General features: G+C 73.2%; 46 protein-coding genes (1 of these 46 running past the window's edge). 28 read left to right on the forward strand and 18 right to left on the reverse strand.

Annotated features, from left to right (window positions below; all coding sequences use genetic code 11):
• Positions 1–422, forward strand: partial view of a 23S rRNA (adenine(2503)-C(2))-methyltransferase RlmN gene (gene rlmN, locus F6X51_RS03445; RefSeq protein WP_150961794.1) — the 3' portion only. It extends 868 nt beyond the left edge of the window; the window shows 422 of its 1290 coding nt (coding positions 869–1290); its start codon lies beyond the left edge, outside the window; its stop codon occupies positions 420–422.
• A gap of 90 nt (positions 423–512) precedes the next feature.
• On the opposite strand, the gene F6X51_RS03450 is transcribed toward rlmN, so the two are convergent.
• The 3 genes from F6X51_RS03450 to F6X51_RS03460 all read right to left on the reverse strand — a co-directional run bounded on the left by F6X51_RS03450 (position 513) and on the right by F6X51_RS03460 (position 3812).
• Positions 513–1211: a uracil-DNA glycosylase gene (locus F6X51_RS03450; protein ID WP_150961795.1), complete on the reverse strand. Its 699-nt coding sequence runs from the start codon at positions 1209–1211 to the stop codon at positions 513–515.
• Between the two features lie 17 nt (positions 1212–1228).
• Positions 1229–2755: a bifunctional metallophosphatase/5'-nucleotidase gene (locus F6X51_RS03455; protein WP_150961796.1), complete on the reverse strand. Its 1527-nt coding sequence runs from the start codon at positions 2753–2755 to the stop codon at positions 1229–1231.
• A gap of 103 nt (positions 2756–2858) precedes the next feature.
• Positions 2859–3812, reverse strand: a complete 954-nt coding sequence (locus F6X51_RS03460) for a class I SAM-dependent methyltransferase (RefSeq protein WP_150961797.1) — start codon at positions 3810–3812, stop codon at positions 2859–2861.
• Positions 3813–3996: 184 nt separating this feature from the next.
• On the opposite strand from F6X51_RS03460, the gene hemH reads away from it, so the two are divergent.
• The gene (hemH, locus tag F6X51_RS03465) at positions 3997–5082 is read left to right on the forward strand and encodes a ferrochelatase (RefSeq protein ID WP_150961798.1); all 1086 of its coding nucleotides are present in this window, start codon (positions 3997–3999) and stop codon (positions 5080–5082) included.
• Between the two features lie 80 nt (positions 5083–5162).
• Positions 5163–5306, forward strand: coding sequence for a hypothetical protein (locus F6X51_RS27690; RefSeq protein ID WP_191969999.1), 144 nt, complete (start codon positions 5163–5165; stop codon positions 5304–5306).
• Between the two features lie 122 nt (positions 5307–5428).
• On the opposite strand, the gene F6X51_RS03470 is transcribed toward F6X51_RS27690, so the two are convergent.
• Positions 5429–6328 (reverse strand): peptidylprolyl isomerase, encoded by a 900-nt coding sequence (locus tag F6X51_RS03470; RefSeq protein ID WP_150961799.1) that lies wholly within the window; start codon positions 6326–6328, stop codon positions 5429–5431.
• Positions 6329–6747: 419 nt separating this feature from the next.
• On the opposite strand from F6X51_RS03470, the gene secA reads away from it, so the two are divergent.
• Complete coding sequence (gene secA, locus F6X51_RS03475) at positions 6748–9654, forward strand: preprotein translocase subunit SecA (protein ID WP_150961800.1); 2907 nt, start codon at positions 6748–6750, stop codon at positions 9652–9654.
• Positions 9655–9691: 37 nt separating this feature from the next.
• On the opposite strand, the gene F6X51_RS03480 is transcribed toward secA, so the two are convergent.
• Together F6X51_RS03480 and zapE are read right to left on the reverse strand one after the other, a co-directional pair.
• Positions 9692–12646: a response regulator gene (locus F6X51_RS03480; RefSeq protein WP_191970000.1), complete on the reverse strand. Its 2955-nt coding sequence runs from the start codon at positions 12644–12646 to the stop codon at positions 9692–9694.
• Positions 12647–12768: 122 nt separating this feature from the next.
• A complete protein-coding gene (gene zapE / locus F6X51_RS03485) occupies positions 12769–14004 on the reverse strand; it encodes a cell division protein ZapE (protein ID WP_150961802.1) in 1236 nt (411 codons plus the stop codon).
• Positions 14005–14306: 302 nt separating this feature from the next.
• On the opposite strand from zapE, the gene F6X51_RS03490 reads away from it, so the two are divergent.
• From F6X51_RS03490 to F6X51_RS03500, 3 genes are all read left to right on the forward strand, one after another.
• Entirely contained in the window at positions 14307–14912 is a 606-nt protein-coding gene (locus F6X51_RS03490) for a GNAT family N-acetyltransferase (RefSeq protein WP_246696592.1), read from the forward strand.
• 115 nt (positions 14913–15027) lie between these two features.
• A complete protein-coding gene (locus F6X51_RS03495) occupies positions 15028–15324 on the forward strand; it encodes a hypothetical protein (protein ID WP_407658423.1) in 297 nt (98 codons plus the stop codon).
• A gap of 129 nt (positions 15325–15453) precedes the next feature.
• A complete protein-coding gene (locus tag F6X51_RS03500) occupies positions 15454–15708 on the forward strand; it encodes a hypothetical protein (RefSeq protein WP_407658424.1) in 255 nt (84 codons plus the stop codon).
• 19 nt (positions 15709–15727) lie between these two features.
• Here F6X51_RS03500 and F6X51_RS03505 read toward each other — a convergent pair whose 3' ends face one another.
• The gene (locus F6X51_RS03505; RefSeq protein WP_150961881.1) at positions 15728–17227 is read right to left on the reverse strand and encodes a glucan biosynthesis protein; all 1500 of its coding nucleotides are present in this window, start codon (positions 17225–17227) and stop codon (positions 15728–15730) included.
• Positions 17228–17556: 329 nt separating this feature from the next.
• On the opposite strand from F6X51_RS03505, the gene mdoH reads away from it, so the two are divergent.
• Entirely contained in the window at positions 17557–19503 is a 1947-nt protein-coding gene (mdoH, locus tag F6X51_RS03510; RefSeq protein ID WP_150961804.1) for a glucans biosynthesis glucosyltransferase MdoH, read from the forward strand.
• A gap of 81 nt (positions 19504–19584) precedes the next feature.
• Here mdoH and F6X51_RS03515 read toward each other — a convergent pair whose 3' ends face one another.
• Together F6X51_RS03515 and F6X51_RS03520 are read right to left on the reverse strand one after the other, a co-directional pair.
• Positions 19585–20055: a hypothetical protein gene (locus tag F6X51_RS03515; RefSeq protein WP_150961805.1), complete on the reverse strand. Its 471-nt coding sequence runs from the start codon at positions 20053–20055 to the stop codon at positions 19585–19587.
• A 135-nt stretch (positions 20056–20190) separates the two neighbouring features.
• Entirely contained in the window at positions 20191–21321 is a 1131-nt protein-coding gene (locus tag F6X51_RS03520; RefSeq protein ID WP_407658426.1) for a trans-sulfuration enzyme family protein, read from the reverse strand.
• Positions 21322–21522: 201 nt separating this feature from the next.
• On the opposite strand from F6X51_RS03520, the gene F6X51_RS03525 reads away from it, so the two are divergent.
• Entirely contained in the window at positions 21523–22041 is a 519-nt protein-coding gene (locus tag F6X51_RS03525; protein WP_150961807.1) for a TspO/MBR family protein, read from the forward strand.
• A 68-nt stretch (positions 22042–22109) separates the two neighbouring features.
• Here the strand turns inward: F6X51_RS03525 and F6X51_RS03530 are convergent, their stop codons facing one another.
• Complete coding sequence (locus tag F6X51_RS03530; protein ID WP_246696593.1) at positions 22110–22805, reverse strand: helix-turn-helix domain-containing protein; 696 nt, start codon at positions 22803–22805, stop codon at positions 22110–22112.
• 188 nt (positions 22806–22993) lie between these two features.
• Between F6X51_RS03530 and F6X51_RS03535 the strand changes: the two genes are divergently transcribed.
• The 3 genes from F6X51_RS03535 to F6X51_RS03545 all read left to right on the forward strand — a co-directional run bounded on the left by F6X51_RS03535 (position 22994) and on the right by F6X51_RS03545 (position 26718).
• The gene (locus tag F6X51_RS03535) at positions 22994–23428 is read left to right on the forward strand and encodes a YybH family protein (protein WP_150961809.1); all 435 of its coding nucleotides are present in this window, start codon (positions 22994–22996) and stop codon (positions 23426–23428) included.
• Positions 23429–23535: 107 nt separating this feature from the next.
• On the forward strand, positions 23536–25860 hold the full coding sequence (locus F6X51_RS03540) for a Tex family protein (RefSeq protein ID WP_150961810.1): 2325 nt from the start codon (positions 23536–23538) through the stop codon (positions 25858–25860).
• Positions 25861–26070: 210 nt separating this feature from the next.
• Positions 26071–26718, forward strand: a complete 648-nt coding sequence (locus tag F6X51_RS03545) for a nucleotide-binding protein (RefSeq protein ID WP_150961811.1) — start codon at positions 26071–26073, stop codon at positions 26716–26718.
• 23 nt (positions 26719–26741) lie between these two features.
• On the opposite strand, the gene F6X51_RS03550 is transcribed toward F6X51_RS03545, so the two are convergent.
• The 3 genes from F6X51_RS03550 to hemA form a co-directional block, all read right to left on the reverse strand.
• Positions 26742–27281, reverse strand: coding sequence for a phosphate-starvation-inducible PsiE family protein (locus F6X51_RS03550; RefSeq protein WP_150961812.1), 540 nt, complete (start codon positions 27279–27281; stop codon positions 26742–26744).
• A 108-nt stretch (positions 27282–27389) separates the two neighbouring features.
• A complete protein-coding gene (locus F6X51_RS03555; RefSeq protein ID WP_150961813.1) occupies positions 27390–27947 on the reverse strand; it encodes a DUF4337 domain-containing protein in 558 nt (185 codons plus the stop codon).
• 104 nt (positions 27948–28051) lie between these two features.
• The gene (gene hemA, locus F6X51_RS03560; protein WP_150961814.1) at positions 28052–29338 is read right to left on the reverse strand and encodes a 5-aminolevulinate synthase; all 1287 of its coding nucleotides are present in this window, start codon (positions 29336–29338) and stop codon (positions 28052–28054) included.
• 306 nt (positions 29339–29644) lie between these two features.
• On the opposite strand from hemA, the gene F6X51_RS03565 reads away from it, so the two are divergent.
• Positions 29645–29863: a hypothetical protein gene (locus F6X51_RS03565; protein ID WP_150961815.1), complete on the forward strand. Its 219-nt coding sequence runs from the start codon at positions 29645–29647 to the stop codon at positions 29861–29863.
• Positions 29864–29988: 125 nt separating this feature from the next.
• The gene (gene murA, locus F6X51_RS03570; RefSeq protein WP_150961816.1) at positions 29989–31278 is read left to right on the forward strand and encodes a UDP-N-acetylglucosamine 1-carboxyvinyltransferase; all 1290 of its coding nucleotides are present in this window, start codon (positions 29989–29991) and stop codon (positions 31276–31278) included.
• Positions 31279–31457: 179 nt separating this feature from the next.
• Here murA and F6X51_RS03575 read toward each other — a convergent pair whose 3' ends face one another.
• A complete protein-coding gene (locus tag F6X51_RS03575; protein ID WP_246696594.1) occupies positions 31458–31802 on the reverse strand; it encodes a hypothetical protein in 345 nt (114 codons plus the stop codon).
• A gap of 239 nt (positions 31803–32041) precedes the next feature.
• Between F6X51_RS03575 and F6X51_RS03580 the strand changes: the two genes are divergently transcribed.
• The 6 genes from F6X51_RS03580 (at position 32042) to F6X51_RS03605 (ending at position 37761) form a co-directional block, all read left to right on the forward strand.
• Positions 32042–32515 carry a DUF2948 family protein gene (locus F6X51_RS03580; protein WP_150961883.1) on the forward strand — a complete coding sequence of 158 codons (474 nt, stop codon included), beginning with the start codon at positions 32042–32044 and terminating at the stop codon, positions 32513–32515.
• Positions 32516–32574: 59 nt separating this feature from the next.
• Positions 32575–33870: a histidinol dehydrogenase gene (hisD, locus tag F6X51_RS03585; protein ID WP_150961817.1), complete on the forward strand. Its 1296-nt coding sequence runs from the start codon at positions 32575–32577 to the stop codon at positions 33868–33870.
• Positions 33871–33944: 74 nt separating this feature from the next.
• Positions 33945–34424, forward strand: a complete 480-nt coding sequence (locus F6X51_RS03590; RefSeq protein WP_150961818.1) for a UPF0262 family protein — start codon at positions 33945–33947, stop codon at positions 34422–34424.
• A gap of 55 nt (positions 34425–34479) precedes the next feature.
• Entirely contained in the window at positions 34480–34938 is a 459-nt protein-coding gene (locus tag F6X51_RS03595) for an arsenate-mycothiol transferase ArsC (protein ID WP_150961819.1), read from the forward strand.
• Positions 34939–35011: 73 nt separating this feature from the next.
• Positions 35012–36313, forward strand: coding sequence for an HlyC/CorC family transporter (locus tag F6X51_RS03600; RefSeq protein ID WP_150961820.1), 1302 nt, complete (start codon positions 35012–35014; stop codon positions 36311–36313).
• Between the two features lie 287 nt (positions 36314–36600).
• Entirely contained in the window at positions 36601–37761 is a 1161-nt protein-coding gene (locus tag F6X51_RS03605; RefSeq protein ID WP_150961821.1) for a GGDEF domain-containing protein, read from the forward strand.
• A gap of 3 nt (positions 37762–37764) precedes the next feature.
• Here F6X51_RS03605 and F6X51_RS03610 read toward each other — a convergent pair whose 3' ends face one another.
• From F6X51_RS03610 to metX, 3 genes are read right to left on the reverse strand one after another with little or no spacing between them, the layout of a single operon-like run.
• Positions 37765–38259 (reverse strand): P-loop NTPase family protein, encoded by a 495-nt coding sequence (locus tag F6X51_RS03610; protein WP_150961822.1) that lies wholly within the window; start codon positions 38257–38259, stop codon positions 37765–37767.
• Positions 38260–38272: 13 nt separating this feature from the next.
• Positions 38273–38989 carry a methionine biosynthesis protein MetW gene (gene metW, locus F6X51_RS03615; protein ID WP_150961823.1) on the reverse strand — a complete coding sequence of 239 codons (717 nt, stop codon included), beginning with the start codon at positions 38987–38989 and terminating at the stop codon, positions 38273–38275.
• A complete protein-coding gene (gene metX / locus F6X51_RS03620; protein ID WP_150961824.1) occupies positions 38986–40200 on the reverse strand; it encodes a homoserine O-acetyltransferase MetX in 1215 nt (404 codons plus the stop codon). The genes metW and metX overlap by 4 nt, the downstream gene beginning before the upstream one ends.
• A gap of 444 nt (positions 40201–40644) precedes the next feature.
• On the opposite strand from metX, the gene F6X51_RS28465 reads away from it, so the two are divergent.
• From F6X51_RS28465 to addA, 8 genes are all read left to right on the forward strand, one after another.
• Complete coding sequence (locus tag F6X51_RS28465; RefSeq protein WP_246696595.1) at positions 40645–41640, forward strand: chorismate mutase; 996 nt, start codon at positions 40645–40647, stop codon at positions 41638–41640.
• 108 nt (positions 41641–41748) lie between these two features.
• Complete coding sequence (locus tag F6X51_RS03635; RefSeq protein ID WP_407658429.1) at positions 41749–42885, forward strand: pyridoxal phosphate-dependent aminotransferase; 1137 nt, start codon at positions 41749–41751, stop codon at positions 42883–42885.
• 7 nt (positions 42886–42892) lie between these two features.
• Entirely contained in the window at positions 42893–43876 is a 984-nt protein-coding gene (locus F6X51_RS03640) for a prephenate/arogenate dehydrogenase family protein (RefSeq protein WP_246696596.1), read from the forward strand.
• Positions 43877–43998: 122 nt separating this feature from the next.
• Complete coding sequence (locus F6X51_RS03645; RefSeq protein ID WP_246696597.1) at positions 43999–44382, forward strand: DUF3307 domain-containing protein; 384 nt, start codon at positions 43999–44001, stop codon at positions 44380–44382.
• Positions 44383–44641: 259 nt separating this feature from the next.
• Positions 44642–46267: a tRNA (adenosine(37)-N6)-threonylcarbamoyltransferase complex ATPase subunit type 1 TsaE gene (gene tsaE / locus F6X51_RS03650; RefSeq protein WP_407658430.1), complete on the forward strand. Its 1626-nt coding sequence runs from the start codon at positions 44642–44644 to the stop codon at positions 46265–46267.
• Between the two features lie 64 nt (positions 46268–46331).
• Entirely contained in the window at positions 46332–47081 is a 750-nt protein-coding gene (locus F6X51_RS03655; RefSeq protein ID WP_150961826.1) for a nucleotidyltransferase family protein, read from the forward strand.
• Between the two features lie 454 nt (positions 47082–47535).
• Positions 47536–50664: a double-strand break repair protein AddB gene (addB, locus tag F6X51_RS03665; protein ID WP_150961828.1), complete on the forward strand. Its 3129-nt coding sequence runs from the start codon at positions 47536–47538 to the stop codon at positions 50662–50664.
• Complete coding sequence (addA, locus tag F6X51_RS03670) at positions 50664–54134, forward strand: double-strand break repair helicase AddA (RefSeq protein WP_150961829.1); 3471 nt, start codon at positions 50664–50666, stop codon at positions 54132–54134. The genes addB and addA overlap by 1 nt, the downstream gene beginning before the upstream one ends.
• Positions 54135–54681: 547 nt before the next feature.
• On the opposite strand, the gene F6X51_RS03675 is transcribed toward addA, so the two are convergent.
• Positions 54682–55971 carry a PQQ-dependent sugar dehydrogenase gene (locus F6X51_RS03675; RefSeq protein ID WP_150961830.1) on the reverse strand — a complete coding sequence of 430 codons (1290 nt, stop codon included), beginning with the start codon at positions 55969–55971 and terminating at the stop codon, positions 54682–54684.
• Between the last annotated feature and the right edge of the window lie 137 nt (positions 55972–56108).

Genomic DNA, 56108 nt, shown 5'->3' on the forward strand with positions numbered 1-56108 from the left:
CGCTCAACCGCAAGTACCCGATCGCCGATCTCCTGGACGCCTGCCGCCGCTATCCGGGCCTGAACAACGCCCGCCGCATCACCTTCGAGTACGTGATGCTGAAGGGCATCAACGATTCGGACGCGGATGCGCGCGAGCTGGTGCGCCTCCTCAAGGGCATTCCGGCCAAGATCAACCTGATCCCGTTCAATCCCTGGCCCGGCAGCCGCTACGAATGCTCGGACTGGGACCGGATCGAGGCCTTCTCCGAGATCGTCTTCAACGCCGGCTACGCCTCGCCGGTGCGCACGCCCCGCGGGCGCGACATCCTGGCCGCCTGCGGCCAGCTCAAGAGCGAGACCGAGAAGATGCGTGCCCGCGCCCGGCTGATGCTCGAGGAGGGCATCGGCGCCGAGCGGATGTACGCGAGCGACGAGGATTGAGGATCGCCTGGGCCTCGGATCCCGAGGCGGTCCGCGACGACCTGGGCGGGCGGCAAGACGCGCCCCCGCCGGACCCGGGGCGGCTCCGGGCTACAACTCCCACGCGATCGGCGCCACGCCCCTCGATTCCAGCCACGCATTGGCCCGCCCGAAGGGCGCCGAGCCCGGGAAATCCCGTGCCCGGTTGAGCGGAGAGGGGTGGCCGCTCTCGATGACGCGGTGGCGCTCCCGGTCGATCAGCGCCGCCCGCGCCCGGGCCTGCGCCCCCCAGAGCAGGAACACGGCCGGCTGCGGCCGGGCCGAGACCGCCGCCACGGCCTCGTCGGTGAGCTGCGACCAGCCGTAGCGCAGATGCGCCCCGGCCTGGCCGGCCTCCACCGTCAGGGCACTGTTGAGGAGGAGCACGCCCTGGCGCGCCCAGGGCGTGAGGTCGCCCCGCGTCGGCTTCGGCCCCGTTCCGCCCGCCGGGTCGATCTCGGCGAGGATCACCTTCAGGGAGGCGGGGAGCCGGCGGGCGCCCACATACGAGAAGGCGAGGCCGTTGGCGTCGCCCGGCGTCGGATAGGGGTCCTGGCCGAGGATCACGACCTTCACGTCGGGCAGCGGCGTCAGCGTCAGCGCGTTGAGGATGTTCTCGGGCGAGGGCAGCACCCGCGCGCCGGCCGCGATGCGGGCATCGACCCGGGCCGCCACCGCGTCGGCGGCGCCCCCGGTGAAGAAGGGCAGCGCGGCCCAGGGCGAGCCGGAGGCGCGGAAGCGGCGCAGGGCTGTGGCGACCGTGTCTGTCATCGGCGGATCGGGTTGGCTCAGCGGACCAGGATGCGGCGCCCGGCCTCGAGATCGAGGGGCGCGGTCCGGCGGATGTAGGCCATCACCTCGTTGGCGACGAGCTTGCCGTCCGTCGAGCCGATGAGCGTGCGCCCCTGGGCGAGCATGCCGTAGCCGTTCCCGCCGTCGTACAGGAAGCTGTTCGAGGCGACCCGGTAGGTCCGGTCGGGGTCGAGGGGCTCGCCCCCGACCGTGACGGCGAGGATGCGGCGCCCGGACGGGGCGGCGGGGTCGATCGTCATCACGAGCCCCGAGACCTGGGCCATGCGGCCGGAGGGGCGGCCGTAATCGGAGAGCCCGTTCTCCAGGGCCGCCCGCACCTGGGCCCCCGTGATCGCGACGAGCACCGTGGTGTTGCCGAAGGGCAGCTCGGTCAGGATGTCGCGCCGGGTCAGCTCCGTGCCGGCGGCGTAGAGCCGGTTCCCCCGGATGCCGCCGCCGTTCATGATCGCGATCTCGGCCCCGGTCACGGCCCGCAGGGCGTCGGCCACGAGGTCGCCGAAGCTCGACTCGAAGGCCCGCACCGTGGCGACGCGGCTGTCGAGGGGGGTGAGGGTCCGGCCGATCGCGACGTCGAGCTCCCGCGACAGGGCCGCCTCGTGGCGCCGCACGACCGCCAGCGTCTCCGGGTCCGGGACCACGAGGCTCGAATCGTGGATGCGGAAGCGCGGGCGCCACGCGATCCGGCGGCCCTTGCCCTCGCCCGTCACGGTCGCGGTGACGTCGACCGCCGTGACGTAGTGGGCATCGAAGCTCGATTCCACCAGCACGCGCTGGCCGTCGTAATGCACCAGGAGGTCGTGGTCGTGGCCGGACAGCAGGATGTCGACGAGGCCCGCCGCCACGATGGCGAGGTCGGTCGGGCGCGCCGTGTGGGCGACGCCGACGAGGAGGTCCGCCCCCTCCCGCCTCAGCTGCTCGGCCTGGTCGGCCAGGGTCTCCATCTCGGGACCGAAGCGCAGGTCGCCGCTCTGGGATTTCTGCGGCGTGCTCGCCAGGGCGATGCCGACGATCCCGACCCGGATGCCCCCGAGGGTGAGGATCATGCGGTCGCGCAGGCCCGGCAGGACCTGCCCCTGCGCGTCCCGCAGGTTCGCCGCGAGGACCGGGAAGGCGGCCTCCCGCATGCGCTCGAGGAAGATGGCGGGGCCGAAATCGAACTCGTGGTTGCCCGGCACGAACACGTCCGGCGGCGCGAGGTCGAGAAGCTCGACGATGTGGGCGCCCTTGTCGAAGCCCGACATCAGCGAGGGCGAGAGGGTGTCGCCCGCATGCGCGTAGAGCATCGGCAGGCCGCGGGCCCGCTCCGCCTTGACGATGGCGTTGAGCCGCGCGAACCCGCCCCGGCCGTCAACCTCCGCCATCTGGTAGACGTCGTTGACGAGGAGCAGGCTGAAGGTCGCGTCGGGTGCGCCCTCGGCCGCCCCGGCCGTGCCCGGAAGCCCCGCGGCCAGACCGGCACCGAGGCCGAGGCCGAGTGTCTGGCGGCGGTTGGGGCGCGGCATCGTGGGGCGTCTCCGGAAGGGCGGTCCTTGATAGGCCACGCTTCGTGACGGCGCGACGTCGGCCCCGGTCCGGCCCGGGCGGCGGGCCGTCCCGGCTCGCGCGCTACTTCGGTGCGAAGGTGTCGCGCACGGCCTTGGCGTTGCGCCGGACCATCGGCCAGATCCAGGCGCCGGAGGCGAGGTAGGCGGCGGCCGGCATCGGCTTCAGCTCGGTCGCGAGGCGCTGGGCGAGGCCGGGCGCGGCGATCGGGCCGGCCGGCGCGTCCGACTTGCGGTAGACCACCGTCGTGTCCTCGCGCCAGTACTCGGTGTGCGGCACGAGGCCAGCCCGGCGGGCGGTGAGGTCGCAGGTGTCGCGCACGAAGCCGTGGACATGGGCGAAGTGGAAGCGCTCGTGCGGCGGCTTGCCGGTAGCAGCCATGTTCGGGACGGCGGCGTAGAGCACGCCGTCGGGCTTCAACCAGCGCGCGAGGCGCTCCATCACGTCGGCGGGGTCGCGCAGGTGCTCCATCACGTGGTGGGTGGTGATGACGTCGAAGTAGCCCGGCTCGAAGCGCCCGTCATCGGCGTCGTCCAGCACCTCGACCCCATGATGCGTGCGGGCATAGGCCGCATAGTCGCGCCCGGGCTCGACGCCGATCGCCTCGCAGCCCCGCGCCCGGGCGGCGGCCAGGAACTCGCCCGAGCCCGAGCCGAAATCGAGGACGCGGGCGCCCGGGGTCAGCTTCGGCGCCAGGAGGTCGGCCCGGAAGGCCGCTTCGCGGGCGGAGCGGTTGAGGTGGTGGCGCGGCGGCCCGCCCGCGAAGGCGAGCTGGTAATCCGCCCGGTAGGCGGTGGCGTAATAGTTCGCGAGCTCGTCCGGCGTCGGCATCGGGTCGGTGCGGATCAGGCCGCACTGGAGGCAGGCGATGGATTTCAGGGTCTTCAGGCGCCGGTCGGTCTCCGCCACCGTCACGCTCTCGCGCGATCCGCACAGATTGCAGGCCGTGGGCGCCCCCGTGTAGGGGTAGCCTGTGAACGGCATGAAGTGGTTGAGGAAGTAGCGGGGAGACGGCATGTCGCGCCCTGTCCTGTCATATCTTCGCTGGCAGGCTCCGTGCTCTAGATAGATATCCACCCGGACACAACCGCGGCTCCGTCCCGTGCGGATCCGCCCCTCGCCCGATGCCGGGTCCAGAGATGCGCGTCGCCCGACGAGCCGGCGACGCTGACAGGAAGCGGCGCCAAGCCGAAGAAGCCCGATGAACGAACGCGTCGAACCCTCCGCGCTGCAGGTCCCCCGTGGCCTGGAGCCGCAGCGCCCGGTCAAGGGGGCCCCGCTCCCGGCCGAGCACCCGCCGGTGCGCTGGGGCCGCGTCGGCGTGCTCCTGATGAATCTCGGCACGCCGGAGGGCACGAGCTACTGGCCGATGCGCCGGTACCTCAAGGAGTTCCTCTCCGACCGGCGCGTCATCGAGGTGCCGCGCCTGATCTGGTGGCCTCTCCTCAACCTGATCATCCTGACGAAGCGGCCCGGCCCGAAGGGCAAGGACTACGCGAGCGTCTGGAACAACGAGCGCGACGAGGGCCCGCTCAAGACCATCACCCGCGGCCAGTGCGAGCGGCTGCAGGCGGCGATGGGGGATTCGGTCGTGGTGGACTGGGCCATGCGCTACGGCAAGCCGGAGGTGTCCCTGCGCATCCAGGCGCTGCTCGACCAGGGCTGCGACCGCATCCTGCTGGTGCCGCTCTATCCCCAATACGCCGCCGCCACCTCGGCCACCGCCTGCGACCAGGCCTTCAAGGCCCTGATGCAGATGCGCTGGCAGCCGACGGTCCGGGTCTCGCCGCCCTATCACGACGACCCCGTCTACATCGAGGCCATGGCCGACTCGATCCGCGAGGGGCTGGCCAAGCTCGATTTCGAGCCGGAGGTGATCCTCACCTCGTTCCACGGGGTGCCGAAGAGCTACCTGCTGAAGGGCGACCCCTACCATTGCCAGTGCGTGAAGACCGGCCGCCTCATCCGCGAGGCCCTGGGCTTCTCTCCCGAGCGGATGCGCGTCACCTTCCAGTCCCGCTTCGGCAACGAGGAATGGCTGAAGCCCTACACGGACGAGACCGTGCAGGGGCTCGCCAGGGGCGGCGTCAGGAACCTGGCGATCGTGGCGCCGGGCTTCACCGCCGATTGCCTCGAGACCCTGGAGGAGCTCGACGGCGAGAACCGCCACTACTTCGAGGAGAACGGCGGCGAGCGCTTCGCCTACATCCCCTGCCTCAACGATTCCGACCTCGGCATGCGGGTGATCGAGAACGTGGTGCGCCGCGAGTTGCAGGGCTGGATCTGAGCCGTGACTTGCCGCGCCGGAATGCCGGACTATCATCCTTTGCCTGAAGCCGGACCGCGCGGCCATTCACGAGGGATCAGATGGCGTTCTTCATCGGAATCGGCTGCCCCTGGCTCGTCCTTGCCGTGCTCGAACTCATGACCCAGCGGCGGGACCGGGAGCGGGTCCCGCTCGAGGCGCCGCCGGTCACGGACTCGGCCTACCTGATGCCGGACGTCGCCTGACGGGCGAGCCCGGAACCGTCCGGGCGCCCCATCGTCCAGGTCACCGCCTCACCCTGAGGCGGCGCGCTGAGCCGGAGCCCTCGCGGGAGGGCGCCGCGACCGCGCGCGCCTGATCGCGCGCCTTACGGCTTCTTCGTCTCGGCGGGCGCGACGGGCGGGGCCGCCGCCTCGGTGCGCTCGACCTTGGCGCCCTCGCGCAACTTCAGGATGAGGTCCTGCTGGGCCTTGCGGGTCAGGTACTGGTCGACCTGCTCCTTCATCTCGTCGAAGCTCGGGATCGGCTTGGTCCGCTTCTCCTCGACCTTGATCACGTGCCAGCCGAACTGGGTCTTGACCGGATCCGAGACCTGGCCGACCGGCATCTTGAAGGCGGCCTCGGCGAAGGGCGCCACCATGCGCTCCTTGGTGAACCAGCCGAGATCGCCCCCCTCGGTCTTCGAGCCCGGGTCCTTCGAGGCCTCGGCGGCGACCTTCGAGAAGTCCTCGCCGCCCTTGATGCGCTCGGCGATCTTCTTCGCCTCGGCCTCGTTGTCGACGAGGATGTGGCGGGCGTGGACCTCCTCCTCGGGCTTCATCGCCTTGACGGTCTGGTCGTAGAGGGCCCGGGCCGCCTCGGGGCTGGCCGCCTTCTTGGCCTCGCGCTCGAGGTACTCGTCGAGGAGCAGCTTATCGCGGAAATACGCCAGCTTGCGCTTGAAGTCGGGGGTGTCGCTGATCTTGGCGGTCTCGGCGGCCTGGGCGCCGACCTTGAGGTCGACCATGTAATCGACCAGCAGCTTCTGCTTCTGCGCCTCGTCGACGCCGGGCAGCGACAGGGCCGGATCCTCGCCGGCGATCGCCAGGTCGCCCTGGGTGATCGGGGCGCCGTTCACCTTGGCGACGACGGTGTCGGGGGCAACGGGCGCGGCGGCGGCGGCGGCGGCGGGGGCGCCGGGCGCGGGGCTCTGCGCGAAGGCCGATGCCGGGAGGGCGAGGCTCAGGGCCAGGGCGCTCACGCGCCAGAGGGTGGAGGGCATCGGCATCGGTCGTGATCCTTGGGCTTGATCGGCCCCACCCGCCGCCCGAGGCTTCCGAAGGCCGGGAAGCCTCCGGGAACGCCTGGATTGCCGGGAGCGAGGCAGGAAGGAGCGGCGCGGAGCCGCGGGAATCGGCGACACAGGTGGAATGGCTTCGGCCCAAACGCAAGCTTTGCGGCGCGCCGCGCCACGACCCGAACTCCCGATCGTGAGCCGCGTCCGGAGCCTGCCCCGGGCCGCGATCCGGCGGGGGAGGCGGCGACGAACCGACGCGGAACCCGGGGGAAGCTCGGCCGTTCCCGCAGCCCGGATCGCCGCCGCGACGGCGATCCGGGGCCGGGCCTCTTTTAGATGCGCCCCCTGATATTTACCTCTATAAGCCCGCCCAATTCGCTTTTGACTGCTCGCTCGACCGCAGGTTCACGATGCTCGGTGCCCTCGCCAAGAAGATTTTCGGCTCGTCCAACGACCGTCGCGTCAAGGGCTATCGTCCCCGCGTCGCGGCGATCAATGCGCTGGAGCCCGAGATCGCGGCGCTCACCGACGAGCAGCTGCGCGCCCGCACCGACACGCTGAAGGCGGAGCTCGCCGCCGGCAAGACCCTCGACGACATCCTCGTGCCCGCCTTCGCCACCGTGCGCGAGGCGGCCAAGCGCGTGCTCGGCCAGCGCCACTTCGACGTGCAGCTCATCGGCGGCATGGTGCTGCACGAGAGCGGCATCGCCGAGATGAAGACCGGCGAGGGCAAGACCCTGGTGGCGACGCTGCCGGTCTACCTCAATGCCCTCTCGGGCAAGGGCGTGCACGTCGTCACAGTGAACGACTACCTGGCCTCGCGCGACGCGGAGTGGATGGGCCGGGTCTACGGCTTCCTCGGCATGAGCGTCGGCACCATCGTGCACGGCCTCGACGACGAGCAGCGCAAGGCCTCCTACGCCTGCGACATCACCTACGGCACGAACAACGAGTTCGGCTTCGACTACCTGCGCGACAACATGAAGTACGAGATGTCCCAGCTCGCGCAGCGGGGGCACAACTACGCCATCGTGGACGAGGTGGACTCGATCCTGATCGACGAGGCGCGCACGCCGCTGATCATCTCCGGGCCGGTGGACGACCGCTCGGAGCTCTACGTCTCGGTCGACGCGCTGATGCCGCAGCTGGTGCGCGAGCATTACGACCTCGACGAGAAGCAGCGCACCGTCTCGCTGACCGAGGAGGGCAACGAGTTCATCGAGGAGGCCCTGCGCGAGGCCGGGCTCCTCAAGGAGGGCGACCTCTACGACGCCCACAACGTCACCCTCGTCCACCACGTGAACCAGGCGCTTCGCGCCAACACCCTGTTCACCAAGGACAAGGACTACATCGTCAAGAACGACGAGGTGGTGATCATCGACGAGTTCACCGGCCGCATGATGCAGGGCCGGCGCTACTCGGAAGGGTTGCACCAGGCCCTCGAAGCCAAGGAGCGGGTCACGATCCAGCCCGAGAACCAGACGCTGGCGTCGATCACCTTCCAGAACTACTTCCGCCTCTACGGCAAGCTCGCGGGCATGACCGGCACGGCCTCGACCGAGGCCGACGAGTTCGCCGAGATCTACAAGCTCGAGGTCGTCGACATCCCGACGAACAGGGATGTCGAGCGCGTCGACGAGGACGACCAGGTCTACCGGACGGTCGAGGAGAAGTACCAGGGCATCATCGAGGAGATCGACCGGGCCCACCAGCGCCACCAGCCGATCCTCGTCGGCACCGGCTCGATCGAGAAGTCGGAGGTGCTGGCCGAGCTCCTCAAGAAGGGCGGCTACACGCTCCTCGACTACTCGGACCCGCACGCGCTGACCGATGTCTACGCCGCCGCCCGCGAGGGCCGGGTGACGAAGCGCTTCGCGGTGCTCAACGCCCGCTTCCACGAGCAGGAAGCCTACATCGTGGCCGAGGCCGGCGTGCCGGGCGCGATCACGATCGCCACGAACATGGCCGGGCGCGGCACCGACATCAAGCTCGGCGGCAACCTCGAGATGCGCATCGAGAAGGAGCTCGCGGGCGTGCCCGAGGGGCCGGAGCGGGCGGCGCAGATCGCCGAGATCAAGGCCGAGATCGAGGAGAACCGCGCCAAGGTGCTGGCCTCGGGCGAGCCGGCCGACCCGGAGGCCGGCCGCAAGAAGGCCCTGCCCGGCGGCCTCTACATTATCGGCACCGAGCGTCACGAATCGCGCCGCATCGACAACCAGCTGCGCGGGCGCTCCGGCCGCCAGGGCGATCCCGGCCGCTCGAAGTTCTTCCTGTCGCTGCAGGACGACCTGATGCGGATCTTCGGGTCCGACCGGATGGACGGCATGCTGCAGCGCCTCGGCCTGGAGCAGGGCGAGGCGATCATCCATCCCTGGATCAACAAGGCGATCGAGAAGGCGCAGCAGAAGGTCGAGGCGCGCAACTTCGACATGCGCAAGAACGTGCTCAAGTACGACAACGTCATGAACGACCAGCGCAAGGTCGTGTTCGAGCAGCGCCGCGACTTCATGGGCCAGGAGAGCGTGCGCGAGACCGTCGACGAGATGCGCCACGGCGTCGTCGACGACCTCGTGGCCGTCCACATCCCGCCGAACGCCTACGCGGAGCAGTGGGACATCGCGGGCCTGCGCGAGCGGGTGACGGGCGTCCTCAACCTCGACGTGCCGGTGGAGGACTGGGCCAAGGAGGAGGGCATCGCCGACGAGGAGATGCGCGAGCGCCTGCGCAAGGCCGCCGACGAGACCTACGCGGCCCGCGTCGAGAAGAACACGCCCGACGTGATGACCTATATCGAGAAGCAGGTCCTGCTGCAGACCCTCGACCACCTCTGGCGCGAGCATCTCGTCACCCTCGACCACCTGCGCCAGGTGATCGGCTGGCGCGGCTTCGCCCAGCGCGACCCGCTCAACGAGTACAAGTCCGAGGCCTTCGACCTCTTCAACGGCCTCGTGGCCTCCCTGCGCGAGCAGGTCACGGCCCAGCTCGCCCGCGTCGAGATCCTCTACCAGGAGCCCGAGGGCGAGGGCGGCAACCCCTTCGGCGGCCTCGAGAGCCCGTCCCTGCCGCCGATGTTCGCCCAGCACCTCGACCCCGTCACGGGCGAGAACGAGATGGCCTTCCCGGGCCGCGGCTCGGGCAGCGACGGCGGGGCGGGGGGCGCCTACGGCTACGCCGCGCAGGCGCTCACGGCGGATGCGGCGGTGCTGGAGCGCGACCCCACCGACGCCACGACCTGGGGCCGCGTCGGCCGCAACGAGCCCTGCCCCTGCGGCTCGGGCAAGAAGTACAAGCACTGCCACGGCAGCTACACGGCCTGATCCGGCGGCCGCCGCACCGTCATCCGAACGTCCGGCCTCAGGCCGGCTCGGTCGTCGCCTCGACCCCGATCAGGCCCCGGACCTCGCTCGCGAGGTCGGCCAGGCTCAGGGAGCCCTTGGCGATGACCCGGTCCGCCTGACCGGCGAGGCGGCGGCGGTCCTCGGCCGTGATGTCCTTGGCGGTGAGCACGACCACCGGGATGTCGCGCCAGTCGGAGCGCAGGCGCAGGCGGCGCAGGAAGGTGAACCCGTCCATCTCGGGCATCATCAGGTCGAGCAGGATCAGTCCGGGCTTCTCGGCCTCGACCGCCTCGAGCGCCCGGCCGCCATGCTCGGCGGCGCGCACCGGCAGGCCCTCCCGCATCAGGAGAGTGGTGAGCCGCTCGCGGGCGTCCGCATCGTCGTCCACGACGAGGATCGGCCCGCCCCCCGCCCCGGGCCGGAAGCGGTCCATCACGGCCTTGAGGTGGTCCCACTCGATCGGCTTGTGCAGGTAGTCGGTGGCCCCGAGGGAGAAGGCCAGCGTCTGCTCGTCGAGCACGGTGACCATCACGATCGGCGTCGCGCCGAGCTCCGGGTCGGCCCGGAGCGCCCGCAGCACCGACCATCCGTCCATGTGGGGCATGGTGACGTCGAGCAGGATGGCGCGGGGCCGCAGGGTCCGCGCCCGCTCCAGCCCCATCCGGCCGTCGCTCGCGGTGCTGACCCGGAATCCGTCGCGTTCGAGGAAGCGGGCGAGGAGGTCGCGGGTCGCCGCGTCGTCGTCGATCACCAGGATGGTCGGGGCCCCCGCCTCGGCGGGTGATGCGGGCGGGGGCGCCTCGGCCGCGGGCGCCGCGTAGGCGGCGGGCAGGCGCAGCGTGAAGGTGGTGCCCTCGCCCTCCCGGCTCGCCGCCTCGATGTCGCCCCCCAGCAGGTGCGCGAAGGCCCGGGTGATCGAGAGGCCGAGCCCGGTGCCGCCGAAGCGGCGGGTGGTGGAGGCGTCGGCCTGGGTGAAGCGCTCGAACAGGCGCCCGACCTGCTCGGCGTTCATGCCGATGCCGGTATCGCTCACCGCGAAGGTCAGGACGTCGCCGGGATCGCGGGTGACCGTGAGGGTGATGCGCCCGTTCTCGGTGAACTTCGCGGCGTTGCTCAGGAGGTTGATCAGGCATTGCCGGAGCTTCGTCACGTCCGTGTGGGCCGTGCCGACATCCTCGGCGATGTCGAGGGCGAGCTGGTTGGCCTTCTTCTCGACGAGCCCCTCCACGGTGGCGGCGACCTCCGCCACGACCTCGGCGACGGAGAAGTCCTCGGCGAAGATCTCGACCCGCTCGGCCTCGATCTTCGAGAGGTCGAGGACGTCGTTGATCAGGCCGAGGAGGTGGCGGGCGTTCGACTCGATCTTGCCCATGTCGGCGATCAGGCTCGCCTCGCCGAGATCCTCGAGCTCCTCCTGCAGCATCTCCGCGTAGCCGATCACCGCCGAGAGGGGCGTGCGCAGCTCGTGGCTCATGTTGGCGAGAAACTGGCTCTTGGCGCGGTTCGCCTCCTCGGCCGCCTCCTTGGCGGCGGCGATCTGCGCCTCGGCCTCCTTGCGCGCGGTGATGTCGCTGTGGGTGCCGACCCACTCGCGCAGGCTCCCGTCCTCGCTGAGGATCGGCACGGCCCGCACCGCCATGTGGCGATAGGTGCCGTCCCGGCGGCGCAGGCGGTGCTCGGTCCCGTAGGGCGCCAGGCTCCGGACCGCATGCCCCCAGGCCTCGCGCGTATGCGCCCGGTCGTCGGGATGGACCGTATCGAGGAAGCCGAGGCCCGCATAGGCCGCCTCGTCCTGGCCGGTGAAGCGGGTCCACGCGGTCTGGCGCGGGTGCAGGTTCCCCTCCGGGGTCGCCGTCCACACGATCGCGGCCGAGGCCTCGATCAGGGAGCGGAAGCGCTCCTCGCTGCGGCGCGTCCCCTCCTCGGCGAGCCGGCGGATCGTCTCGTCGAGCACCACGAGGCCGACCCCGTCGACCTGCGGCCCCTTCGCCTCGGCGACGCCGCGCAGGGGATAGAAGCTCATGGAGAAGTGGCGCACCCCGCCCGGCGCGCTCGGCGTCGGCACGGCCACCGGCACGTCGGGCGTCACGAGCCCGTCCTCGAGGGCGGCGGCGAGCTTCGGCGCCAGGGTCTCGCGCAGGGTCGGCAGCATGGCCCAGATCGGGGCCCCGAGATCCGCCCCGAAGCCGCGCTCGCTCATCACCGCGAGCGCCCGGTTCATGTGGCGGATCTCGAGGTTGCGGTCGAGGAAGCCGAGGCCCACCGGCGCGTTGGCCAGAACCCCGTCGAGGAGGCTCGTCATCCGCAGGGATTCGCGGCGGCGCACGAGGGCGAGGCGGGCGAGCATCGCGATGGCGGCGAGGGCCGACAGGCTCGCGAGGATCGACAGCACGAGGGAGCGCAGGCGGTCGCGGGCCTCGGTCGCCTCGACGCGGCGCGCGGTCTCGGTCTGGATCGCGGCGCTCTCGGCGCGGATCGCGTCCATGATCCGCTTGCCCTCCTCGGTCCGGACGAGGTCCGTGGCCGCCTCGAAGCCCCGCTGCTTGCGCAGGTCGACCACGCGGGCGGCGAAATCGCGCTTCCCGGCGATCAGCGTCGCCAGGGACTTGCCCCCCGTCGCGGCGTCCCGCCCGGGGGCCGCCGCCACCGCCCCGAGGGCGGCGAGACGGGCGTCGATGGCGCCGAGGGAATCCGTATAGGTCGCGAGGTAGCGCTCGCCGCCGACGATGACGAAGCCGCGCTCCCCCGTCTCGAGGTCCTTGACCGCCGAGAGCAGCCGCTCGGTCCCCGAGACGATGGCGTTGGCGCGGGCGATTTCGGCCCGGCTCGCCTCGCCGGCGAGGTAGTTCCAGGCGCCCGCCCCCAGGGCCACGCAGAGGAGCCCGAAGGCGACCGGCGAGCCGAGGAAGCCGGCGAGTGGCCGGGATCCGCGCCAGTGCCAGCGCCGCAGCGGGGCGATCGAAACGCTCATGAGGGGGCCTGCATGGTCCTGCATCCGGAAGGGCAACCCGCCTTGATAGGCCGAGCGGAGGCGGATGTGGATGCTCGGCCGGCGAACCCGATGCTCAATTCCCCGTCACCGGGACCGCCGCATCAGGTCTCGACGAGGCCGGTGCTGGCGCCGCTCGCCTCCGAGTCGCCGCGCCCGTGCGGCAGGGCGAGGTACTCGGTGGAGCGCATCTCGATCAGGCGCGAGACCGTCCGGTCGAACTCGAAGGCCTCGCGTCCCTCCGTCGCGGTGTAGAGGGCCTGGGCCTCGGCGGCGGCCGAGGCCACGAGCTTCACGTGCGCGTCGTAGAGGGTGTCGACGAGGGTGATGAAGCGCTTGGCCTCGTTGCGGTTCGCCTCGCCCATCACCGGGATGGTGTCGAGGATGATCGTGTGGAAGGTGCTTGCCAGCGCCATGAAGTCCGAGGCGCCGAGGGGCTGCGCGCAGAGGTCCTCGAAGCGGAAGCGCGCGACCCCCGCGGCCTCCTGCGGCACCACGACGTCGCGGCCCTTGACCCGGAGGGTGGCGGGCCGCCCCTTCGGCTTGCCGGTGAGGCCCGTGAAGGCGCGGTCGAGGGCCTCCCGCGCCGCCTCGTCGGCCGGCACGTGGTAGACCGAGGCGCCGCCGAGCTTCTCCAGGCGGAAATCCGTGCGGGCATCGAGGCGCAGCACCTCGACCCGGTCCGTCAGCTCGGCCACGAAGGGCAGGAACAGGGCGCGGTTGAGCCCGCCCTCGTAGAGCCGATCGGGCTCGACGTTCGACGTCGCGACCACGGTCACGCCGCGCTGGAACAGGGCCCCGAACAGGCGCCCGAGGATCATCGCGTCGGCGATGTCCGTCACGGTGAACTCGTCGAAGCAGAGGAGCTTGGCCTCCTCCGCCAGGGCGTCCGCCACCGGAGCGATCGGGTCGTCGCCCTTGACCTCGCCCCGCTTCAGGGCCTGCCGGTGGGCGTGGATGCGCTCGTGCGCGTCGGCCAGGAAGCCGTGGAAGTGGACGCGCCGCTTCGGGCCCGGCGCCGCCTCGTGGAACAGGTCCATCAGCATGGTCTTGCCGCGCCCGACCGAACCCCAGATGTAGAGGCCCCTCGGGGCGGCCCCGCCATCCTCCTTGCGGCCGAACAGCCAGCCGAGCGCGCTGCCCTTGCGGGCACGCCGGCGCCGCTCCAGCTCCTGCGCCAGCCGGTCGAGGGCGCGCACGAGGCGGACCTGCGCGGGATCCCGCTCGATCGCCCCGGTGCCCACCAGCGCCTCGTAGCGCTCGTGGACGGGGCCGGGTGAGACGGCGCTCGCGCGCGCCTCGGGGGAGGGCGCGCGGACGGGGCTCGGTGTCTGGCTCACGGAATTACCGTCCTCGCCTGCAGGGCCCGCGGCGGCGCGCCCTGCGGGCCGGGAGCGGGAGTTGAAGGGCAGCCGGGGCCCGGTCTGCCGCGCCGAGGCGGGCGGATCAACCCCGCTCCCCGTCTCAGCCCTGACAGGTGCGGCTTGGTTCCAACCCCCGCATGCATGGCTGCCCCGGCGCCCGCGCGGTAGGGCGTATTGCTGCATTGCACAATGAATTCGCGCGTGCCACATCAGCGTGGCCTTGAGGGAGGTTTCGTCCGGACCCGCCGCGCCTCGTGCGCCAGCAACCGGAGACCGGCATGGCCATGCCCCAATCGATCTCGACCGGACCGTCGATCAGCGTCCGGCGCCTGTGGCCGAGCGACCGCGCGGTCATCCTCGACTACTTCCTGCGCCTCGACCCCGAGACCCGCGCCAACCGCTTCATGGGAACGGTGAGCGAAGCGGGCGTGCGCGCCTACGCGAAGAGCGCGATCACGGCGGACGGGCTGATCTTCGGCGCCTTCGTGGACGGCGTTCTGCGCGGCCTCGGGGAGCTGCGCCCCGCCGGTCCCCGGCCCCCCGGGACGCTGCGCGGCCGGATGAGGCTCGGGCCGGAGGCCGAGGCCGCCTTCGCGGTCGAGCGGGAGTTCCGGCGCAACGGGCTCGGCGCGGCCCTGTTCGCCCGCATCACGGATGCGGCGCGCAACCGCGGCGTCAGCGACCTGCACGTGCGCTGCCTGAGCCGGAACGGGCCGATGCGCGGCCTCGCGGCGAAGCTCGGCGCGAATCTGCGCCTCCTCGGCAGCGAGACCGAGGGCGCGCTCCACCTCGCGCGCCCGACGCCCTTCTCCCTCTGGCACGAGAGCATTGCCGAGGCCTTCGACTTCACCCTGGCGGTGGCGAGTGCGGGCGGCCGCGCGTGAGCGTGCGGGGCCCGGCCCGAGACGATCCGGGCACGGACAACCGGGCCCGCCCCGTGGTAATCCGGGACCGCGCCGGGAGCATCGTGCCGGCCGGAGATCAATTGGAATGCGTCGCGTGCTCACATCCGCCGCCGTCGCGGCGGCCCTGGCGCTGGCGGGCCCGGCGGGCGCGCAGGGCCGGCCCGACATCACCGCGATGAGCTGCGCGGCCGCCGCCGACCTCGTGTCCCGCAGCGGGGCCATCGTGCTGACCACTGGGCCCATCACCTACGCGCGCTTCGTGCGCGACGGCGGCTTCTGCACCGTCGAGAAAACCACGAAGCCCGCCTACGAGCAGACCCGCGACCTGCCGCGCTGCTTCGTCGGCTATCTCTGCGTCGATCCCTTCAGCGAGGGCCCGGGCAAGCCCTGAGGGCCGGCATTCCTCCGGATTCGCCCCACCTTACGGCCAAGCTGCCATGTTGCGGCCAAGGCCGACCCCGATCCTCGCCGAATCGCCCCGCCAGAGGGCGCGGTTCGATCAGGACCAAGGGGCTGACACATGCGCGACCCAGTGCGCGACCCAATGCGCGACATCACGATCCACGCGGCCGGCACGTCGCTCGATGATCGCCGGGAGGAGATCCGCGCCGCGACCCGCCTCGAGCGGTCGGTGAGTGCCACCCTGCAGGCGATCGCGGCGGCCTGCGCCGAGCGCGACGCGCCCCCGGTCTACGCCGCCCGCCGGCACCTCGCCGAGGTTTACGGCGTCGCGCGCCTGCGCAAGCGCATGGAGGAGGTCCGCCGCTCCGCCTGACGGTCGCACGGGCCCTCCCTCAGGCCACCGCGTCCCAGGTTTCGCTGAGGATCCGGCCCGCCAGGACGAGGTGGGCCCGCAGCACCACGTCGCCGGGGGGCATCGGCGCGGGCGGGCGCCACTCCACGTAGAGGCGCCAGCTCCCGGTCTGGGGCACGCGCTCGACCACGGGCTCGACCATCTGCCCGGCGCTCGCCGAGACCGCGGCGGCGACCGCGGCCCCCGGATCGGCGGGCAGGCCCGGCCCCTCGAAATCCACCGCGTAGAGGCGTCGCTCCGGGCTCGGCGGCTGGGTCGGCCGCAGGCGCTCGGCGGAGCCGACCCGCGTCGAGACCACGCGCGCGAGGGCGCCCGGCAGGACGGGGACGGGCTCCGCCCCGACCGTCGTCAGCCCGTAGGCGAGGCGCAGGGCCGGACCGGGCCCGACCGGCGCCGCCGGCACGAATGCCGCCACGACATTGTCCATGTACTCCTCCCGGGACGGGATCTCGAAGAGCTGCACCGCGCCCGCCGCGAAGCCCCCCGCCGCCGGCCCGTCCCCGCCGGGCTCCGGCCGGACCCAGAGGCCGGGCCGGGCCTCGTGCCGGGCCTGCACGTCGAGATAGGCGGCAAAGCTCCGCTCCCGCTGCAGCAGGCCGAAGCCGCGCAGGGGCGCGACCGCGAAGGCCGAGATCTGCGGCTGCCGGCGCCCGTTCACGAGGGGGCGCCAGAGCCGGTCCCCCGCGCCCTCGACCACGAGCCCGTCCGAATCGTGGACCTCGGGCCGGAAATCGTCGAAGCCCTCCGCCCCCCGGGCCCCCGGGCCGTTCTGCCCGTGCAGGAACATGCTGGTGAGGGGAGCGAGCCCGAGGCGCGCCAGGGGCTTGCGGGGAAAGAGCGCGGCGGTGACGCCGAGGCGCGAGGGATCGCCCGGCTCGACCACGAAGCGGAAGGCCCCCGCGAGGCTCGGCGAATCGAGGAGCGAGAGCACGCTGAGGCGCTCCGTGCCGGGCTCCGGCTCGCAGATCCAGTGGGCGACGAAATCCGGGAATTCCTCGCCTTCTGGCGCGCCCGTGCCGATCGCCGCGCCCCGCGCCGAGAGACCGTATTCCTGGCCCTTGCCCCGCAGGCGGAAGTAGGAGGCGCCGAGGAAGACCAGGAACTCCTCCTGCACCCGGGGGGTGAGGCTCGCGAGGGAGGAGTGCAGCCGGAAGCCCGCGAAGCCGAGATCGGCCGGGAAGCTCGCCCCCGCGAGGCCCGGCCCGAGGTCGAACTGGCTCGACGCGTAGACGATCGGCCTCGGGGGCCCCTCGCGGGGCTGGAGGTAGAGGTCGACGCGCTTGCGCTGCAGGAAGCCGCGGTGGAAGAGCTGCGCCGAGAACAGCGGCCCGAGGCGCAGGCTCTCGGCGGGCCGGAACGCGATCGCCCGATATCCGTCGTAGCTCAGCCGGGCGAGATCGGGGGGCAGGTCCTCGGGCGGCGCCGCGTAGGGCGCGCGGGCGCGCGCCTCCGCGAGGGCGGCGACGCCCTCGAACGCCATCGGGGCCGCGGACGGGTGAATCGCGTCCTCCGCCTTCGTTCTGGCGACATTCAGGTCGATCGCACTAGGTAGGAACGTGCCGGCGGCTGCGGTCAAGGCGGTGTGCAGCACGGATCGGCGCGAGACGGAAGCCGTTTCGTGACGTTCCGGTCCGGTCGCTTCAGACCTGCCCGGCCCTGTTCCCTTGCCGCGTTCCTCGGTGCGCTCGCTCATCGGCTGTCCAGATCTCCGGTGACGGGTTCGGTGTCCCTCCACGCTTGAGTTTCACGAGCCCCATGTCCACCACACCGTTGTCGCAAGACGCTCCGGCAGTCGAGGTTCGGCCGGACATGATTCCTTCGCTCGAGGCTCCGGCGGCCAAGGTCCCGGCCTCGAAGCCGTTGCCGGTGGAGCTGTCGGCGGTCCTGCCGGCGAGCCGGCCGGTCGTCCCCGAAGCCTGGCAGCCGGGCGGGCGCGGCGCCTCCCTCGCCTGGCGCCGCCTCGCCCTGGCCCTGCCCACCCTCGCGACCGGCCTCGCCATCGCGGTCCTGGCGGTCGCGGCCTACGGGCCGCCGGCCGGCTGGCTCGCCGGCAGCGTCCTCGTCCTGTTCTGCCTCGTGATGGGGTGGCAATCCTTCGTCGCCTGGCAGTACGTCTACGGACTTGCCGCCGCCGTCCTCGGGGACCGCGCGAAATCCGCGCTGGAGCGCCGCGCGGAGGCGCTGCCGACCCGCGCCACGGGCCTCAGCCGGACGGCGGCCGTGGTGGCGATCCACGCCGAGGATGCGGTGGCGGTCTTCGCGGCCCTGCGCGTCATGGCCCGCTCGCTGGCCCGCGAGGGCGGCGACGGCTCGGACCTCGACATCTTCGTCCTCTCCGACACCCGCGACGGCGCCATCGCGGCGGTGGAGGAGCACGAATTCGCCCGCATCGAGGCCTGGCGCCGCGGGGCCGGCCCCGGCATCCCGCGCATCCGCTACCGGCGGCGGCGGGAGAACCGCGGGCGCAAGGCCGGCAACATCGCGGAGTTCTGCGAGACCTACGGGCCCGAATACGACTACATGATCGTGCTCGACGCCGACAGCCTGATGACCGGGGCGAGCATGCGCCGCCTCGTGCGGCTGATGGAGGAGAGCCCCCAGGTCGGGCTGATCCAGACCGTCTCCTACGCGGCCGGCCGCGACACCCTGTTCGCCCGCATCCAGCAATTCGCCGTGCGCCTCTACGCGCCGCTGGCGCTGCGCTGCCTGGAGACCTGGCAGGGGCCGGACGGCAGCTACTGGGGCCACAACGCGATCCTGAGGATCGAGGCCTTCGCGAACAACGCCCAGCTCCCCGTCCTCCCCGGCAAGGCGCCGCTCGGCGGCGAGATCCTCTGCCACGACATCGTCGAGGGCGCGCTCCTGCGCCGCTCGGGCTGGGAGGTGCGCCTGCTCCCCGAGATGGGCGGGACCTGGGAGGAGATGCCCACGAACCTCGTCGACCTCCTCGGGCGCGAGCGTCGCTGGTGCCAGGGCAACATGCAGCACCTGCGCGTGGTGCCGATGCCGGGCCTGCGCGCGGCGAGCCGCTGGCACCTCCTCGTCGGCATCCTCTCCTACTGCGTGCTGCCCCTCTGGATCGCGTTCCTCGTCACCGGCACCTGGCTCGCGGCCGGGACCGGCGATCTCGGTCTCCTCGGCTATGGCCTGACCGGCTCGGGCGCCGCGGCCCACGGGCTTGCCGCCCTCGCGGTCGCGGTGCTGGCCCTGCCGAAGCTCCTCAGCCTCGGCCACGTGCTGGCCTCGCCCGAGCGCCGGGCCGCCTTCGGGGGCGCCGCCGCGCTGCTGAAGAGCGCGGCCCTGGAACAGGTGGTCTGGGTCCTGCTCTGGCCGGTGATGACGCTGTTCACCGCGGGTGCCGTGCTCTCGACCTTCGTCGGCCGCGTGGTTCGCTGGGACGCGCAGGTCCGCGACGACCGCCGGGTGCCCTGGGGCGAGGCCTGCCGGCTCCAGGCCGACGCCCTCGTGGTGGGCGGGTGCCTCGCGGCCTTCCTGGTCTATGCGGGCGACCTCTGGCTCGCCCTCTGGATGGCCCCGATCGCCTTCGCGCTGCTGACGAGCCCGGCCCACAGCGTGCTGACGAGCCGGGCCGACCTCGGGCGCCTCGCCCGCGCCCGCGGCCTGTTCCTCACCGCCGATGACACGGCGCAGGCACCCGAACTCGCCGACCTCGCCCAGAGCCGCAACGCCCCGGCTCCGGCCCGCACGGCGCCCCGCGAACCCGCCGTCTGGATCGCTGCCGCCGACGAGGCCTGAACGATCCGCCGAGACCGCGCCGTCGGGCGCCGCACGGGCGGCCCGGCCGGGAGGCGGGGCCGCCCGTATCGCGTCCGGAACCTACTGCTTGTTCAGGGTCTCGATCGGGTTGGTGCGCTGGCCCGCGCTCGGCTCGGAGGTGAGGTTGCTCGAGCCCCGCTCCTCGCTGCCCGCGGGCCGCTTCGGCGCGCCGGGACCGCCCGCCGCCTGTCCGCCGCCGGACTGGGTCGGCACCGTGCCGCTGGCGAGTTCGAGGCAGGTCACCATCTCGACGTAGGAGGGGTAGCCGCCGGCCTGGAACTGCTTCTCGCATTGGTTCTTGGCGGCCGGGGTGTAGTCGCCCCAGCGCCGTTCGGCCTCCTTGCGGGCGTCGCGCTCCGACCGGAGGCAGCCCTCGACGCTGGCGTTGTCGCTGATGCTCGCGCTCGCCGAGGCCGCCGACTTGCAGGTGGATTCGATGTCGAGGTTCGGCACCCCTCCGGCGGCGGAGGCCGGTCCGGCGAGCGCGACCAGCGCCGCGGCGGCGGTGAGGAAGGATCTCGGGTCGATCATGGCGCGTCCTCGCTTGGCGGCGCAGGGCGCCGGCTGAGTGGGCTGGCGGCGCGGAGCGCCGCCCGAATGGCACCGGCACAACGCGCGGAAACGCCGATCAGCACGCCGCCCCGCTCAAAAAAGCCGCCGATCCCCTCAGGCCGGCTCGTTCCCCGCGCCGCCATGGGCGGACCACAGGGCCGCGTCGAGGTCGGCGAAGAGGTCGGCCGGGTCCTCGATGCCGGTGGACAGGCGCAGCAGGTCGGGCGGGCAGGGGGTGCCGGGCCCCTCGACCGAGGCGCGGTGCTCGATCAGGCTCTCGACGCCGCCGAGGGAGGTCGCCCGCTTCCACAGGCGCACGCCGGCGGCGGTGGCGATCGCGGCGGCCTCCCCGCCCGCCACGCGGATCGACAGCATGTAGCCGAAGCCGCCCTGCATCTGGCGCGCCGCGACGGCGTGACCGGGATCCTCGGGCAGGCCCGGATAGAGCACCGAACGCACGAAGGCGTGTCCCCGGAGGCGCTGCGCCAGGTCGAGGGCGCTCGCGGCCTGCGCCGCCGCCCGCAGCGGCAGGGTGCGCAGGGACCGCATCAGCAGGTAGGCCTCGAACGGGCCGAGGATGGCGCCGCCGCCCGCGCGGATCGCCCCGATCCGGGCCCAGAACGCGTCGGGCTTGGCGCCGGCCAGCACGCCCGCCACCACGTCCGAATGGCCGTTGAGGATCTTGGTGGCCGAGTGCATCACGATGTCGGCGCCGAGGCTGAGCGGGCGCGTGTGGATCGGCGAGGCGGCGGTCGAATCGACGGCGAGCCGGGCGCCGGCCGCGTGCGCGATGTCGGCGGCCTGCGCGATGTCGGTGATGGTCCAGAGCGGGTTGCCGGGGGTCTCGATCCAGACGAGCTTCGTCCGGCCCGGGCGCATCGCGGCGCGCAGGGCGTCGAGGTCGTCGGCATCGACGAACTCGACCGTCAGGGTCCGCCGGGGCGCCTCCTCGCGCAGCCAGCGCTTCAGGGCCCAGTACATCACCTTGGGGGCGACCACGTGGTCGCCGGGCTCGAGCGCCGTGAACACCGCGGTCGCGGCCGCCATGCCGGAGCCGAACAGAAGGGCGCCCGCGGCCGCCTCCTCCAGCATCGCGATGACGGATTCGGCCTCGCGCACCGTGGCGTTGTCGGGCCGCGCGTAGGCGAAGCCCGACGAATAGGCGTTGTCGGGGTCGCGGATGAAGGTCGTCGAGACGTGGAGCGGCGCCACCACGGCCCGCGTCACCGGGTCGATGCGCCCCATGGCCTGCGCGGCGAGGCTGCGCCGGGAAAAGCCGCCATTGGGCGTATTTTCCGCAGCCCCTCCTTGATCCGCGCCGTACTCCGGCGAATTAGGCTGTGGCATGGCGGTCCCCGTGCGTGGCGAAACAGGGCCGCCGCCTGACACGAACCGTGCCGGCGCCGCAACCCTGGATCCGAGCCGCCGCCGAGGAATGCCGCCCCGATGCCGACCGCCACCCACGTCCCCGCGGGGCCCGCGCTCTCGCCCTGGCTGCGCCTCGCCGCCGCGATCCTGCCCGTCGCCGCCACGGCCTTCATCGGCTCGATCTCGACGCAGGAGAACATCCCGCTCTGGTACGAGGGGCTGGCGAAGCCGAGCTTCAACCCGCCGAACTGGCTGTTCCCGGTGGCCTGGACCGTCCTCTACACGATGATCGCGGTCTCGCTCTGGCGCCTGCTCGGGGCGAAGCCCGACACCGGCCCCTTGCGGCAGGGCTGGTGGCTGACGCTCGCGGTCTTCCTGGTGCAGATCGCCCTGAACGCCGCCTGGAGCCCGGTCTTCTTCTCGGCCCACGCCATCGGGGCGGCGCTCGTGGTGGTGGCGGCCCTCCTCGTCATGGTGCTGTGGACGATCCGGCTGGCCTGGCGCCACGACCGCCCCGCGGCGTGGCTGCTCGTGCCCTACGCCGCCTGGGTCGGCTTTGCGACGCTCCTCAACGCCGCGATCCTGCGGTTGAACTGAGCGGGACGGTTAACGCCGGGTTTTCACGTGAGACAGATCGTTCACCCTCTCTCCAGCCCCGCGCCGGCTCAGCTCGCCTGGCGCGGGTAGATGATGATCGACAGGTAGGAGATCGGGAAGCCGACGAGGCTCTCGGGCCCGTGCACGGCGCCGGAATCGAACAGCAGGGCATCGCCCGGCGCGAGCGTGTAGCTGCGGTCGGCGTGGCGATAGACCACTTCCCCGGAGAGCATGTAGATGAACTCGACGCCCGCGTGCCGGAAGCCCGTATAGGCCTCCGCATCCTCCCGCAGGGTGATCAGGTAGGGCTCGACCACCACGTCGCCCCCGAGCGCTGCCCCGAGCAGCTCGTAGACGTGCCCGACCTTGGTGCCGCGCCGCTCGATGATGACGCCCTGTCCCCCCCGGACATAGGAGCAGTCGCGCTTCTCCTCGAAGGCCGAGAACAGCGAGGAGAGGGGCACGTTGAGGGCGCCCGCCACCGCGTTGATGGTGGAGAGGGAGGGCGAGATCTGCCCGTTCTCGATCTTCGAGACCATGCCCAGCGAGATTCCGGCGGCGGCCGCGAGGTCGGAGACCGACAGGTCGCGTTCCCGGCGCAGGGTCCGGATCTGATGGCCGAGCGCCCGCTCCAGGCTGCGCGGGCGCTCGGCCGGCGCGCTGGAGACGGTGGCGAGGTCCGTGCCCGCCTCGTCGGCTCCGGACGCGTCGGCTCCGGTCGCGTCGGGGGGCGTCGGGTCGAGAGGCACGGGGTCGAGAGGCATGGGGTCGAGAGGCTTGGGGTCGGGGGAGCGGGAAGGGGAGGCTGCGCGTGCCATGGCCCGAACCATAGTCCGCCGCCGCGCCGACCGCCACAGGGCCGTGGCCGGTTCGGTACGATCGGGAGCGGCCGGCCCATCGTAGCCGGCGCATGATATCCTGCGGGGGCGATCGGTGCCGGAGGACAGGGATCATGCAGGACGAGCCGGACGCCTTCGCCAAGACCCTCGACGCGGCGCGCCTGCGCTACGAGGACGCCGTCAACCGCCACGAGGACCCGGCGGGGTTCGCCGCCCTCTTCGCCGAGGACGGCATCCTGGTCCCGGTCGGGCAGCCCATCGTGGCGGGCCGGGCGGCGATCGAAGCCTGGGCCCGGGAGGCGGCCAAGGTCTGGAACCACCTCGTCATCACGATGCAGCATGTCGGCGGGGGCGGCCTGATGGCCTCGAGCGCCGGGACATGGCACGCCAACGTCAACACGCCGGACGGCGACACCGCGAACGTCGCCGGCAACTACCTGACGCTGCTGCACGAGGAGGACGGCGCCTGGCTGATCAAGGCGCATAGCTGGAACATCCACCCGGAGCACGCGCGCGCCGCCCGGCCGGGCTCCCCGCCGGACGCCTGAGCCCGCGCCCGGACGGCCCATTGGAGCCGGGCCCGACTCCCGCTAGACAACGCGGCCCGTGGACAGCGCGGCCCAGGCGAGAGGGCCAGGCGAGAGGGACAGAGGCCATGAGCGACATCACCCGGCGCATCGCGACCGAACTCGGCGTCGCGGAGGCCCAGGTCCGGGCGGCGGTCGACCTCCTCGACGGCGGCGCCACGGTGCCGTTCATCGCCCGCTACCGCAAGGAGGCCACCGGCGCCCTCGACGACGCGCAGCTGCGCAGCCTCGAGGAGCGCCTCGGCTACCTGCGCGACCTCGAGGCGCGCCGCGCCGCGATCCTCGAGAGCATCGGCGAGCAGGGCAAGCTCGACGACGCCCTCAGGGCCCGGATCCTCCAGGCCGAGACCAAGGCGCGGCTCGAGGATCTCTACCTGCCCTTCCGACAGAAGCGGCGCACCAAGGCGCAGACCGCCCGCGAGGCCGGGCTCGCGCCCCTGGCCGAGGTCCTGCTCGCCCGGCCCGACCAGGGGCCGGAGGCGGCCGCCCGCCCCTTCGTGGATGCGCAGGCGGGCGTGGCCGACATCGAGGCCGCGCTGGAGGGCGCCCGCGCCATCCTGATCGAGCGCTTCAGCGAGGAGCCGGAACTCGTCGGATCCTTGCGCGAGACGAGCTGGCAGCGCGGCCGGATGGTCGCCAGCCTGCGCAAGGGCAAGGCCGCCGCGGGTGAGAAGTTTGCCGACTATTTCGATTTCGCCGAGCCTCTGACGAAGCTGCCATCGCATCGCATCCTCGCCCTGTTCCGGGGCGAGAAGGAGGAGGTGCTCGACCTCGACCTCGGCGACGCGCCGGGCGATACGGCGCCGGCCGGCCAGCCCTCCTGGCAGGAGCTGCGCATCGCCAGGGCCTTCGGGATCTCCGGGCGCGGGCGACCCGGCGACCGCTTCCTGGCCGAGACCGTCCGGCGGGCGTGGCGCGCCAAGCTGAAGCCCGCCCTCGACACCGACCTGCGCGCGCGCCTCTGGGGCATCGCCGAGGCGGGCGCCGTCACGGTGTTCGCCGGAAACCTGCGCGATCTCCTGCTCGCCGCGCCCGCCGGGCCCCGCCCGACCCTCGGCCTCGACCCGGGCTTCCGCACCGGCGTGAAGGTCGCGGTGGTCGATGCCACCGGCAAGGTGGTGGCCACCGACACGATCTACCCGCACGAGCCCCGGCGCGACTGGAACGGCGCCCTCGTCGCCCTGGCCGGGCTCTGCCGCGCCCACGGGGTCGAGCTGATCGCCATCGGCAACGGCACGGCGTCGCGCGAGACCGACCGGCTCGCGGCCGAGCTCGTCGCCAAGCAGCCGGAGCTGCGCCTCACCAAGGTGATGGTCTCGGAGGCCGGCGCCTCGGTCTACTCGGCCAGCGCCTACGCGTCGGCCGAGCTGCCCGGCCTCGACGTGACCCTGCGCGGGGCGGTCTCGATCGCCCGGCGGCTGCAGGATCCGCTGGCCGAGCTGGTGAAGATCGAGCCGAAGGCGATCGGCGTCGGGCAGTACCAGCACGACCTCGCGGAGGGGAAGCTGTCGCGCTCCCTCGACGCGGTGGTGGAGGATTGCGTGAACGGCGTCGGCGTCGACGTGAACACCGCCTCGGCGCCGCTCCTCGCCCGGGTCTCGGGCCTGACCGAGCGGGTCGCGGGCAACATCGTGGTCCACCGCGATGCCAACGGGCCGTTCCGCAGCCGGGCGAGCCTCAAGAAGGTGGCGGGGCTCGGGCCGAAGGCCTACGAGCTCGCCGCCGGCTTCCTGCGCATCCGCAACGGCGACGACCCCCTCGACGCCTCCGGCGTGCACCCGGAGGCCTACCCGGTGGTGCGCCAGATCCTGGCGGCCACGGGCCAGCCGATCGGCGGCCTGATCGGCAACGGCGCGGCGCTGCGCAGCCTCGACCCGAAGCGCTTCACCGATGCGAGCTTCGGCCTGCCCACCGTCACCGACATCATCGCGGAGCTGGAGAAGCCGGGCCGCGACCCCCGCCCGGCCTTCCGCACCGCGACCTTCCAGGAGGGCGTGGAGAAGGTCGGCGACCTGCGGCCCGGCATGCGCCTCGAGGGCGTCGTCACCAACGTGGCGGCCTTCGGGGCCTTCGTGGATATCGGCGTCCACCAGGACGGGCTCGTCCACATCTCGATGCTGGCCGACCGCTTCGTGAAGGACCCGCGCGACGTGGTGAAGCCCGGGGACGTGGTGCGGGTGCGGGTGGTCGAAGTCGACCCGGCCCGCAAGCGCATCGCTCTCTCGATGCGGTCGGACGACGGCGCCCGGCCGGCCCGGGCCGGGGCGCGGCCGGATCATGCGCCCCGGCCGGCCCCGCGCCCCGCCGCCGCCGCCGCGCCGGACGGGGCCCTCGCCGAAGCCCTGCGGCGGGCGGCCCGCGCGAAGGACGCCCCGCCCGGCCGGAAGGGCTGAGGCACGTCCCGGCAGCCGCCGACGCCCATCTCGGACCGTGCGGCGCCTGTGGGGTTCCGGCCCCGGGCCGTATCGGCCACCGCGGATCGTTGCTAAAGCAACGGCCTGCGGTGGCCGGGCGCGGGATCCGCCGCGCCGGCGCCGATTTCGGGCCAGGGCGGCGGGAGCGCCGGCGGCCAGCGCGCGGGAGACGGATCCGGGCATGCCGGCATGACGCGCATCCTCACCATCGCGAGCCAGAAGGGCGGGGCCGGCAAGACCACCCTGGCCGCCTCGCTCTCCGTCGCGGCGGCTCAGGGCGGCGAGCGCGTCGTCGCCCTCGACCTCGATCCGCAGGGCTCGCTCTGGAGCTGGAAGACCCTGCGTGCCGCCGCGGATCCGGCCGTCGACCGGGTCCAGCTCTGGGAACTGAGCCAGCTTCCGGAGATCCTGGCCGCCCTGGTGCCGCGGGGCGTCACGCTCGCCGTCCTCGACGCGGGCGGCCAGGCCGCGCACGCAAGCATCGCCGCCCTGCGGGCGGCCGACCTCGTGCTCGTGCCGGCCCGGCCCTCCCGCCTCGACCTCCTGGCGACGCGCCCGACGATCGAGGCCCTGGCCCGCCTCGGCATGGGGGACCGGCTGGCGCTGGTCCTGAACCAATGTCCCAGCCAGCACGGCGCCCGCACGCTCGCCTTCGCCGAGAGGCTGAAGCGGCTCGGCGTCCTGGCGGAGCCGACCGTGAACCTGCGCGTCGACCACCAGGACGCCCTCGGCCTCGGGCTCGGGGTGACGGAGCACGCCCCGGGCGGCAAGGCCGCGGATGAGATCCGGCGCCTGTGGGCCTGGATCCGGGGTCGCCTCGGGCCGGCGCCCGCCTGAACGGGCGACGGGGCGGGCCCGCCTCAGGCGCTGCTGTTCTCCGGTCCCGGCTCCTCCTCGCCCGCCGGGCGGTCGTCGTCGCGGGCGCGGTGGAGGAGGAAGATCGACAGGACCATGGTGAGGATCAGGCCGGCCAGGACGCCGAGCTCGATCATGGAGGCGCGAAACAGCGCCTCCTTCTCGGCCGACCATTCCTTGGCGTGCATGATCTCCGAGGATTGCAGGGTGATCACGAGGACGCGCCGGATCGAGGCGATCAGGCCGACGATCAGGAAGGGCTCGCAGGTCAACTTGCCCGAGCGCATCGAGACCCGCACCGTGTGCAGGATCTCGACCAGCATCAGCAGGAACAGCAGCCGGTCGACGATCTCGAGGAGCTGCTGCGCGCCGCCGAGGGTGTGGAGCGCCTCCCAGGTCAGCCCCGCCGCGTCGATCAGTGCCAGGACCGCCGTGACGGCGAGGAGCAGGCCGAGCGCGGCGTAGATCGCGTGCTCGGTATGCAGGAAGATGAAGGCGGAGACCCGCGTCAGGCGGCCGTGGTGCTCTTCCGATCCCTCGACCATGCGGTCCTCCCGACCTCCGTGCCGGGATGAGACAGGAGCCGGGCGCCGCCGTCCAGGCGGCGCCGCGCCGCGCCGCCGATCAATCTCCCGTGATCGGGCGGAAGGATCTCAGCCGAACAGGTGGAGCACGTGGGGGGCGAAGAATCCGAAGCCGAGCATCACGGCGCCCGCGAGGCCGAGCAGGCCGCCCGCGAAGACCAGGGCGGTGATGCCGGTGATGACCTCGGCCGAGGCCAGCACGATGCCGATCTGGAAGGCGGCTGAGGCCAGCTCGTAATGGTGGTAGCGGTGCAGCGCGAGGTCGCGCTTCTCCTGGCTCGCCTTGGCCTTCTCGGCGAGCTCCTTGCGGCCCTCGCCGGTGGCGGGCTCGGAGTCCCAGCGCGCCAGGGTTTTGGCCCACTCGGCCCGCTTGGCCTGGATCGCCGCGTCGTTCGTGCCCGGGGGCAGCAGCCCCAGCGCCTCGTCGGCGGTCTTCACCACGGTGCCCCGGATGGTGCGGGCCTGGAAGTAGGCCCATTGGTTCGAGGCCTCGACATTGGCGCTCAGCGCCTCGGTCTGCGCGCCCTTGCCCGCCGTCTCGCTGAAGGCGAGGCAGAGGGCCAGGACCGAGATCAGCAGCGCGACGCGCCTGTTCGAGCCCTCGATCGCCCCGTGACCACCCGACATGTCGATGCCCCCTGTTGATTCGTTGGGGGCGAGTCACAGCCTATCCGGGGCGCGCTGGCAATCCGGCGGGCGGGCCGGGGCAGGCCGGACGAGACGCGGCGGCGCTACTCCGCCGCCTCGACGAAGACGGTGCCGGCGCGGGGCAGGTCGAGGGTGTCCCAGGTCTCGGCCAGCGCCGCCGTGAGCTTGGTGATGCGCGCCTCGTCGTGGAACGGCGAGGGGGTGATGCGCAGGCGCTCGGTGCCGCGCGGCACGGTCGGGTAATTGATCGGCTGGATGTAGATGCCGTGGCGCTCGAGCAGGTGGTCGGCCGCCGCCTTGCAGAGCTCGGCGTCGCCCACCATCACGGGCACGATATGGGTCTCGGTCTGCAGCACCGGCAGGCCCGCGGCCTCGAGCGCGGCCTTGGTCTTCTGGGCCTGGCGCTGGTGCGCCGCCCGCTCCTCGCCGGAGCGCTTGAGGTAGCGCACCGAGGCGCGGGCGGCCGCCGCGATCGCGGGGGGCAGCGCGGTGGTGAAGATGAAGCCGGCGGCGTGGCTGCGCACCGCGTCGCAGAGGATGCCGGAGCCCGTGATGTAGCCGCCGACGCAGCCGAAGCCCTTGGCCAGCGTCCCCTCGATCACGTCGACCCGGTCCATCACCCCGTCGCGCTCGGCGATGCCGGCGCCGCGCGGCCCGTAGAGGCCGACTGCGTGGACCTCGTCCAGATAGGTCATGGCGCCGTAGCGCCGGGCGAGGTCGCAGATCCGGCCGATCGGCGCGACGTCGCCGTCCATCGAGTAGACGCTCTCGAACACGATCAGCTTCGGGCGGTCGCCAGCCTCGACCAGCAGTTCCTCGAGATGTGCGAGGTCGTTGTGGCGGAAGACGCGCTTCTCGCAGCCGGAATGGCGCACGCCCTCGATCATCGAGTTGTGGTTGAAGGCGTCCGACAGGATCAGGCAATCCGGGATCAGCTTGGCGATGGTCGAGATGCCGGCCTGATTCGAGACGTAGCCCGAGGTGAAGACGAGGCCCGCCTCCTTGCCGTGGAGGTCGGCGAGCTCGCGCTCGAGATCGACCAGCGGCGAGTTGTTGCCCGCGATGTTGCGGGTGCCGCCCGCGCCGACGCCGCAGCGGAGCGCGGTCTGGGTCATGGCCGAGACCACCTCGGGGTGCTGGCCCATGCCGAGGTAATCGTTCGAGCACCAGACCGTGATCTCGCGGATCGAGCCGTCGGACCGGCGCCAGTTGGCGGTCGGGAAGCGGCCGGCGATGCGCTCGATGTCGGCGAAGACGCGGTAGCGGCGCTCGCCGTGCAGGCGCTCCAGCGCGCCGCGGAAATGCGCCTCGTAATCGGTGCCCCTGCCCGGAGCCGGAATCGTGTCGGGCGTCGTCGTCGTCGCGGGCATGCGGGTCAAGGGGCTCGTCCTTCGCGTGGCTGACCGGGCGACCGATGCGCGGCCCGGAGCGGGATCGTCGAGGAGGGGCCCGCTCGCTTTCGAGCCCTCGTTCCGGGAGGCCTTGCGCGGGTCCCGCCCGATCTCGCATCAGAGGGAGGGTGTTTCCTTGCGGGCGTCTTTACCGGGCGCCGTCGGGGCTAGGATACAGGCGGATTTGGAATCGGTTCAAGCTGGGTTCCAACATCCCTGCTTTGCATCCGGTATGCGCATCGGGCAAAGCCCACACGAGGTCCGGGCGACGATGGGTCGCGCAGCATGAGCACGAAGAACGATCCCGCCCGCGCCGAGCGATTGAAGGCGGCGCTGAGGGACAACCTGCGGCGGCGCAAGGCGCAGGGCCGCGAGCGGGCCGCGCCCGACGCCCGCGAACCTGGGAATGCCGCCGGTACGGCCCCCGAAACCCCCGAGGCCGGGGAGCGCGCGCAAGAAGGCGCGCAGGAGGGCGCGGCGCCCGCGGCCGAGCCCGGCGCCTGATCCCGGTCCCCTTTCCGCCAAAACTGCCCTATACGTGGCCGTAACGAACCGGGCGCGACAACGCGCCCCCAGGGGAATGACCGGCGCCGTCCCGCCCGCGCGGCGCGGCGCCCCAGAGGACCGACATGGACCGCATCCACATCACCGGGGGCGCGCCGCTCAACGGCGTGATCCCGATCTCGGGCGCCAAGAACGCCGCCCTGCCGCTCATGATCGCGAGCCTCATGACGGGGGAGACGCTGGAACTCGTCAACGTGCCCCGCCTCGCCGACATCGCGTCGCTGTCGCGCATCCTCGGCAATCACGGCGTCGACCACATGGTGGTCGGCAAGCGTCCGGGCCAGACCACCGAGACCGGCCAGACCATCCGGCTCACCGCCTCGAACATCATCGACACGACGGCGCCCTACGACCTCGTCTCGACCATGCGGGCGAGCTTCTGGGTGATCGCGCCGCTGCTCGCGCGCTTCGGCGAGGCCCGGGTCTCGCTGCCCGGCGGCTGCGCCATCGGCACCCGGCCCGTCGACCTCCTGATCATGGCGATGGAGGCCCTCGGGGCGCAGATCGAGATCGACGGCGGCTACGTCGTGGCCAAGACCCGGAACGGCCTGCGCGGCGGCGACATCCGCTTCCCCAAGGTCACGGTCGGCGGCACGCACGTCGCCCTGATGGGCGCGGCGCTCGCCCACGGCACCACCGTGATCGAGAACGCCGCCCGCGAGCCGGAGGTGGTCGACCTCGCCGAGTGCCTGATCAAGATGGGTGCCCGCATCGAGGGGGCGGGCACCCCCCGCATCGCGGTCGAGGGCGTCTCGCGGCTGCACGGCGCCCGTCACGAGGTCCTGCCGGACCGGATCGAGACCGGCACCTACGCCATGGCGGTGGCGATGACCGGCGGCGACGTCACGCTGGAGAACACCCGCGCCGACCTGCTGCACGCGGCCCTCGACGTGCTCGCCACCACGGGCGCCGAGGTGACGACGGTGCCGGACGGCATCCGCATCCGCCGCAACGGCGCCGGCATCGCCGCCGTCGACGTGACGACGGACCCGTTCCCGGGCTTCCCCACCGACCTGCAGGCGCAGTTCATGGCGCTGATGACGCTGGCCCAAGGGCGCTCGCAGATCCGCGAGACCATCTTCGAGAACCGCTTCATGCACGTGCAGGAACTCGCCCGCCTCGGCGCCAAGATCCGGCTCGAGGGCGACCTCGCCATCGTGGAGGGGGTCGAGCGCCTCAAGGGCGCCCCCGTGATGGCCACGGACCTGCGCGCCTCGGTCTCGCTCGTGATCGCGGGGCTGGCGGCCGAGGGCGAGACCCAGATCAACCGGGTCTACCACCTCGACCGCGGCTTCGAGGCCCTCGAAGCCAAGCTCGGCCGCTGCGGCGCCCAGATCCAGCGCGTCCGAAGCTGACCGCGCGGCCGGGATGCGCGCCCCGGCCGCGTGGCGGGGCGCCGCGCCCCCGCAGCCTCGGGCCGTCGCTGCGGGCGGCAAGCGGGCCCGGGACGCACGACGAAGCCCCTTCTCCCGTGCGGTTGAGGGGTGCGGTCAGGGATGCGACCGCTCCGGAGCGCCCGTTCCTCCCGCCCGGATCAGCCGCCGATCTGGCCGCGCTTGAAGCCGAAGCCGGGGACCTCGCAGCCGCAGGCCGAGTTGAAGGGGGCCGGGCGCGTCATGCAATTGCCGCGGGCGGTGACGCAGATGCTGCTGCGCCGGCCGCCGGGGGGGCCGAAATCGCGCCGGCGCTCGTAGCGGTCCTCATCGTAGCCGCGGCGGCGGTCGTAGCGGTCGTCCTCGTAGCGCCGGTCGTAGCGGCGGCCGCCGTAATCGTCGCCGCCGTAATACTGGGCGCTGGCCCCGACGGCGCCGAGCGTCGTGCCGAGGGTCAGGGCGGCGATCGCCGCGAGCGTGATGCGCTTCACCGTCAAGGTCTCCATCGTCGTCCGATACGGGTCCTGGCGCGACTGTAATCCCGTGAGATGAACGCCGCCTGAGGCCGCCCGGCCGCCTCTCCGCCCCGTCGAACCGGCGGCGCGGCGCCCGCGGATCGTCGCCGGCGCACCCGCCCCGGCACGGCCGACGGTTGCCGGACGGGGATCGCCTCGCTACCTACGCCTCCAGCCCATCCATCGACCTGACGCAGGCATCCCGCCTGCCGGAGCGCGACTGCCTCGCCATGGAGCTCCTCAAGCTCGCCGCCCTCGACGCCGAGGACCTCACCGTGATCTCGGCCCACCTGCAGGACGCGGTCCTGCGGGCGGGCGACCTCACCTACCTGGCCGCCGAGCACCGCTTCGTCCTGGCGGTGCGCCGCTTCGACTGGTCGATCCGCGACGGCGAGGCCCCGCGGCGCCGGCTCGCCGGGGTGCATTTCGAGCGCGTGCTCGGGGTCCGCACCCGCGGCATCGCGCCGGGGCAGGGGGCCGAGACGGCGCTGAGCCTGCTCGCGGTGACGTTCGAGCCGGTGGACGCGCCCTCGGGCACCGTCACGCTGATCTTCTCCGGGGGCGCCGCGATCCGCCTCGACGTCGAGTGCATCGAGGTCCGGATGAAGGATCTCGGCCCCGTCTGGGAGACCGAGTCGCAGCCGGTCCACGCGCCGGACCTGGAGCCCGGCCCGCCGCCGCGCCTCGGCGCCGCGCCGAACTGAGCCCCAGGCCGACCCCGGCCCGCAATCCCGCCCCTTCCCGACAGGACGGCACATCCCCGATGGTTCGCCTCGACAGCACCGCCCCCGGCTTCGCGCAGGACTTCACGCGCCTGCTCACCGTCAAGCGCGAGATCTCGGAGGATGTCGACGAGACCGTGCGGGGCATCATCGCGGGCGTCGTCGCGGGCGGCGATGTGGCCCTCGTCGACTACACCCGCCGCCTCGACCGCCTCGGCGCCACGTTCTCCGAGGCGCATCTGCGGGTCGCCGAGGCCGAGATCGCCGAGGCCCTCGACGCCTGCCCGCCCGAGGCCCTGGCGGCCCTGAAGCTCGCGGCGGAGCGGATCGAGGCGTTCCACCGCCAGCAGATGCCGGCGGACCACATGGCCACCGACAGCCTCGGCGTCAGCGCGGGGTGGCGCTGGACGGCGCTCGAATCGGTCGGCCTCTACGTGCCCGGCGGCACCGCGAGCTATCCCTCCTCGGTCCTGATGAACGCGGTGCCGGCCCGGGTCGCCGGCGTGCCCCGCATCGTCATGGTGGTGCCGACCCCCGAGGGCGTCGTGAACCCGCTGGTCCTCGCGGCGGCCCACCTGTCGGGCGTGCACGAGGTCTACCGGGTCGGCGGCGCCCAGGCTGTGGCGGCCCTGGCCTACGGCACCCCCACCATCGCGCCGGTCGCCAAGATCGTGGGCCCCGGCAACGCCTGGGTGGCGGCGGCCAAGCGCCGGGTCTTCGGGCAGGTCGGGATCGACATGATCGCGGGCCCCTCCGAGGTGCTGATCCTCGCCGACGGCCACGCCAACCCGGACTGGATCGCCGCCGACCTCCTGGCCCAGGCCGAGCACGACGCGGCGGCCCAGTCGATCCTGATCACCGACAGCCCGGACCTCGCCCGGGCGGTGGAGGCCGCGGTCGAGCGGGCGCTGACGAGCCTCCCCCGGGCCGCGATCGCCCGCGCCAGCTGGCAGGATTACGGCGCCATCATCCTGGTACGGACCCTCGAGGAGGCGGTTCCCCTCGTCGATCGCCTCGCCCCCGAGCACCTCGAGATCGAGACCCTGGACGCCGAGGCGCTGGCCGCGCAGGTGCGCAATGCCGGGGCGATCTTCCTCGGCGCGCACACCCCGGAGGCCATCGGCGACTATGTCGGGGGCCCGAACCACGTGCTGCCGACCGCCCGCTCGGCCCGGTTCTCCTCGGGCCTCGGCATCCTCGACTTCATGAAGCGCACCACGATCCTGCGCTGCGACGCCGAGGCTCTGCGCGCCCTCGGCCCGGCCGCGATCGCCCTCGGACGCTCGGAGGGGCTCGAAGGCCATGCCCGCTCCGTCGCGATCCGCCTGAACCTGTGATACTGGCGAGCTTGCGACCCCGGCGGACGAGAGCCGGGGCGCGGGCGATTCCGCGACGGGGGTGAGGCATCCGCATGAGCGAGGCGAAGGGCAAGGACCGCCTCGCGGCGGTCACCCTCGACGACGAGTCGATCGGGCGGGGCAACCCGGATCAGGAGCACGAGCGCGCCATCGCGATCTTCGACATCCTGGAGGACAACCGCTTCGCGATCCCGGGGCGCGAGGGGCCCTACGCGCTCACTCTCGGCCTCGTGGAGAACAAGCTCTCCTTCGCGATCTCGACGCCCGCGGGCGAGCCGGTGATGACGCACCTGCTCTCGCTCACCCCGTTCCGGCGGGTGATCCGCGACTACGAGATGATCTGCGAGAGCTATTACAACGCCATCCGCACCGCCTCGCCGACCCAGATCGAGGCCATCGACATGGGCCGCCGCGGCCTGCACAACGAGGCCTCGGAGACCCTGAAGCAACGCCTCGACGGCAAGGTCGACCTCGACCACGACACGGCGCGCCGCCTGTTCACCCTGATCTTCGCCCTGCACTGGAAGGGCTGAGGCGCGTGGCGATGCGCGCCTCCCCGAGCGCCCCGGCCTGAGAGCGAGGCGGGCGATGGACCACGCCGTCCCGAAGAGGAAGCGGGTGCAGTCGGCCCTGTTCATGTGCAATTTCAACGCCGTGCGCTCGCTCGCGGCGGAGGCGATCGCGCGCCATTATTTCGGCAAGTCGATCTACGTGCAGTCGGCGGGCGTGCGCTCGGGGGAGCCGGCCGATCCCTTCATGGTCGCGGCCCTCGACGAGATCGGCATCGACGCCTCCCGCCACAAACCCCGCACCCTCGACCAGCTGGAGGAGTGGGAGGGGCTGAACTTCGACCTCATCATCACCCTCGCGCCCGAGGCTCACCACGCCGCCCTGGAACTGACCCGGACGCTCGCGGCCGACGTCGAGTACTGGCCGACCCCCGACCCGACCGCCCTGCAGGACGCCGCCCGCGAGCAACGCCTCGACGCCTACCGCGACGTGCGCGACGGCCTGACCTACCGGATCAAGTCCCGCCTGAAGGGCTGAGGCCGGGAGGCGCCGCGCGGCCCGCACCGCGCGCCGGCTTTACGGGCCGCGCGCGGGCGAACATACCGGCCTGATGGAAACCCACACCGACCTCTGGCTCGCCGCGAGCATCGTGGTGATCTCCCTCCTGCTCTCGGCCTTCTTCGCGGGCGCCGAGACGGCCTTCACGGCGGCCTCCCGGGCCCGGATGCTCTCCCTCGAGACCGGGGGCGATGCCCGGGCCGGCATCGTCAACCGCATCCTGGCGATGCGCGAGCGCTTCATCGGCGCCATGCTGATCGGCTACAACATCGTGGCGATCGGGGCCTCGGCCTTCACCACCAGCGTGCTGACGGCGGTCTTCGGCAAGAGCGGCGTGCTCTACGCCACCGCCGGCATGTCGGTCCTCGTCATCGTCTTCGCGGAGGTGCTGCCCAAGACCCTGGCGATCAGCACCCCCGACCGGGCCGCCCTGATGATGGCCCGCCCCGTGGCCTTCATGGTGGCGGTGCTCGGGCCGCTGGCGGTGGCGATCGAGAGCCTGGTGCGGCTGATGCTGCGCCCCTTCGGCATCACCATCGGGGCGCATCAGTCGATCCTGTCGCCCACCGAGGAGATCCGCGGCCAGGTCGCCCTGCTGCACCGGGAGGGCGGCGTGGCCAAGGCCGAGCGCGACATGCTGGGCGGCCTCCTCGACCTCTCCGACCTCTCGGTTTCCGAGGTGATGGTCCACCGCACCAAGATGCGCATCATCAACGCCGACCTGCCCTCGGAGGACATCGTCCGCGAGGTGCTGTCCTCGCCCTATACCCGGATGCCCCTCTGGCGCGGCACGCCGGAGAACATCGTGGGGGTGCTCCACGCCAAGGACCTCCTGCGCGCCCTCGACGCGGCGGGCGGCGACGCCTCCGGCCTCAGGGTCGAGGCCCTGGCCCTCGAGACCTGGTTCGTGCCCGACACCACAAGCCTGCGCGACCAGCTCAAGGCGTTCCTGGCCAAGAAGACCCACTTCGCCCTCGTGGTCGACGAGTACGGCGAGGTGATGGGCCTCGTCACCCTGGAGGACATCCTGGAGGAGATCGTCGGCGACATCGCGGACGAGCACGACGTCACGGTCTCGGGGGTGCGCCCGCAGGGGGACGGCTCCGTCAACGCCGACGGCAGCGTGCCGATCCGCGACCTCAACCGGGCCATGGACTGGAACCTTCCCGACGACGAGGCCACCACCATCGCGGGCCTCGTCATCCACGAGGCCCGGGCGATCCCCGACCAGGGCACCGCCTTCAACTTCCACGGCTTCCGCTTCCAGGTCCTGCGCAAGGCCAAGAACCGCATCACCACCCTGCGCATCACCCCCCTCGACCCGACCCCGGCGGCGAAGCGCGAGGAGGGGTGAGGGGCCGCACGGGGTTTTCACGTGCAACGTTAACGGATCCTCGCGCCCGAGGCTGCGCGGCCGTCCCGTTCGGGGCCGATTCCTGTGGGCGATTCCTGTGGCCGATCCGCATCACGCCCGGTACGGAGCCAGACCCGGCGGGGATTGACCGGGTCGGAATCCGATCAAAGCAACCTTTGGGTCGCATTTGAGCGATAGCCTCAACCTTGCCTTCGGCATGGCGGTCCTACCGACGGGGCTGGGTGTCGCGGCGGGTTGGGCCGGCCGCGGATGCCGGAAGGAGATCGATGCGCCTCGACACGCCGACCCTGCTGCTGGTGACCGTCGTCGTGACCTTCATGGTCGGGACGCTGTTCCTGCTGTCCTGGGGGCAGGCCCGGCGCACCCACGCGCTGGCGATCTGGGGCGTGGCGCATCTCGGCGGCGCCTGCGCGTCGGCGCTCCTCGCCCTGCGCGGGGTGATCCCGGACTGGGCCTCGATCGGCGTCGCCAACACGGTGATGATCGGGGCCTACGGGCTGATCTGGAGCGGGGTGCGCGCCTTCGAGGGCCGGCGCCTGCGCCTCGACATCGCGCTCTCCGGCGGCGCCCTCTGGGGGCTGCTCTGCCTCGTGCCGGCCTTCTACGGCTCGATGGCCGCCCGGGTGATCCTGGCCTCGGCGATCGCCGGCGGCTTCTGCGCCGCGGGCGCCCTCGACGTCTGGCGCGGGCGGGCCGAGGCCCTGGTCTCGCGCTATCCCGCCATCGTTCTCCTCGGGGCCTACGCGGTGCTCTACTGGGTGCGGGTGCCCCTCGCCCTCGTGGCGCCGCTGCCGAGTGCCGGGGCCGTGATGGACTCGCCCTGGCTCGCGATCCTGTGCTTCGGCGGCATGCTGTTCACGGTGGCGATCGCCTTCACCTTCATGGCCCTGACGAAGGAGCGGGCCGAGCGCGAGCAGCGCCAGGCCGCCGACACCGACCCGCTGACGGGGATCGCGAGCCGTCGCGCCTTCGTGGCGGCGGCCGAAGCGCTCCTGGCCGACCCGGACCGCCCGGTGTCGCTGCTCCTGTTCGACCTCGACCACTTCAAGAGCATCAACGACGCCTACGGCCACGCGGTCGGCGACGGGGTCCTGGTCGGGTTCTGCTGCACGGCCCAGGCGCTGCTGCCCCCGGGCGCCCTGCTCGGCCGGATGGGGGGCGAGGAATTCGCCTGCGTGATCCCCGACCACGGCCCCGAGGCGGCGCTCGCCCGCGCCACCCTGGTGCGCGGCGCCCTCGCCCACCTCGCGGTGCCGGCCCTGCCGCGCCTGCGCGTCGGCACCAGCGTCGGCGTCGCCACGAGCGAGGCCTCGGGCCGGGATTTCGACACCCTGCTGCGGCGGGCCGACGACGCCCTCTACCGGGCGAAGCGCAACGGGCGGAACCGGGTCGAGATCTCGGTGCCGCCGCTGGAGCGGGCGGCCTGAGGCTCAGCCCAAGCCCACGGGCCGCCGCGCGTCGACCCCGCGCAGGACAATCCGACGGCCCGCGAAGGTTTCGACGAGGGCGAGGCTGCGCGCGCGCCGCGTGCGGTTCCAAGACCAGGCGAAGCGCAGGAAGGCGAGCTCCAGGCGCTCCGGGCAGCCGGCCGCGGCGTCCGCCCGGACATGTCCGCGATGCGCGATGGCCCGGCGCAGCACGCGCAGCACCGACAGCCAGGACGGCACGTCGAGGTAGATCAGCGTGTCGGCGGCGGCGAGGCGCGGGCCGATCGTGTCCGTGTAATTGCCGTCGATGACCCAGGCCGGCCGGTGTGCGAGGCGCGCCACCTCGGCGCGGAAGGCGTCCGCGTCCTTCGCCACCCAGCCAGGCTGCCAGTAGGCCTGGTCGAGATGGAAGACCGGCAGGCCGTGGCGGGCGCCGAGGTGCCGTGCCAGGGTCGATTTGCCACTTCCCGGGGGCCCGAGGATCACGACGCGGCGCATGGCGCGCCCGTCCCTAGCGGATGTCCGGTGCCGGGCCGCCCCGGCGCAGCAGGAACACCCCCTGCGCGCCGATCAGGTTCCAGAACCACCACGGCATCGAGAAGCGCATCGGCCGGCCCCGGGCGTCCAGGGCCGTGGCCTTCTCGATCCGGGCGCCGATCTCCCGGCACAGGCCGACGAAGTCCCGGATGGTGCAGTGGTGGATGTTCTGGGTCTCGTACCAGGCCTCGGGCAGGATCTCGGTGACGGGCATCCGGCCCCGGAAGGCGAGCTCGGCCCGCACCCGCCAATGCCCGAAATTCGGGAAGGAGATGATCACCTGCCGGCCGATGCGCAGCAGATGCTCCAGCACGATGCGGGGGTTGCGCGTCGCCTGGATGGTCTGGGACAGGACCACGACGTCGAAGGCGTCGTCGGGGTAGTTGGCGAGGTCCGTGTCGGCGTCGCCCTGGATCACCGGCAGGCCGCGGGCGAGGCACGCGTTCACCCCCTCGCGGGACAACTCGATGCCGCGCCCGTCGACGCCGCGGCGGTCGCGCAGGAGTGCCAGCAGGGAGCCGTCGCCGCAGCCGATGTCGAGCACCCGCGCCCCCGGCGGCACGAGGCCGAGCACCACGATGTGATCGACCCGCGCGCCCCCGGCCTCGGCACCGTGGGGCAGGCGCTCGGCCGCGTCCCAGGGGGCCGAATCGGCGGCGTTCCCGAGGGTGATCTCGTCGCGTCCGCTCATAGGCCGCGCGCCCGGGCCGCCGCGTCGACGAAGCCCTGGACGGCCGAGAACAGGGTGGGCTCGTCGAGCAGGAAGGCGTCGTGGCCCTTGTCGCTCTCGATCTCCACGAAGGCGACCGGCGCCGAGGCGGCGTTCAGGGCGTGCACGATGGCGCGCGATTCCGAGGTCGGGAACAGCCAGTCCGAGGTGAAGGAGATCACGCAGAACCGGGTCCGGGTGCCCTGGAAGGCCTTGGCGAGCACGCCGCCATGGTCCTCGGCGAGGTCGAAATAGTCCATCGCCCGGGTCAGGTAGAGGTAGGCGTTGGCGTCGAAGCGCTCGACGAAGCTCAGGCCCTGGTGGCGCAGGTAGCTCTCGATCTGGAAGTCGGCGTTGAACGAGAAGGTCGGGGCCGAGCCGCCCTGGAAGCGGCGCCCGAACTTCCGGTGGAGCGCCGGCTCGGACAGGTAGGTGATGTGCGCGCCCATGCGGGCGACGCCGAGCCCCTTGGCGGGGCGGGTCCCGGCCTCGAGGTAGCGCCCGTCCGCCCAGGCGGGGTCGGCCATGATCGCCTGCCGGCCGACCTCGTGGAAGGCGATGTTCTGGGCCGAGTGGCGCGGCCCCGTGGCGATCGGCAGGGCGGCGAAGACCCGCTCGGGATAGAGGGCCGCCCATTGCAGCACCTGCATGCCGCCCATCGAGCCGCCGACGCAGAGGAACAGGTCGCGGATGCCGAGCCGGTCGAGGAGCATCGCCTGGGCCCGGACCATGTCGCGGATGGTGACGAGGGGGAAGTCGAGCCCGTAGGGCCGGTCCGTCGCCGGGTCGATCGAGGCCGGGCCGGTGGAGCCCATGCAGGAGCCGATCACGTTCGAGCAGACCACGAAGTAGCGGTCCGTGTCGATCGGCTTGCCGGGGCCGACCAGGGTCTCCCACCAGCCCGCCTTGCCGGTGACCGGGTGCGTGTGGGCGAAGTGCTGGTCGCCCGTGAGCGCGTGGCAGATCAGCACCGCGTTCGAGCGCTCGGCGTTGAGGCTGCCGGCGGTCTGGTAGGCGATCTGGAAGGGCGCGAGCCGCGCGCCCGCATCCATCGCCAGGGGCTCGTCGGTGCCGAAGCGGGCGACGAGGCTGCGCGGATCGAGGGCCTGGGGCCGGTCCGCGGCGGGACGGGCCCGCGGGCCGGCCTCGGCGACGGGATCCGGCTTCAGGGCAGTGTCCGGAATGGTGTCCATGACGCGTCTGGAAAGGGGCTGCCGCCGTCTCGAAGCCACGGCGCGCGAGGCGACCGGCACCGGCGGGCGCCGTCGTCCCTCGCCCAACGGAGGTAGTGTGCGCGCAACCGGCCGTCAACGAAAGGGTCGGGCGTGGCTGCGTCCGCGTGCGCGCATGGCGGCCTTCCTCCCGCGCGGTCGCCCCGTGTCCGCGTGCGGTCGCCCCGTGCCGGCCGGCGCGCAGGAGGGCCCGCCTGACGACGAGGGCCCGCCTGACGACGAGGGCCCGCGTGACAGAGGGTGCCGGGCCTTGGCCCCGGCGCCGCCATCGCGGCTGGCCCTTCGGCGCGCCGGATCGTAAACACGGTGCCGGACGCGATCCCGCCGGACCCGATCGGCCCGCAGACTCGACCCTCAGAACCACGCCCCCGGATACCCCGCAGAAGTCCTCTCAGAAATCTCCCCATGCGCTTTTCCAAGAGAGCCGCGCCGCCGCTCGACAACCTCGCGGATCTCCGCGCCGAGATCGACCGGATCGACGCCGAGATGCACGCCCTGCTGATCCAGCGCGGCTCGATCATCGACCGGCTGATCGCCGTGAAGGGCACCTCGGCCTCGGGCTCGGCCTTCCGCCCGGGCCGCGAGGCCGCGATGATGCGCCGCGTCGCCGAGCGCCACCGGGGGCTCCTGCCCCTCGACACCGTGGAGGGGATCTGGCGCGTCATCATCGCGACCTTCACCTGGGTCCAGGCGCCGTTCTCGGTCCATGCCGACATCTCGGGGGGCGATGCGCCGATGCGCGATTCCGCCCGCTTCCATTTCGGCTTCACGGTGCCCTACCGGCCGCACCCGACCTGCGCGGCGGTGATCGAGGCGGTGGCGGCCTCGCGCGGCGACCTCGGCATCTTCCGCTTCGACGGGGGCGGCGCCAGGGGCCGGCGCGCGGGGAACGGCAAGGGCGAGGGTGGCAAGAGTGAGGGCGGCAAGGGCGAGGGCGGCAAGGGCGAGGGCGGCAAGGGCGAGGGCGGCAAGGGCGAGGGCGGCAAGGGCGAGGGCGGCGAAATCCGGGGCAAGGGCGAGGCCTGGTGGGACGGCCTCGTCGGCGAGGGGCGCCCCAAGGTGATCGCCCGGCTGCCCTTCATCGAGCGCCCGACGCACCCGGCCGGCACCCCGGTCTTCGTGGTGGCCAAGCCCCTCGACGATCCGGCCGCGGCCCAGCGCGACTGGGTGCTGCACGCCGCCCGCGCCGCGGCCTGGACGCCGGATGCCGAGCGCGCGCTGCAGGACCTCTACGGCGAGGTGGTGGCCCGCGCCGCCCCCGAGGCCGGGCAGGAGCGCCTGCTCCTCGCGGTCCCGGGCGGCGTCAACACGCGGCAGCTGCGCGAGGCCCTGGAGCGGGCCGGCACCGCCCTCGGCGCCCTCGACGAGACGGGCAGCCACGCGGCCCGCTTCCGGGTCTGAGGCGCCCCCGCCCGAGCAATTTCCCGCGCCCGAGCGGTCCACCCGGCCGCGAAATGCTGTAGAGGGGCGGTCGTCCACCCCCTTTGCCGTGCGATGGTCATGATTGCCGTGAGCCCCGATCCCGCCGCCCTCCGCCCGGTGCCGCGCCCCGGCGTGCTCGCCATCGAGGCCTACGTGCCGGGCAAGAGCGGGGCGCCCGGGGCGCATCCGGTCTACAAGCTCTCCTCGAACGAGACGCCGCTCGGCCCGAGCCCGGCGGCGGTCGCGGCCATGCGCGAGACCGCGGGGGGCCTCGCCGTCTACCCGGACGGCAATTCCACGGCGCTGCGCAGCGCGATCGCGGCGAAGTACGGGCTCGACCCGGCCCGGATCGTCTGCGGGGCGGGCTCGGACGAATTGCTGTCGCTCCTCGCCTACGCCTTCGTGGGGCCCGGCGACGAGGGGATCTACGCCGAGCACGGATTCCTGGTCTACCGCATCGCCATCCTGGCGGCGGGCGCCACCCCGGTGGTGGCGCCCGAGCGCGACCTGACGGCGGATGTCGACGCGATCCTGGCCGCGGTGACCCCGCGCACCCGCATCGTCTACATCGCCAACCCCAACAACCCGACGGGCACCTACCTGCCCTTCGCGGAGGTGCGGCGCCTGCACGCGGGCCTGCCCGGCAACGTGCTCCTCGTCCTCGACGGGGCCTACGCGGAATATGTCCGCCGCAACGATTACTCGGCGGGGCTCGATCTCGTGCTCCAGTCCGAGAACGTGGTGATGACGCGCACCTTCTCGAAGATCTACGGCCTCGCCGCCCTGCGGATCGGCTGGATGGTGGCGCCCCCGACGATCGCGGACGCGGTCAACCGCATCCGCGGCCCGTTCAACCTGTCCACCGCCGGCATCGCGGCCGGCGCGGCGGCGATCCACGACGAGGCGCACGTGGCGGCCGCCGCCGCCCACAACGAGGCCTGGCTGCCGCGCCTCACCGAGGCCGTCGCGGCCCTCGGGCTCACCGTGACGCCGAGCGCCTGCAACTTCATCCTGGTGCATTTCCCCGACGCGCCCGGCCGCTCGGCGGCGGAGGCCGACGCGCACCTCACCCGGCGCGGCGTCATCACCCGGCGGGTCGCGGCCTACGGGCTGCCGAACGCCCTGCGGGTGACGATCGGCAGCGATCCGGCCAACGAGGCCTTCCTCGCCGCCTTGACGGACTTCGTGCGGGGCGAGGCTCCGGAGCGAGGCCGCGATGTCTGAGGCCGCGATGTCTGAGGCAGCGATGGCCGAGGCGCGCCCGGCGCCCGCCGGCACCGGCCCAATGCGCCGGCTCGCCATCGTGGGCCTCGGGCTGATCGGCTCCTCGATCGCCCGGGGCGCCCGGCAATACGGGCTTGCGGACACGATCGTGGCGATCGACGCCGATGCGGGCGTCCGCGACCGGGTGCGCGCGCTCGGCCTCGCCGACCACGTCACCGGGGATGCGGCCGAGGGCGTCGCGGAGGCCGACCTCGTCATCCTGTGCGTGCCGGTCGGCGCCGTCGGGGCTGTGGCGGCGGCGATCGAGGGCCGGATGAAGCCGGGCTCGGTCCTGTCCGATGTCGGCTCGGTCAAGGGCTCGGTGGTGGCGGCCGTCGCGCCCGTCCTCAGCGCGGGCGTCGCCTTCGTGCCCGGCCACCCGGTGGCCGGCACCGAATATTCGGGGCCCGATTCGGGCTTCTCGACCCTGTTCTCGGGCCGCTGGTGCATCCTGACGCCGCCCGAGGGCACGGACGAGGCCGCCGTCGCGACGGTGCGCCGCCTCTGGGAGGGGCTCGGCGCCATCGTGGAGACCATGACCCCCGAGCACCACGACCTCGTGCTCGCCATCACCAGCCACGTGCCGCACCTGATCGCCTACAACATCGTCGGCACGGCCGCCGACCTCGAGGCGGTGACGCAATCCGAGGTGATCAAGTTCTCGGCCGGCGGTTTTCGCGATTTCACCCGCATCGCGGCCTCCGACCCGACCATGTGGCGCGACGTCTTCCTGACGAACAAGGACGCGGTGCTGGAGATGCTCGGCCGCTTCAACGAGGATCTGGCGGCGCTGGCGCGCGCCATCCGCTGGGGCGACGGCGAGGCGCTGCACGACCTCTTCACCCGCACCCGCGCCATCCGCCGCGGCATCGTGGCGATGGGCCAGGAGACCGCGGAGCCCGATTTCGGCCGTGGCCGCCCCGCCCCGGCCGCGCCGCGCAACGACCCGTGAGGCGCCGCCCCGGACCGGGCGCGTCCGGTTGCGCGCAAGTGGCTTAAAGGAAAACCAACGCGTTTGCCCTAGAGCCCGGGATCGAGCCGCGGGGCGGAATCGGGGGACACATCGGGGGACACATGGCGCTGGTTCCGGTCGGGACGATGGCGGCGCTCGCCGCCGTGATGATCGTCAAGCACTACCTCGCCGATTTCGTGCTCCAGGGCGACTGGATGGCCCGCGGCAAGGAGCGGGAGCGGGGCTGGCTCGTGCCGCTGACCGCGCACGCGGCCTGCCACGCGACCTTCACCCTCGGCGTCGCCCTGGTGGTGGCGCCGCGCCTGTGGTGGCTCGCCCTCGTGGATTTCGCCATCCATTTCAGCGTGGACCGCGCCAAGAGCGTGGTCTCCCGGAGGGGCGGCTGGACGCCGGCGCAGGTCCAGTTCTGGTGGCTGCTCGGCTTCGACCAGATGCTGCATGCCCTGACGGATATCGGCCTCGTGGCGGGCTTCCTCAGCCTCTAGGCGGAGGCCGCGCCCGTCTCGGGCGGCGATCAGGCGGCGATCAGGGTCGAGGGCCCGCCCGCGCGCAGGCGATCGGGGTCGAGCGCGATCCGAGCCGGCGGCGGGCCGCCGAGGCGCGATTCGGCGCGGAATCGCCGCGACGGCGCCGGGCGCCCTTAAAGCCCGGGGCGATTTTGGTTAAGGATCCTCCGCTAAGAACGACGCAGGCGCGTTTCCCCTGTGCGCATCCCGGCGGGCGCAGGGTTCGGAGGTCATAGCGGTGAGCGAGGACGACCCGGAGATCCCCCCGCAGGACACGCCCTCGCACGAGGCGGCGCGGCCCGCCCAGGAGACCGCGCCGCCCGCCTGGGAGATCGTGCTGCCCGAGGAGGGCGCCACCGAGGATCTCGGCCAGTTCCTCGCCGAGCTCCTGCTGCCGGGCGACCTCGTGGCCCTCTCGGGCGGGCTCGGCGGCGGCAAGACCACCCTCGCGCGCGCGCTCATCCGGGCGCTCACGGGCGAGCCCGACCTCGACGTGCCGAGCCCGACCTTCACCCTGGTCCAGCCCTACGAGGCGCGGGGCGGGCGCTCCGTCGTGCACGCCGACCTCTACCGCCTGCGCGGCACGGACGAGCTCGTCGAGCTCGGCTTCGACGAGCTGACCGAGGACGCCATCACGCTCGTCGAGTGGCCGGAGCGCCTGCCGCCCCGCGACGGGCCGGTCCTCACGGTCGACCTCTCGCTCCGCCCCGAATTCGGCGAGGGCTCGCGCTTCGCCCGCATCGACGGCAGCGGCGGCATGCGCGCCCGCCTCGACCGGGCCCGGGCGGTCCACAAGCTCCTGATGCGCAGCGGCTGGGGCGAGGCCGAGCGCATCCCGATGCAGGGCGATGCCTCGACCCGCGCCTACGAGCGCCTGGTGAAGCCCGACGGCACGAGCGCCATCCTGGCGATCTCGCCGCCCCGCGCCGACGGGCCGCCGGTGCGCGACGGCAAGCCCTACAGCGCCATCGTCAAGCTCGCCGAGAGCGTCCACGCCTTCGTGGCCGTCGACCGGGGCCTGCGCGCCCTCGGCTTCTCGGCCCCGCGCATCTACGGCGAGGACCTCGCCCACGGTCTCCTCGTCCTCGAGGACCTCGGCACCGAGCCCGTGGTCGACGGCAACGGCGCGCGCTCGGAGCGCTACGCCGAGGCGACGCGGCTGCTCGCCAAGCTCCACGCCATGGAGCTGCCCGGCGTGCTGCCGGTGGCCGAGGGCATCGACCACGTGCTGCCGCCCTACGACATGGAGGCGCTGCTGTTCGAGGCCGAGCTGATGCCCGAATGGTACGCCCCGGCGATCCGCGGCGTCGCGCTGGCACCCGAGGCCCGCGCCGCGTTCGTCGGCCTCTGGGGCGAGGCCCTGCGCGGCGCGATCCCCGAGCGCCCGACCTGGACCCTGCGCGACTACCACTCGCCGAACCTGATCTGGCTGCCGGAGCGCACGGGGCTGGAGCGGATCGGCCTGATCGACTTCCAGGACGCCGTGATGGGCCACCCGGCCTACGACGTCGCCTCGCTGCTGCAGGATGCCCGCGTCGACACCAGCGCCGAGTTCGAGCTGCGCCTGCTCGGTCTCTACGCCCGCGAGCGCCGGGCCCGCGAGCCGGATTTCGACGTGCAGGGCTTCGCCCGCGCCTACGCGCTGCTGGCCGCCCAGCGCGCCACCAAGATCCTCGGCATCTTCGCCCGCCTGGACAAGCGCGACGGCAAGCCGGGCTACCTCGCCCACATCCCCCGCATCGAGGGCTACCTCGCCCGGAACCTCGCCCACCCGGCGCTCACGCGCCTGCGCCTCTGGCACGAGGCGCACCTGCCGGGCCTCGTCCTCCCGGGCCCCGAGCCGGCCCCCCGGCCCGAGGCCTGAGCGCCGCCCCTGCCTCGCCGCCCCCACCCCGCCGCCAGCCCGCCCCACCCCGCACGAGCCCGACATGAGCGAGTCCGAGCCGACCCCGCCCGCCCTCACCCGCGCCTTCGTCCTCGCGGCGGGGCTCGGCAAGCGCATGCGCCCGGTCACCGCGACCCTGCCGAAGCCCCTCGTCGCGGTGGCCGGCAAGGCGCTCCTCGACCACGCCCTCGACCGGGCGGCGGAGGTCGGCATCACCGAGGCGGTCGTCAACGTGCACTGGCTCGCCGACCTCATCGAGGGCCATCTCGCCCGCCGCACCGAGGCGCCGGCGATCCGGATCTCGGACGAGCGCGACGCCCTGCTGGAGACCGGCGGCGGCGTGAAGAAGGCGCTGCCCCTCCTCGGCCCCGACCCCTTCGTGGTCTTCAACGCCGATTCGTTCTGGCTCGAGGGCCCGGCCCCGAACCTCGCCCGCCTGGTCGCCGAGTGGGACCCGGAGGCGATGGACATCCTGCTCCTCGTCGCCCCCACCGCCACCAGCCTGGGCTACGAGGGGAAGGGCGATTTCGTGATGGGCCCGGACGGCGGCCTGGAGCGGCGCGGCGAGCGCGCGGTGGCGCCCTTCATCTACGCCGGCGTCGCGATCTTGAAGCCGGCGCTCTTCGCCGACACCCCGGAGGGCAGCTTCTCCCTCAACCTCCTGTTCGACCGCGCCATCGACCGGGGCCGCCTGTTCGGCCTGCGCCTCGACGGGCAATGGCTCCACGTCGGCACCCCGGACGCGATCGCGGCCGCCGAGGAGCGGGTGCGCCTGAGCGCCCAGATCCCGTGAGGGCCGTGGCGGACCTGCGCCGATTGCGGAACAGATGGCGAACAGATACACGTGCTCCGGCGACATGCGGAGATCGGCGACCGGAATGGGCATGACGATGCGCCACGCGCCCGACGGAGCCGGCGCGTGCGCGCCACCGCCCGCCCGCGCCTCCATCCCGGGCCCACGGATCGGCCTCGACGGCGACGCGCCCCGCCTCTCCCATCCGGGCGAGGTCGAATCCGCGATAGCGGAACAGGTGAGGGGTGCGGGTTATCCGGAGGGGTCGCCTCCCTCACCCCAACCCTCTCCCGGACGGGAGAGGGGGCGCGGCGTGCTTCCCGCGCCGGTTCCGACACGCGCCCGATCATCCGAGGCACCCCGGACCGAGGGCGCGGCGTGCCGCCCGCGCCCGATTGGACACCCGATCGCGTCGTCCCGGACCCCGCAATCGGCGGTCGCGCAGTGAAGCCTGATGCCTGACTCCCGCCTGTTCACGGTTCCGCCCGGCGCGCCGTTCCTTCCGGCGCTGGCCGAGGCGCTGATCTCCGGGGGCCTCGTCGGCGATCTCGGGGCGGACCCGCTGGCGCTCGCGGGGGTGACCATCTACCTGCCGACGCGCCGCGCCGCGCGGGCGCTCGCGGCGGTCCTGGCCGGGCGTCTCGGCGCCGCCGCCCTGCTGCCGCGGATGGTCCCCCTCGGGGAGGCCGACGAGGCCGAGCTCGATCTGGCCGCCAACCCGCTGCTGGAGAACGGGCCGGACGCGCTCGCCCCCTCGATGCCGCCGCTGGAGCGCCGCCTGATCCTCGCCCGCCTGGTCCAGGCCTGGGCCGAGACCGTCGACCGCAAGCTCCTGCCCATCGACGACGACGTGCCCTTCCTGGTGCCGTCCTCGCCCTCGGACGCGGTCGGCCTCGCGGCGGATCTCGAGCGGCTGATGGATGCGCTCACGGTCGAGGGGCTGCCCTGGAGCGAGATCGGCAGCGCCGTCGAGGCCGAGTACTCGCGGTATTTCGGCCTGACCCTCGACTTCGTCCGCATCGCCGCCGAGGCCTGGCCGCGGATCCTGGCCGAGCGCGGCATGAGCGATCCGGTCTCGCGCGCCCGCACCCTGGTGCTGGCGGAGGCCGAGCGCCTGCGGCGCGACCGCCCCGGGGACCCGGTCGTGGTGGCGGGCTCCACCGGCTCGGTGCCGGCGACCGCGCGGCTGATCGCGGCGGTGGCGGGCCTGCCCCGCGGCGCCGTGGTGCTGCCCGGCCTCGACCTCGACCTCGATGCGGGGGGCTGGGACGCGATCGAGACCGGCGAGGGCTTCGCGCGGGAGATCGCCCACGGGCACCCGCAGGCGGTGCTGCACCGCCTGATCGGCGCCGGGGGCCTGACCCTGCCGCGCGCGGCCGTGACGGCGCTCGGCGCACCCGATGCGGAGGCCCGCGCCCGGGCGCGCCTCCTGTCGCAGGCCCTGCGCCCGGCCGAGACCACCGATGCCTGGGCCCGGATCGCCGGGCCGGAGCGGGCCGGGATCGCCGCGGGGGGCCTCGCCGGCCTCGCGGTGGCGGAGGCCGCCGACGAGCGCGAGGAAGCCCTGATCGCCGCCATCGCCCTGCGCGAGACCCTGGAGGTCCCGGGCGCCACCGCGGCCCTGATCACCCCCGATCGCGGGCTCGCCACCCGGGTCGCGGCGGAACTCGCCCGCTGGGGCATCGTCGCCGAGGATTCGGCCGGCCTGGCGCTGGCCCGCAGCCCCGCCGGGCGCCTGGCGCGGCTCGCCGCGGAGCTCGCCGCCGAGATGCATCCGGCCCGCCTGATCACGCTGCTCTCCCACCCGCTGGTGCGCCTCGGCCTGCCCCGGGCCGAGGTGGTGCGGGGCGCCGCCGCCCTCGAGATCGGCGTGCTGCGCGGCCCCGCCCCGGCCCCGGACTTCGCGGGCCTGCGCCGGGCGCTCGCGGAGGCCCGCGTCCCGCGGCCGGGCGAGCGCCGCCCCCGCGCGAAGCGGCGCCTGACCGAGATCGACTGGGACCTCGCCGAGATCCTCGTCGCGCGCCTGGAGCACGCCTTCGCGGGCTTCCCCGGGCCGGATGCGCGCGGCCCCTGCAACCTCGTCGAGGCCGCGGGCCGCCACCGGGAGACCTGCGACTGGCTCATCGCCGGCCCGGAGGCGGAGGAGCCGCCGGCCGATCCCTCCCTCGGCTGCCTCGACAGCCTGTTCGACGAGCTCGGCATGGCCGAGCCCGGCCTGCTGCCGGGGCGCTTCGGCGACTACCCGGCCTTCTTCACCGCCCTGGCGCGGGAGCGGGTGGTGCCCTGCGCCGGGGCGGCGCCGCATCCGCGCCTGCGCATCCTCGGCCTCCTCGAGGCCCGCCTCCTCACCGCCGACCGGGTGGTGCTCGGCGGCCTCGACGAGGGCGTCTGGCCGATGAAGACGACCACCGACGCCTTCCTGAACCGGCCCATGCGCGAGCGCGTCGGCCTCAACCCGCCCGAGCGCCGCATCGGCCAGAGCGCGCATGATTTCGTCCAGGCGCTGGGCACCCGCGACGCGGTGATCACCCGCGCGGCCAAGCGCGAGGGCTCGCCGACCGTGCCCTCGCGCTTCCTCCAGCGGATGCGCGCCTTCGTGGGCGAGGACGCCTGGGCGGGCGCGCTCCGGGCGGGCGGGCGCCTCGCCGCCTACGCGGCGGCCCTCGACACGGCGCCGCCGCAGCCGCGCCTGACCCAGCCCGCACCCAAGGCCGACCCGGCCCTGTTCCCGCGCAGCCTCAGCGTCACCGAGATCGAGACCCTGGTGCGCGACCCCTACGTGATCTTCGCCCGCCACGTGCTCGGGCTCGACCCGCTCGAGCCCGTGGCCGCCCTCCCCGGCGCCAGCGATCGCGGCACCCTGATCCACGAGATTTTTGGTACATTTGCCAAACAATATCCTGGGCAAATTCCTGATGTGGCCTTGGCGCGCGAGTACCTGACGAACATTGCGGTCAACATTTTCGCTGAAATAGAGAATACTTATCCGAGCCTTTACGCTGAGTGGTCGCCGCGTTATCAGCGTTTGCAGGGTGAGTACTTCCCATGGGAGATCGAGCGTCGAAAAGATATTCTCAGCATCCACCCGGAGATCTCCGGCAAGTGGGTGATCCCGATGGGCGCCGAGAGCTTCACCCTGCGGGCCCGCGCCGACCGGATCGAGCGCCGCCGCGACGGGGGGGCCTGCATCGTCGACTTCAAGACCGGCGCCCCCCCGAGCAACAAGGAGGTCTATGCGGGCTTCTCGCCCCAGCTGACGCTGGAGGCCGCCATGCTGATGGCCGGCGCCTTCGAGGGCGTGCCGGCGGCCGGGACCAGCCCGGATCTCCTCTACCTCTACGCCTCGGGCGGCCGGAAGCCGCTGACGGCGCTGCCCCTCAAGCCGCCGCGGGGCGACGACCGGCCGGTCGAGGCGATCGTGGCCGAGCATGCCGAGCGCCTGCGCGGCCTCGTCGCCCGCTTCCTCACGGGGGACGCGGCCTACGTCTCCCGGCCCTATCCGAAATACGCCCGCGCCTACGGCGATTACGACCACCTCGCGCGGGTGCTCGAATGGTCGCTCGGCGGTGAGGGAGAAGGCTGATGACGCTGCCGCGCGAGGTCTTCATCGTCGACGCTTTGACCGAGGCGGCCCAGCGCCGGGCCGCGGACCCGCGCGCCTCGGCCTGGGTCTCGGCCAATGCCGGGGCGGGCAAGACCAAGGTCCTCACCGACCGGGTGGTGCGCCTCCTCCTCGACGGGGCGGCGCCGGGGCGGATCCTCTGCCTCACCTTCACCAAGGCGGCGGCCGCCAACATGTCGATCCGCGTCTTCCGGCGCCTCGGGCGCTGGGTGACCCTCGACGACGCGGCGCTCACGGAGGAGCTGTCCGGGCTCACCGGCGAGCGGCCCTCGCGCCAGCGCCTCGAGGCCGCGCGCCGCCTCTTCGCCCGCGCCGTCGAGACCCCGGGCGGCCTCAAGATCGAGACCCTGCACGCGCTCTGCGAGCGGCTGCTGCACATGTTCCCCTTCGAGGCGAACGTGCCCGCCCGCTTCGTCGTCCTCGACGAGAACCAATCGCGCGAGGCCTTCGCGATCGAGACCGACAACGTCCTGGCCGACGCGATCACGGGCGGCCACCCGGAGCTCGAGGCCGCCCACGCCATCGTGGCGCCGGAGGCCGCGGGCGACGCCCTCCGCCGGGCGATCCGGGCGGCGATCCAGGCCCGCACCGTGCTGGCGCACCGCGAAGGCCTCGGGCCGCAATTCGCCGGGCTGTCGCGGGCGCTCGGCCTCGCGGCCGGGGAGGGCGCGGAGCGGATCGAGGCCCGCATCCTCGAGCGCCTCGACGACTGGACGAGCGCGCTCGACGCCCTGCGCACGGGGAAGGCCACGGACGAGGGGCTGGCCGACGGGCTGGCGCAGGCCGCCGCCGCCCGGGATGCGGGGGACGGGGCCGGGGCGCTCGACGCCTACCGGGGGGTCTTCTTCACCCAGAAGGACGAGCCGAAATCGGCCAAGAGCCTCGGCACCAAGGCGGTGCCCGAGGACATCCGCGCGGCGCTCGCCGCCGAGCGTGACCGGCTGGAGGGCCTGTTCGACCGCCTGCGGGGCGCCCGCGCCGAGGCCCGCACCCGGGCCCTGTTCACCCTGGCGGCCGAGATCCACCGCCGCGTCGAGGCCCAGAAGGCCCGGCTCGGCGCCCTCGATTTCGACGACCTGATCCACAAGACCCTCGACCTGCTCTCGCGGGTCGGGGCGTCCTGGGTGCTGTACAAGCTCGACCGCGGCGTCGACCACGTGCTGATCGACGAGGCGCAGGACACGAACCCGCACCAGTGGGAGATCCTGCGCCGCATCACCGCCGAGTTCGCGGCGGGCGAGGGCGCCCGGGCGGTGGCGCGCACCCGCTTCGCGGTCGGGGACCCGAAGCAGTCGATCTACAGCTTCCAGGGCGCCGAGCCCCGCGAGTTCGAGATCACGCGCCGGGCCTGGGCCGCTGATGCCCGCGCGGCCGAGCTGCCCTTCGCGGACGTGGACCTGACCCTGTCCTTCCGCTCGAGCCGCGGGGTGCTGCGGGCGGTGGACGCCACCTTCGCGATCCCCGACCATTACGGCGGCCTCTCCTTCGACGACGCCGCCACCGGCACGGTGCACACCACCGCCCGCGGCGCGGCCCCCGGCGCGGTCGAGCTCTGGCCGATCGAGGAGCCCGCCGAGGAGGTCGAGCCCGATGCCTGGACCGCCCCGGTCGACGCCCCCGAGGCCAACGCCCCGGCGATCCGTACCGCGCGCCGCATCGCCCGCGCGGTGAAGGCCTGGACCACGCAGGGCGACGTGCGGGGCCATCGCCGCCGCCCCGGCGAGATCCTGATCCTGGTGCGCAAGCGCGGGGCCGCCTTCGAGGAGGTGATCCGCGCCCTGAAGGGCCTCGGCGTGCCGGTGGCGGGGCAGGACCGGCTCGACGTCGCGGCCCATATCGCGGTCAACGACCTCGTGGCGGTGGGCCGCGCCGGGCTCCTGCCCGCCGACGACCTCACCCTCGCCTCCGCCCTCAAGACGCCGCTGGTCGGGCTCACCGACGGCGACCTCGTGCGCGTCGCGGGCCGGCGCGAGCTCTCGGAGACCCTGGAGGACGCCCTCCACCGCCACGCCCGCGCCGGGGACACGGCGGCGTTGCGCGGCCTCGACGCCCTGCGGGGCTGGATCGCGCTCGCCGGCGCGCAGGGGCCCTTCGGCTTCTACGCCGCGCTGCTCGGGCCGCAGCAGGGCCGCGCCCGCCTCGTGGCGCGCCTCGGCGGCGAGGCCGGGGACGCCATCGACGTGTTCCTGGCCGCCGCCGCCCAGGCCGAGCAGGGCAGCGACGCGCCCTCCCTCGGCGGCTTCCTCGCCCGCTACGCCGGCCCGACCGGGCGGGGGGAGGGGGGCCACACGGTCAAGCGCGACCTCGAATCCGGGCGCGACGAGGTCCGGGTCATGACGGTCCACGGGGCCAAGGGCCTGGAGGCGCCGGTCGTCGTGGTGATCGACGGCTGCGAGCCGCTCGGCCGCAACGACCCGCCGCTCCTGCCGATGGGGGGCGCGCCCGAGCCGGACGGCGCGGCGCTGCCGCCGGTCTGGTCGAGCGCCAAGGCCTACGATTGCGCGGCGATCGCGCAGGCGCGCGCGGCGCTCCAGGCCCGCGCCCGCGAGGAGCACAACCGCCTGCTCTACGTCGCCATGACCCGGGCGGCCGACCGGCTCGTGATCGCCCCCTATCGCGGGCGCGACCGGGAGACCGAGGCCTCGTGGTGCAGGATGATCCGCACCGGCCTCGACCGCGCCTTCGGCCCCGGCGAGGCGCTCGAGACCGCCTACGGCCCGATCACCCTCTGGCCCGAGGGCGAATCCGCCGATCCGGGCCTGACGCCCGCCGAGGCCGAGGCCGCGCCGGCGCCGCCCCCGGCCTGGCTCCGGGCGCCGGTCGCCCCGGAGATCGAGGCCGCCCCGCCGCTCACCCCCTCGGGGGCGCTCCGCGCGGCGGACGGCCAGCGCCTGCCGGAGCGCCGGGAGGCGGACGCCGAGGCGCGCCGGCGCGGCGTGCTGATCCACGCCCTGCTCGAGCACCTGCCGCGCCTCGACCCGGCGCGGCGCGCGGCGGCGGCCACCGGCTACGTGCGCGCCCGCGCCCCGGCGCTCCCCGAGCCGACGCGGGCGGCGATCGTCCGCTCCGCCCTGCGCCTCCTCGACGCGCCCGACCTCGCGCCCCTCTTCGCCCGCGCGGCGCGGGCCGAGGTGACGCTCTCGGGCCGCATCACGGTCGGCGGGATCGAGCGCCCGGTCTTCGGCCGCGTCGACCGCCTCGCGGTCACGGAGGACACCGTGCTGATCGCCGATTTCAAGACCGGCCGCCCCCCCGCGGACGACGCCCCGCTGCCCGAGGCCGCCGCCAGCCAGATCGCCCTCTACGCCGCGCTCCTCGCCCGGATCTACCCGGAGCACCGCCTCGTCCCGATGCTGGTCTGGACCGGCGGCCCGGTGATCCGCCGCCTCGACGCGCGGGAGATCGCGGCGGCGCTGGCGCGGCTGTCCTGACTGACGCGGCCGACGCTCCGGAACGCCCTGCGCCTCACCTCACCCGTCCGGGAGAGGTCGAGTCGGCGCCAGCCGACCGGGTGAGGGATGCGACATGTCCGGAGAGCGCGCATCCCTCACCCCAACCCTCTCCCGCTCGGGAGAGGGGGCCGGTCGCGCCACCCGCGCCGACCAACCCGCCCCCCGGAACGGCGGTGCGCCCACCTCTCCCGTCCGGGAATGGTCGAATCCGCGTTAGCGGAACGGTGAGGGGTGCGACCCATCCGGATACGTCGCATCCCTCACCCCAACCCTCTCCCGTCCGGGAGAGGGGGCCCGTCGCGCCACCCGCGCCGACCAACCCGCCCCCCGGAACGGCGGTGCGCCCCACCTCTCTCGTCCGGGAGTGGTCGAATCCGCGTTAGCGGAACGGTGAGGGGTGCGCACTATCCGGAGAGCGCGCCTCCTTCACCCCGGCCCGCTTACGCGGGCAAACCTCTCCCGGAGGCGAGAGGGGGCGCGTCGCGAGACTCGCGCCGTCTTGCCAAACGACGGAGCGCGAACGCCCTCACCCCTGCTTGTCCTTCGGGGTCAGCTTGAGGATCTTGCCGTCCGGGCCGTCGGTGACGGCGTAGACCGAGCCATCGGTGCCGACCTTGACGTCGCGGATGCGGGCGTCGAGGGGGATGCGCTCCTCGGTGACGACCTTGTCGCCGTCGAGCTTGAGCGCCACGAGGCCGTTGCTGACGAGGCCGCCGATCAGGAAGGCGTCCTTCCAGGCCGGGAACAGGGGGCCGGTGTAGAGTGCGAGGCCGGAGGGGCCGATCACCGGGTCCCAGTAATAGACCGGCTGCACCGTGCCGCCGGCCTGGGTGATGCCGTCGCCGATCTTCTCGCCCGAGTACTCGATGCCGTAGCTGACCAACGGCCAGCCGTAATTGAGGCCCGGCCGGGGCCGGTTCAGCTCATCGCCGCCCCGCGGCCCGTGCTCGACGATCCAGAGCCGGCCTTGGCCGTCGAGGGCCGCGGCCTGGACGTTGCGGTGCCCGTAGGACCAGATCTCGGGCTTGGCCTTGTCGCTGCCCGCGAAGGGATTGTCCTTCGGGGCGTTGCCGTCGGTGTCGATGCGGAACACCTTGCCGAGGCCGCTCGACAGGTCCTGGGCCTGGCCGCGGGTCTGCTTGTCCGAGCGCTCGCCCACCGTCACGAACAGCTTGCCGTCCGGCGCGAAGACGAGGCGCGAGCCGAAATGCTTGTCGCCGTCGTAGGTCGGCATCTGCCGGAAGATGACCTTGAACTCGTCGAGCTTGCCCGAGCCGCCGCTCTCCGCGAGCTTGGCCTTCGCCACCGTGGTGCCGTTGCCCTTCTCGCGGGGCTCCGAGTAGCTGATGTAGATCAGCCGGTCCGAGGCGAAGCTCGGGCTGAGGGCGATGTCGAGGAGGCCGCCCTGGCCCCGCGCGTCGACCTTGGGGACCCCCCCGAGGGGCTGGCCGAGGCTGCCGTCCCTGGCCACGATCCGGATCTTGCCGGCCTTCTCGGTGACGATCATGCGGCCGTCCGGCAGGAATTCCAGCGCCCAGGGGTTGGCGAGGCCCTTGGCCACGGTGGCCACGTCCACCCTGGTGGCCTCGCTCGGCACCGGCGCCCGGGTCTGGTTCGGCAGGAGCGGCTTGTACCCGGTATTCGGCGCCTCGGTCTCGGCCGGCTTGTTGCCGTCCGCCGCGTTGGAGGGGGCCGTGAAGGCCTCCCCCTCGACCCGCGACGGCCGCGCCTCGGTCCCGGCGGTCTGCGTCAGGGCGGGGAGGCCGAGGCTCAGGCCGGCGGTGGTGGCGAGCAGGATCAGGTAAATGCGCGTCACGTGCGGTGTTCCTCCATGCGGGCCCGGCAGGCGGGAGCCGGTTCGGTGTCTCGTCGCGGAGAGCGCCGCGAGGGCGCCGGCCGGGCGGCGCGCCCGGCGGCGCGGCCTCGATCGACGGCGGGTTGGCCGGGAGATGG

The sequence above is a fragment of the Methylobacterium planeticum genome (genome assembly GCF_008806345.1).
Classification (GTDB): Bacteria; Pseudomonadota; Alphaproteobacteria; order Rhizobiales; family Beijerinckiaceae; genus Methylobacterium; species Methylobacterium planeticum.

What these genes read in the sequence shown, in the direction of transcription:
- F6X51_RS03600 (WP_150961820.1), top strand. Translation starts at nt 35,012, where the DNA reads ATGGAAACCCACACCGACCTCTGGCTCGCCGCGAGCATCGTGGTGATC.
- F6X51_RS28465 (WP_246696595.1), top strand. Translation starts at nt 40,645, where the DNA reads ATGCGCTTTTCCAAGAGAGCCGCGCCGCCGCTCGACAACCTCGCGGAT.
- murA (WP_150961816.1), top strand. Translation starts at nt 29,989, where the DNA reads ATGGACCGCATCCACATCACCGGGGGCGCGCCGCTCAACGGCGTGATC.
- F6X51_RS03550 (WP_150961812.1), bottom strand. Translation starts at nt 27,281, where the DNA reads ATGGTCGAGGGATCGGAAGAGCACCACGGCCGCCTGACGCGGGTCTCC.
- F6X51_RS03490 (WP_246696592.1), top strand. Translation starts at nt 14,307, where the DNA reads ATGGCCATGCCCCAATCGATCTCGACCGGACCGTCGATCAGCGTCCGG.
- metW (WP_150961823.1), bottom strand. Translation starts at nt 38,989, where the DNA reads ATGAGCGGACGCGACGAGATCACCCTCGGGAACGCCGCCGATTCGGCC.
- F6X51_RS03520 (WP_407658426.1), bottom strand. Translation starts at nt 21,321, where the DNA reads ATGGGGCGCATCGACCCGGTGACGCGGGCCGTGGTGGCGCCGCTCCAC.
- hisD (WP_150961817.1), top strand. Translation starts at nt 32,575, where the DNA reads ATGGTTCGCCTCGACAGCACCGCCCCCGGCTTCGCGCAGGACTTCACG.
- F6X51_RS03530 (WP_246696593.1), bottom strand. Translation starts at nt 22,805, where the DNA reads ATGCCTCTCGACCCCGTGCCTCTCGACCCGACGCCCCCCGACGCGACC.
- metX (WP_150961824.1), bottom strand. Translation starts at nt 40,200, where the DNA reads ATGGACACCATTCCGGACACTGCCCTGAAGCCGGATCCCGTCGCCGAG.
- F6X51_RS03455 (WP_150961796.1), bottom strand. Translation starts at nt 2,755, where the DNA reads ATGCCGCGCCCCAACCGCCGCCAGACACTCGGCCTCGGCCTCGGTGCC.
- F6X51_RS03525 (WP_150961807.1), top strand. Translation starts at nt 21,523, where the DNA reads ATGCCGACCGCCACCCACGTCCCCGCGGGGCCCGCGCTCTCGCCCTGG.
- F6X51_RS03500 (WP_407658424.1), top strand. Translation starts at nt 15,454, where the DNA reads ATGCGCGACCCAGTGCGCGACCCAATGCGCGACATCACGATCCACGCG.
- F6X51_RS03580 (WP_150961883.1), top strand. Translation starts at nt 32,042, where the DNA reads ATGGAGCTCCTCAAGCTCGCCGCCCTCGACGCCGAGGACCTCACCGTG.
- F6X51_RS03450 (WP_150961795.1), bottom strand. Translation starts at nt 1,211, where the DNA reads ATGACAGACACGGTCGCCACAGCCCTGCGCCGCTTCCGCGCCTCCGGC.
- F6X51_RS03460 (WP_150961797.1), bottom strand. Translation starts at nt 3,812, where the DNA reads ATGCCGTCTCCCCGCTACTTCCTCAACCACTTCATGCCGTTCACAGGC.
- F6X51_RS03545 (WP_150961811.1), top strand. Translation starts at nt 26,071, where the DNA reads ATGACGCGCATCCTCACCATCGCGAGCCAGAAGGGCGGGGCCGGCAAG.
- F6X51_RS03610 (WP_150961822.1), bottom strand. Translation starts at nt 38,259, where the DNA reads ATGCGCCGCGTCGTGATCCTCGGGCCCCCGGGAAGTGGCAAATCGACC.
- F6X51_RS03575 (WP_246696594.1), bottom strand. Translation starts at nt 31,802, where the DNA reads ATGGAGACCTTGACGGTGAAGCGCATCACGCTCGCGGCGATCGCCGCC.
- F6X51_RS27690 (WP_191969999.1), top strand. Translation starts at nt 5,163, where the DNA reads ATGGCGTTCTTCATCGGAATCGGCTGCCCCTGGCTCGTCCTTGCCGTG.
- F6X51_RS03590 (WP_150961818.1), top strand. Translation starts at nt 33,945, where the DNA reads ATGAGCGAGGCGAAGGGCAAGGACCGCCTCGCGGCGGTCACCCTCGAC.
- F6X51_RS03655 (WP_150961826.1), top strand. Translation starts at nt 46,332, where the DNA reads ATGAGCGAGTCCGAGCCGACCCCGCCCGCCCTCACCCGCGCCTTCGTC.
- hemA (WP_150961814.1), bottom strand. Translation starts at nt 29,338, where the DNA reads ATGCCCGCGACGACGACGACGCCCGACACGATTCCGGCTCCGGGCAGG.
- F6X51_RS03480 (WP_191970000.1), bottom strand. Translation starts at nt 12,646, where the DNA reads ATGAGCGTTTCGATCGCCCCGCTGCGGCGCTGGCACTGGCGCGGATCC.
- F6X51_RS03505 (WP_150961881.1), bottom strand. Translation starts at nt 17,227, where the DNA reads ATGGCGTTCGAGGGCGTCGCCGCCCTCGCGGAGGCGCGCGCCCGCGCG.
- addA (WP_150961829.1), top strand. Translation starts at nt 50,664, where the DNA reads ATGACGCTGCCGCGCGAGGTCTTCATCGTCGACGCTTTGACCGAGGCG.
- F6X51_RS03535 (WP_150961809.1), top strand. Translation starts at nt 22,994, where the DNA reads ATGCAGGACGAGCCGGACGCCTTCGCCAAGACCCTCGACGCGGCGCGC.
- F6X51_RS03645 (WP_246696597.1), top strand. Translation starts at nt 43,999, where the DNA reads ATGGCGCTGGTTCCGGTCGGGACGATGGCGGCGCTCGCCGCCGTGATG.
- F6X51_RS03605 (WP_150961821.1), top strand. Translation starts at nt 36,601, where the DNA reads ATGCGCCTCGACACGCCGACCCTGCTGCTGGTGACCGTCGTCGTGACC.
- F6X51_RS03565 (WP_150961815.1), top strand. Translation starts at nt 29,645, where the DNA reads ATGAGCACGAAGAACGATCCCGCCCGCGCCGAGCGATTGAAGGCGGCG.
- F6X51_RS03540 (WP_150961810.1), top strand. Translation starts at nt 23,536, where the DNA reads ATGAGCGACATCACCCGGCGCATCGCGACCGAACTCGGCGTCGCGGAG.
- F6X51_RS03555 (WP_150961813.1), bottom strand. Translation starts at nt 27,947, where the DNA reads ATGTCGGGTGGTCACGGGGCGATCGAGGGCTCGAACAGGCGCGTCGCG.
- addB (WP_150961828.1), top strand. Translation starts at nt 47,536, where the DNA reads ATGCCTGACTCCCGCCTGTTCACGGTTCCGCCCGGCGCGCCGTTCCTT.
- F6X51_RS03515 (WP_150961805.1), bottom strand. Translation starts at nt 20,055, where the DNA reads ATGATCGACCCGAGATCCTTCCTCACCGCCGCCGCGGCGCTGGTCGCG.
- secA (WP_150961800.1), top strand. Translation starts at nt 6,748, where the DNA reads ATGCTCGGTGCCCTCGCCAAGAAGATTTTCGGCTCGTCCAACGACCGT.
- F6X51_RS03640 (WP_246696596.1), top strand. Translation starts at nt 42,893, where the DNA reads ATGTCTGAGGCAGCGATGGCCGAGGCGCGCCCGGCGCCCGCCGGCACC.
- F6X51_RS03470 (WP_150961799.1), bottom strand. Translation starts at nt 6,328, where the DNA reads ATGCCGATGCCCTCCACCCTCTGGCGCGTGAGCGCCCTGGCCCTGAGC.
- hemH (WP_150961798.1), top strand. Translation starts at nt 3,997, where the DNA reads ATGAACGAACGCGTCGAACCCTCCGCGCTGCAGGTCCCCCGTGGCCTG.
- mdoH (WP_150961804.1), top strand. Translation starts at nt 17,557, where the DNA reads ATGATTCCTTCGCTCGAGGCTCCGGCGGCCAAGGTCCCGGCCTCGAAG.
- F6X51_RS03595 (WP_150961819.1), top strand. Translation starts at nt 34,480, where the DNA reads ATGGACCACGCCGTCCCGAAGAGGAAGCGGGTGCAGTCGGCCCTGTTC.